Genomic DNA, 57671 nt, shown 5'->3' with positions numbered 1-57671 from the left:
CAGTTGCTCCAGCACCTCGTGCCAGCCGAGCTGATCCCTCGCCACGAGATCGACCATCACGCCCACCGCGCTCCGCGTCGTCACACGCCGCCGCGGCGCCTGCATGAACACCAGCGTGTGGAGCCGCTCGAGCACCTCCTCGTCCACCGGCCGCAGCCGCCCCGCCGCCGGCAAACGCCCTCCACGCTCGCGCGCGAGCACCCACTTCGCGATCTCGACATCGTCGAGCCCCGTGTCGTCCCGCAGAATGTACACGTCCCCCAGCATTGCGCGGTACGTCGCTGCCCAATCGACGCACACCACGCGGGTCGTCGGCAGCGCGGCCGTGAGCGCCTCGACCTCGTCCGACCGGCCGAACGGCGTGTCCGTCAGGTCGAGCTCTTCGAGGTGCTTCATCGACCGCAGCACGGCCGGGACGCTCGCGAGCGGGATGCCTTGCAGCCACAAGAACTTCAGGCGCGAGAGCCTGCCGAGCGCCTCGGGCAGCGCCGTGATCCCCGTCAGCGACAGATCGAGCTCTTCGAGCCCCTCCAGCGTGAAGAGCACGTCCGGCGGCTTGCCGTCCCGCAGGCCCACGGGCGACCCGGCGAGCAGCAACGTCCGGAGCCCGGTCAGCCGCGCGAGCACGTCGGGCAGGCTTTCGAGCCACGTGCTTCGCAGGTCGAGCCGCCGGAGCGCGGCGAACGCAGCGACCTCCTCGGGCAACACGACGAGCGGGTTGTCGCCGAGCTCCAGCACTTCCATCTCGTCCCACGCGTGCCCCGCGAGCGGCAGCGCGCCGATGCGATTGCCCGCCACGTCGAGCGCGCGCAGCCGGAGCCCGGGGAGCATGCTCGGCAGCTCCGTGAGCCGGTTTCCGCGCAGCACGAGCGCCCGGAGCGCGCCGAGCTTGCCGATCGACGCGGGCAGCCCCGAGAGCCGGTTTTCCCCGAGGTCGAGCTTCTGGAGCGCCACGAGCGCGCCGAGATCACCGGGCAGCGCCTCGAACCCGAGCCCCGCGAGCCCGAGCTCCGTGAGGCCCGAGAGCGCGAGCACCGGCTCCGGGAACGCGTCGAGCGGGTTCTTCCCGAGCACGAGCGCCCGCAACGCCGACCGGTCCGCGAGCCACCGCGGCACGGACTCGACGCGGTTCTGGCCGAGATCGAGTGATACGAGCGCCGGCAGATCGGCCACGAACGAGGGCACGGCCTGGAGCTTGTTGTGGCTCAGCTCGAGGACGCGCAGCTTGTCGAGCCGCCCGAGCTTGCGGGGCAGGTCTTCGAGGGCGTTGCGTTCGAGCCGCAGGACCTCCAGCGACGTCAGCTCCCCGAGCCACGCGGGCACCTCGGTGAGGGCATTGCTCCCGAGGTCGAGCTCGACGAGGTTCCGGAGCGCGCGGATCACGGGGGGGACCTGGCCGAGCACGAGGCCACGCAGATCGAGCTTGCCCGTTTTTTCGGCGGTCCCGAGGCGTTCGGCCAGCATTACGCGCATGCTAGGAAGCCCTTGCTCTGCGCGTCAACCCTTGACGCCGGGGACCGATCCTGAAATGCGTGTGTGAGGAGGCGGGCATGATCACGCTGATCGTCGAGGACGCGAGGGGGCGCGAGACGCGCGAGGTGTTCGACAAGCCGATCCTCTACGTCGGCCGAGCGAGCACCTGCGACGTCGTCATCGGCGCGAACGGCACCTCGCGGTGCCATGCCCAGATCGAATGGCGAGACGGCCGGGTCTGCATCGAGGATCTCGGCTCGGTGAATGGCACGAACGTCAATGGCAAGCAAATCCAGAGCAAGATGGATCTGGCCCCCGACGACGTGATCGAGATCTGCGGGAGGCGCATGCGCATCGAGGCCGACCCCGCCGTCTGGCGCGAGCCGCGCAAACAGCCGTGGGGCCTGCCGCAAAAACGCAGGCGGCCGAGACAACCCACCCCGAACCACAACGGCGTGCTCCTTTCAGACGCGAACGAAGGCGATTTCCTCGCGGTCCGAGGCGTCACCGCCGACATCCACGTCGACGGGCTCCTCTCGCGGGCCCGCCTCGTCGTCACGTTCCACAATGATCTCGGCTGCACGCTGGAGGGCGACCTCGTCTTTCCGCTCCCGCCCATGGCCGCGCTGCGTGAGCTCGTCGTGAAGCTCGGCAGCCGCACCATCGAGGGCAACATCCGCGGGCGGGCCCGCGCCCGCGCCGACTACCAGCGCGCCGTCGAGGCGGGGCAATCGGCCGCGCTCGCCGAATCCGAGGGCGAAGACCTCGCGCGGCTGCGCATTGCCCCGATCGAGCCCGGCGAGGACGTCGAGGTCACGCTCACGCTCGATCAAATGCTCCTGCCGATCGCCGACGGCCACCGGCTCATCGTCCCGCTCACGTACATGCCGCGGTACGTGGAGGACGCGGCGAACGTCACGGAGACCGAGGCCGCGGCGCTCGATCGCCCGAGGCCGACGACGCTCGCCGCGCGGGCCCGCGTGGACATCACGATCGACGATGGTCCGGACGAACCCGCGACCCTTCGTTGCACCTCCCATTCCACGACCATGATGCATGCCGGCGCGCGCAAGCGGCGCATCGAGGTGCGCGACGCCCCGATCGACCGCGATTTGCAGATCGAGATCGCCAATCGACCCCGTGGCGACCAACCCGCCTTGTGGATCCGCCACGACACGACCGCGGGCCCCGATCAGAATGGCCCGTCGACGGCGATCGGCATCGTCCCGCCGGCGTTCGCGGACGAGGGACCCGTCCTTCCGCGCACCGTCACCTTCCTCGTCGATCGCTCCGGCTCGATGGGCGGCGCGCCCATGCAATCGGCCATCCGCGCCGTGCGCGGCGCCTTGCGCTCGCTCGGGCCCGACGATCGCTTCAACGTGATCGCGTTCGACGACCGACTCGAAGCCCTCGCGGTCGCGCCCGTCCCCTTCGACGACGAGCACCTCCAGGCCGCGGACGATTTCATCGGCCGCATCACCGCGCGCGGCGGCACGGAAGCATCCAGAGCCCTCCGCGCGGCGCTCTCGTCGCGGCTCGGCACCGAGGTCCCCGTCGCCACGACGAACCTCCCGCCCCCCGATCAGATCTACCGGCTCCGCATCGTCGTCTTCATGACCGACGGCGACGTCGCGAACGCCGCGAACGTCCTCAGGGCCGCGAAGGACCAGCTCCTCGACACGCGCCTGCACGTGCTCGGCATCGGCGAGTCCGTCCAGCATTCGATGCTCGCCGAGCTCGCGCAGCTCGGCGGCGGCACGTACACGCCCGTCACGACGAACGAGGACCTCGAGCGCGCGCTCGTGCGGCTCAAAAATGCGATCACCGCGCCGCTGTGGACGGGCATTCGGGTGTTCGTCGAGCGCGAGGGCGAACGGAAAAGCCCGAAGATGCTCGAACCCCCCGGCCCGATCGACCTCTTCGCCGCCGAGCCCGTCCTCTTCGCATTTCGCGGCCCCGTCGAGCCGGGCGATCGCCTCGTGCTCCTCGGCCAGCGCGCGGACGGCGAGGAGCAGCGCGTCGCCCTTTCGCTCGCCGTGCCCGCGGACGCGCGCGCGGAGGGCGCGGCCACGTTGTGGGCGCTGCTCCGCAACAAACGCCTCACGTATCGATTCGATCCGGACGACGACCCCACCCTCGAAGGCCTCGGGACCACGTTTGGCCTGGTCAACCGCACGGTCGCGCTCATCGGCGTGAATCCGGCCGATCGCAACGTGACGATCGAAGGAAAGGTCCCGGTCACCCTGCCCTTGCCGGCGAACGTGGCCGAGGAAGCCTTTTTTGCGAATGCGCTCCCTGGGTCGCCGCCTGCCCCCGCTGCACCCCGTTCGGCCGCACCCGCGCCGCCCGGCGGATTCGGCCCGCCGCCGCCCCCCGCCATGGGCGCGCCGCCGCCTTCCCCCGCAAGGCCGGCCCCACCGCCGCCGCCAAGGCTAGCCGTCCCCGGCGCGCCGACCCCGCCGCCCCCGGGCCGTGCCGCTGCCCCGGCCCCTGCTGTCGAAATGGCGAGGTCCGCGCCGCCCGCGGCCCCGCGCCTCACGAACGACGACGCCGGCCTCCGTGCGCTCCTCCTCCATCAAAAGGCCGACGGCCTCTTCGACGCCGATCTCGGCGCCACGCTCGCCGCCGTCGCCGCCCTCGTCACGCGGGGCCACACCGCCCGCGAGGGCCTCTTCCGCGCCGAGCTCCGCCGCACCACGGTCACCTTGCGCGGCAAGCTCGGTGGATTGTCCGCCGAGGACAAACACCTCGCCCTGCTCGCCCTCGCGTTCCTCACGATGCCCCACGGCGACCCTGCGCCCGATGGCCTCCCGGCCCCGATCGCCGCGTCCCTCACGGGCCTCTCGCTCACCGATCGCCCCGGCGCCGCCGCCAAGATCGGCGCCGCCCTCGGCCACCTGCCTTCCGGCTGGGCGGACAAGCCCCTCGCCGCCGAGGTGAAGCGGGTCTTCCTGTAAAACCGTTTGCCATGTTTCCCGGGCGTCCGGACGACGTGAACCGCCCCGAAAACATGGTAGGCTCGGGCCCATGCAAGCGGAGACCATCGTGGTGGGCGCCGGCTCGTCCGGCGCGGTGATCGCGGCCCGCGCGACCGAACGCGCGGATCGCGAGGTGCTGCTCGTCGAGGCGGGGCCCGATTATCCCCCGCGCGTGACGCTCCCCTCGGACCTCGTGGACGGCACCCGCAACTCGATCAACGCGCACGACTGGGGTTTTTCCTATTTTCCCATGCCGGGGCACAAGCCCTTCGTGTACCCCCGCGGCAAGGTCGTCGGCGGCTCCTCCGCGGTCAATACCTGCATCGCGCTCCGCGGCCAGCCCTACGATTACGACGAGTGGGCGGCGCTCGGCCTGCCCGAGTGGAGCTTCGAGAAGTGCCTGCCCGCCTTGAAGCGCCTCGAAGACGATCAGGACGTCCAGAATCGCTGGCACGGCCGCGGCGGCCCCCTCCCCATCCGGCGCCACCCGCCCGAGGAGCTCGCGCCTTTCCAGGTCGCCTTCATGGAAGCCTGCCGCGCCCTCGGGTTTCCGGCCTGCCCCGATCAAAACGACCCGGACCCGTTCGGCGTCGGCCCGCAGCCCATGAACAAGCTCGGCGGCGTCCGCATGAGCGCCGCGCGTTGTTACCTCGGCGAAGACGTCCGCCGCCGGGACAACCTCACGATCCGGCCGCACACCTCCGTGCGCCGCGTCCTCTTCCACAATGGCAAGGTCACGGGCCTCGAAGTCGAGACCTCGGGCAAGATCGAGGTCCTCGCGACGAACCACGTCGTCCTCGCGGCCGGCGCGATCGCCACGCCGGGGATCCTGATTCGTTCGGGGATCGGGCCGCGCGACTTGCTCGAACGGCTCGGCGTGGACGTCGTCTCCGACATCCCGGCCATCGGCGCGCGCCTCCTCGATCACCCGGGCTCCCTCGCGCTCTTCGTCCCGCGAAGCTACGAATTCGCGAGCATCCGGCATCCGCTCATTCAAACGGTGCTGCGATACACCTCGGAGGGCAGCCCCTTCCCGAGCGACATGCAGCTCCAGCCGTTCTCGTTTTTCGCCTGGCCGGGCAATTACATGCCGCTCGTCGGCATCTCCTGCTGCGTCGGCAAACCCCGCGGCCACGGCCGCATCACCTGGACCAGCGCCGACCCTTCCGCCAAACCCCGCATCGAGCTCGACATCATCCTCCACCCCGACGACCGCGCTTGCGCCGTCGAGGCCATGGAGCTCGCCGGCCACGTCGCGCGCACGAAGCCCATGCGCGACCTCGTCGTCCCTTTCTGGCCGAACGACCGCGTCCTCCGCGATCGAGCCGAAATCTCGCGCTGGATCGAATGGAGCTCCGGCTCCGGGTATCACCCCTCCGGCACCGTCCCCATGGGGCCGGAGGGAGATCCCGAGGCGGCCGTCGACGGCCGCGGCCACGTGCGCGGCGTCTCGGGCCTGGTCGTGGCGGACGCGAGCATCATGCCGACGATCGTAAGCACGAACACGAACGTCACGGCCTTGATGATCGGCGAGCGATTCGGGGAATGGCTGCGGGACGGGGGGCTTTAGCGCGACGCATCCAGGAGCCCGCTCGACATCGGCGTCGCCGAGCCCGTGATCGGGGTGCTGCCCCTTCGACATCGGAGTCGCCGAGCCCGTGATCGGAGTGTTGCCCCTTCGACATCGGAGTCGCCGAGCCTGTGATCGGGGTGCTGCCCCTTCGACATCGGAGTCGCCGAGCCCGTGATCGGAGTGCTGCCCCTTCGACATCGGAGTCGCCGAGCCCGTGATCGGAGTGCTGCCCCTTCGACATCGGAGTCGCCGAGCCCGTGATCGGAGTCCTCGCCCTTCGACATCGAAGTCAGCGAGCGCGTGGCGTGGGACGCGCCAGGGTGAGGTGGGGGATGGTGGGATCGCGACTGCGGTCGCGTAGATCCACGGGCTATGAGGCGAGGATGGGATCAGGGCCCGGGGCCGGGATCGGGAGCGGGATCGGGCCCGGGATCGGGCGCGGGGGCCTGATCGTAGATGCTCGGGCTGCATGTACCCCAGTTGGCATTGCAGCCCGTGAACCCGAGCGACTTGCAGTCGACCTTGTCGATCCGGCCGGCGTTGCAGACGACGATCGAATCGCCCTCGCACTTCGAGTTGTCCCCGTTGAAGGGCTCACACTCGTTCCCAAATCCGCAGAAGTACGACGCTCCCGCGCTGTTGCAGGCAGACCCCTTCACGAGCTTGTCGCAGTCGACCGCCTGCTCGCCTCCGTTGACGCAGGCGCGCAGCTCCGGACCGTCGCACGTGAGACCTGAGCTGTAGTCGATCGTGAGACCACCGCCCGTGTCCGACTGGCACGTCGCGCCCGTTCCCACGCACCCGACGCCGCCGAATTGCAGGTCCTTGCACGCGAGCCCGTAATCAGCGCAGACAGGGCCGCTCGTCTCCACCTCGCCCGAGCACACCCGGGGCGCGCCGTCCTGGCAAACCTCCTTGAACGTATCGTAGCTGCACGCCGGCCCAGCTTGAACGCTCGTGTCGACGCATTCCCTCGCCTCCTCGGAGCACGCGCGGCCGATGACGCTGCAATCGACCGTAAAGGCGAGCTGGTCGTCGCACACCTTGAGCACGTTGCCCGTGCAGGTGGGCATGCAAGGACCGGAGAGATCGACCTTCAGCCCGAGGCACTCCTCAATGGCCTTGCAGCCGTTGTTCTTGCTCGCGAGGCACTTCGTGTAGCTCCGGACGTCGAGGTCGTTGTTGACCCCACGCTCCGCATAGAAATCGCGGAGCCAACTGTCCACACGGTCGTCGGGAACGCAGCTCGCCATGAGGATCGCCGCTTTCAGGACGTCGTCCGGATCCTTGGCCCCGGGCGGATCGACCGGGGTGCCGCCGCCCGTGCCGCCAGAGCCGCCCGCGCCGCCGGAGCCGCCGGAGCCGCTGCCATTGCCGACCTCGGGTCCACACGCCAGGACGAACCCGGCGAGGACCGAAGCCAAGAGAACCGTCTTTCGATGGAGCATGGTCCTTTTCATCCGCTCAGTTCGCGCCGCCCGGGTCGCAGGCGAAGAGCACGGCGACCTTGGCCGCAGCGTCGTTCTTGAGCACGCCGCAGGTATCCGGGCAGAGGATGATCTGGTTCGCGGCCTTGTCGATGTAGAACGCATCCACCGCGCACGCCGCCGCGTCCGCGACCTGCTTGAATTGCTTGTTCGGGGACATGTCGCCGGGCGTGTAATCGACGACCACGCTGGCCAGATCGACGGTCGTGCCCTCGGGCGGATCGGGGATCCCGAATTCGCAGGCGACCTGCGCGCCGGCGACGACGCCTTCCGCGATCGCCTTGAACACGGCGTCGTACGAGGTCGTGTCGCAGAGCGGGAACTTGAGCCCGCCCGTGAGGTTGCTCAGGCCCTGATAGCCGGTGCCGGGATCGGCGGCCGTCGGGCACTTGCCCGTGATGACCGGGTCGGTGGGCTCGTACGGCTTGTCCGCCGGGTCGTTGTAGGCCATCGCGACGATGCTGTAGAAGCGATAGTTGCGATTCTCGGCGGTGCCGAAATTCTCCGGCGAGAGCGCGAGCAGCGCCGTGTCCCAGTTCGTCGCGGCCGTGTTCCCGCCGTTGACCGAGTTGCTGTCGTTGTAGGTCTTGCCGCCGTAGCTGCAGTTGACGCCGTCGTCCGTGAGCTCGATGAACGTCTTGAACGCGTCGGGCCGCAGCCACTCCTTCCAGCCCGTCGGCGCGAAGCCGTACTCGTCCTGCACGCCATACGTCGAGAGGACCTTGCAGAGCGAGTCGTGGCTCGCGACCTCGACGCTGTAGTGGTAGAATTTGCCGGGGTTGTTCACGGGCGACACCGGCGGGGGCGCGCAGCCGCCCGCGGGAATGCCGGAGAGCGGCGCCTCGATGCACACGCTCTGCGCGCTCGACGCGTTGCCGTGCCTCGCAATGAGGATGACACGGTAATCGAGCCCGCTCGCCTCGAGGATCTGCGCGAAGTTCTGGTTGATGTTGTTCTGAACGCCGATGATCTCGGCCGACATGCTGCCGGAGTTGTCGATCAGGACAATGACGTCGACCGGCTTCTTGACGAGCGTCGCCTCCGAGCTCTGGCTCACGCACGCGCTGTCCTCGGTCAGCCCGCCGTCCCCCGGCCCTGCGTCGAAGAAGTTGATGTCGCCGCCCTCACCGCCATTGCCGCTGCCCCCCTGCCCATTGCCGCCGCCGCCCTGCGACGAGCCGGACGAGTTGCCGCCCGTGTTGGCCGAGCCCGAGGCCGTGTTGTCCCCGCCCGAGCAGCCCACGCCGAGCGCCGCGCCGCCGAGAGAGAAAGCAGCGAACGCGCAAAGGAAGATGGTTTGTTTCGTGCGCATGTTATTCCTCCGAGGTCCAAGCATCGGGCAGCACGCTTCTGGATGCAAGGACTCGAAGCCTGCCACCTCGGCCTTCCCCCCAGGCCGCGCGAAGCCCCCTTCGCGGCCGGGGGTTTCTGAACGGACCCGAATTTGGTATGGGTTTCGAGCACGCGGGAGCGCTCGGAGGAGACACATGGGCAAGCGATGGTTCGGCAGGTGGGGCGGGTCCTCGGGGTACGTCGCGGTGATCCTCGGCTCTCTCGTCGCGGCGTGCGGCAGCGCATCGCCCGCCCCTCCGCCCGATCCCACGAACGCGAAGACGGGCCCGGCCCCCGCTGCGAAGGCTGCAAACGCCGAGAAACCGAAGGCCCAGGCGCCGAGCACCGCGCGTGTCCCGAGCCGCGGCATGCTCAACCTCTTGCGCCGCGCCGAACTTCTGCCGAGCCCCGACGCCGCCAGCACGAAAAGCGCACTCGCGTCCTTGCCCGAGGGTGGAAAGGGCGACGTGCGCGAGAACTACCGCGCCGTCGCGCCGGCCACCGTCATCATCCGGACGCCCACGGGCCTCGGCACCGGCGTGATCGTCGGCCCCACCGGCTGGATCCTCACGAACAACCACGTCATCGACAGCGGCGAGCGCGAGGACTTCCGCATCAAGGTCTCGGTCGAGCTCGGCAAGCTCGACAAATCGGGCGCCATGGAGCGCACGAACAAACCGGTCACGGCCTGGGTGCACAAGGCCGACCCGATGCGCGACCTCGCGATCATCAAGCTCGAAGGCACCCACAAGGACCTGCCCTTCATCCGCCCGGCCGCGAAGGATCCGGCCCCCGGCGAGCCCGTCGCGAGCCTCGGCCACGCCGGCTCGGGCCTCGTCTGGGCGATCAAGGACGGCGAGGTCGCGGCCGTCGGCAAGCTCGCCACGCACCTCTCGCAGCTCGTCTCGCTCGAGTGCAGCGGCGGCGAAGCCGCGGGCGACGACGCCTGCCCCAAGCGCAAGCAGGAGATGTTCGAGGGCCTGAAGAAGGTGCTCGAGCACGACAAACCCCTCATGGTCGTGCAATCCACCTGCCCGAACTGGCCGGGCGACAGCGGCGGCCCGCTCGTCAATCGCGGGAACGAGCTCGTCGGCCTGAACAGCTTCGGCTACGGCAACAGCGAGAACCGCGCGACCTTCCACGTGCACGTCTCGGAGATCCGCGCGTTCCTCTCGGAGATCCCGGTCCAGCCTGCAGACGTCCTGCCCGACCCGTGGTTCGACGGCGGCGAGGAGGCGACGATCGAGGACGCGGATCTCGACGGCCGTTACGACGTCCTACGCACCGAGGGCCGCGCGGCCATGGCGCGGTTTTACGACCTCGACCAGAGCACGATCGGCGAAGGCGCGGGCAAACCCGACGTCGCCGCGCTCTACGGCAAGCGCAGCTTCGACGCGGAGGTCATCTACCTGGCCACGCCGGACGGCAGCTTCGCCTGGTACGACACCGACGACGACGGCCGTTACGACGTGGTTCTTCACGACGAGCGGGGCTCGGGCCGCGTGACCCACGGCTACCGCATCGGCAAGAACGGCAAGCTCGGCCGAGACGACGCCCTCGGCTCGGGCGGGCCCCTGATCCAGCCGGATCTCGTGGCGCAGAGCGCGGAGCGGAGCGCGCTCGCGCGGCTCGGGTCGATCACGCTCGGCGCGTCGATGGTCGAGGCGCGCGGCGGCGAGCTCGCGGAGAACCTCCCGAGCCCGCTGCTCGGCGGCGGCCGCGAGGTCGCGATCGAGGACATGGACGGCGACGGCCGCACGGACACGCTCGTCACGCGCTCGGTCTACAGCCATGGGTTCGTCTTCGACGTCGATCAAGGCACGCTCGGCGAGGTGCACAAGAACGACGCGGCGCAGGCGCTCCTCGAAAAGCAGGCGGTGGACGCCGAGGCCACGATGATCGCGCAGGGCTCGCGGCTCTGGGTCTATTACGATCGAAACGACGACGGCAAATTCGATTTCCTCACGTACACGAGCCGCGTCGGCACGGGCGTCGCGCTCGAAGCGTACCGGCTCGGCGAGGACGGCCGGAAGGAGCCCGCGCCCGAGCACGTGGGCCGCAAGATGCTGCGCCCGCACCTGCTCGACAAGGACACGCTCGCGGCGCGGCTCGGCCGCGTGGTGACGCGCGCCATTCCCTCGGCTACCTCGGCGATCGCCGACGACGGGCTCGACTCCTTCCCGGATCCGCTGCGGCACGGCGGCATTTATTTCAGCTTCAGCGACACCTCGCGGTGGAGCGCGGCGTTCGGCCCGAAGACGGGCTGGGACAAAGCGGTGATCGTCGCGGCGGGCATGACGTCGACCTCGCTCCTCGTCGACGTGAACAAGGACAGCCCCGCCCCGGGCAAACTCTCGGCGCAGGAAGTGATCTCGGGCGGCAAGTTCAAGCCCGAGTTCGCGTTCCTGCACCGCGACGGCGCCGAGTGGACCTTTTACGACACGGACCAGGACGGCTATTACGACCTCGTTCTTTTCACGGGGGCGCCCTCCCTGGGCACGGCCGACCGCGCCTATCGCATCGACGCGAAGGGCGTGGTGACGATGGATCCCTCGCTCGCGGGCGGCAAGATGGTGCGGCCTTCGGTCTTCACGAAAAAGCCCACCCAGGCGCAGTTCAAGAAGGTCGCCGGCGAGCTGTTCCAGGCCCGATCGCTCGAATAGGAATCACCGAGGAGCTTGGCCATGAGCGTCGCATCGAGCCCCCTCGCAGGACTCTCGCTCGTATGGGCCGCGGACGGCGTTCGCCCCGAGGGCGCGACGCTCTGGCTCGATCGAAAGGCCGCGGCGGGGCACGATTCGCTCTCGCTGCTCGTCTTTCGCGACGAGGCCCCCTTCGCCGCCTCGGGGGCCGCGCTCGAAGGCGCCACGATCGCGATTCGCGCGTTCCCGCACCTCGATGAGGTCTGGGCGCTGTACCTGCTCGCGTGCAAGCGGCGCGGCGAGGCGCTCCCGCCCGCGTGGGAGGCGATGTGCCGGTATACGGGCGACGTGCGGCAGGGCCTTTGGCCGGACCGTGTCCCGCCCGAGCACGCGGTGCAGGCGGTCTATCTCGCGCTCGCGCAGCACCATTTGCTCGAAGACCCGCCGCGGCGGGAGACGTTCCTCGACGACGCGCTCGCGTTTTGCGCGATCGTCGGGAAAAAACTCGCCGCGGGCGCGCGCCTCTACGATGACGACCTCGTCGCGGGCGAGGCGCGCCTCGAACGGTTCGTCGCATTGCTCACGCAGGACCACAAGCTCTACGAAGAGGATCTCGGGCGGAGCCTCGGCTTCATGGCGGCCTTGCCGGGCTCGATGAGCGCCGGCGGCGCCGCGCGCACGCTCCCGCTCCTCTGCATTCAGCGGCCCGTCTCGACGCAATTCAAGCTGTGGGCGAGGACCGACGTCCGCGCGCCGGGCGGCCGCGGCTATCCGCTCCTGCTCGTCGAGCAGGACAAGCGGATGATCGTCTTGAGCGCCGATCCCGCGAGCCGCGCGAAGGTCGGGCTCCTGGCGAAGGCGCTCGGGGCGCGGGAAGCCCGGGCGCGCGCGGCGCAAGGCAAAGAGGCGGCGCCGTGGTACGACGGCAAGGACCACGGCGGTACGCTCGCGGCGGCGCCGCGGGAAGGGACGGCGCTCTCGTTCGAAGAGGTCGTCGCCTGCCTCGAAAAGGAATGGCGGCTCCGGCCCATTCGAAAGGGCCAAGGACGCGGCCGGCTCGTCGTGGTGGGCGCGCTCGCGGCAGCGGCGCTCGCCGGGGCGATCGGGCTCGGTTTTTTCCTGCGCAACCCCGACAAGCCCGCGCCGATCGCCGACGCGCGGCCTGCTGCGGTATCGGACGACGATCGCACCGGAGCGAACGCCCCCGCGAAGGAGGGCCGTCCGCGGGGCAGCAAGGGGGATCCGCTGCCCGCGGCGGAGGTGATCAGCCTCATCGCGAAAAACGACGGTCCTCGCTCGATCGAGCCTTATGCGCTCCTTGCGGGCGTGTGCGGCTACGAGGGCGAACACGCCTTGCATTCGCCCTGCCGCGACGCGCGGGCGATGCGGGATCTCCTCCTCCAAAAATACGGCTACAAGCGCGAGAACATCATCTACCTCGTCGACCAGCCCGCGCCGGGCGACAAGGCGGACGGCGCGCCCACGGCCGAGGGCCTCAAGCTCGCCGTGGAGAAATTCCGCGCGCGGTTCGGTGACAAGGAGGACAGCTCGTTCCTCTTTTATTATTCGGGCCACGGCGGCTACATCAAAGGCGCGCGCCAGGATTACGGCGTGCTCCAGCCCGCGGAGTTCTTCGGCAAACGCGCGAACCTGCCGAGTTCGCACAAGGGCTGGGACATGCAGGACCTCGTGAGCGACATCCGCAAAGGCGTGCCCTCGAAGCACGTGATGCTCCTGCTCGATTGTTGCTACAGCGGGTGGGCCGTGGGCGCGAAGGGGGACGACGAGCTCGAGACGCACCTCGGTTCTTTGTGGAAAGAGCGCGCCGAGGTCGTCTTGACCGCGGGCAGCAAAGGCCAGCGGGCGTGGGAGGACGACCCGGACGAGCGGTCGTGGGCCTGGGGCGGGCATTCGGCGATGACGGCGTTCGTCCTCGAAGGGCTCTCCGTCGCGGCCGCGGGGACGGCGGCGGCCGATACGAACCAGGATCACGTGGTGACGGACGAGGAGCTCGCGAAATTCGTCAAGGAGCGCGTGCCCCGCTCGGTGCAGGACAAGAAAGACGCCAAGCAGACGCCGACCCTCTTCCGCTTCGACGCGAGCTTGCCGAAGAGCGGCCAATTCCTGTTCGTCCCCAGGCCCTGACGTGCACGCGCCCGAACCCGTGATTAGGCTCCGCCGCATGGCCAACGCCGAACCGAAGGGTCGCATCGTCACGGACAGCCGGCGCATCGCGGAGATCGCCCGCGGCGCCAAGCGGGTCGCCGTCCTCGGCATCAAGACCGAACAGCAGTCCGAGCAGCCCGCCTTCTACGTGCCCGCGTATCTCCAGGGCGCGGGCGTCGAGATCGTCCCGGTCCCCGTGTATTACCCCGACGTCACGCGTATCCTCGGCCAGCCCGTGGTTCGGCGCCTCGCGGACGTGCCGGGCGAGATCGACATCCTCGACGTTTTCCGGCGCCCGAGCGACCTCCCGCCGCACGTGGACGACATCCTCGCCAAACGCCCGAAGGTCGTCTGGTTCCAGTCGGGCATCCGCAACGACGAGGTGGCCACGCGCCTCGCCGCTGCGGGGATCGAGGTCGTGCAGGACCGTTGCTTGATGGTCGAGCACCGGCACGCGCGCTGAAGCGATTCGACTATTTGGCGAGCTCGGCCTGGATGGCCTGGACGATGGGGTTCGTGTCGTAGCTGTCGTTCGGGTTCTGCGGATCGTCACCGGGGTAGGTCGACGAGGTCCACTGCGCCACGAGCGTTCCGTCCTTCGAGATCAGATACTTGTGGAAGTTCCACAAGGGCTCGATCGTCGGCGCGGGGCCGGGGTTTTGCTGCGCGAGGATCCATTGCCACACGGGCTGCGGCGCCTCGGGCCCTGCGCCGTCCGGATCCTTCACGTGGTCGATCGCGAATTGCTTGAAGCTCAAATGATAGCTGTCGATGCACCCGCCGATCTGCTCGTCCGAACCTCCTTGGTTGCCGAAATCGTTGCTCAAGAAGCCGAGCACGTGGAACGCCTGACCGCTGAACTTCTCCTCCAAGACCTGGAGGCCCGCATATTGCGGTGTGTAGCCTCAAGCGGCCGCGGTGTTGACGATGAGCAGGACCTCCCCGCGGTACTTGCAGAGCGGCACCGGTTCGAGGTCGTTCACGTCGTAGGACTCGACCGAATGCTCGTAGAGGCTGCCCGGCGCGGCGGGCGGGTCGCAGACGAAGCCCATCGCTCCGCCGGCGCCGCCGGATCCCACGCTCGCCGACGAGCTCGCCACCGCGCCCACGCTCGACGAGGACGAGGCGACCGTCGTCGTCCCCGCATTCCCGCCTGATCCCGGGCCTGCCACGCCTCCCGTGCCGCCCTCGCCGCCCGCGCTCTCTCCGCCGCCCGAAGAGCACGCGAATGCGCCGAGCGTGAGGGCCAGGGCGACGCACCACCGCTTCCCATCCTCCAAGATAACCATCTTGAACGCCTCTCCGCGGCCCGAGGCCGCTGGCAAAAGATTCGGCGAGTCTACCAAAAAGATACCTCGGACCGGAGACCTTGTGCAGAATGCGGGGTCGTCGAGTCGCGATGCTCCCCGAGAACACGGTCTTCGCCGGGCGTTACCGGATCGTACGTCGAATCGCAGCGGGCGGCATGGGCGAGGTCTACGAGGCGCGGCACCTCGAAACCGAGCGGCCCTCGGCGCTCAAGGTGATGCTGCCGCACGTCGCCGAGAGCGCGGCGCTGCGCGAGAGGTTCCGGCTCGAAGCGCGCGCCGCCGCGCTCGTCGAGAGCGCGCACGTCGTCGAGGTGCTCGACGCGGGCGTCGACGAGGCGACCGAGAGCCCGTTCCTCGTGATGGAGCTGCTGCGCGGCGAGGACCTCGGCCGCAGGAAAGCGCGGCTCGGGCCGCTGCCGCCCGAGGAGGTCGCGACGTGGATCACGCAGACCGCGCGTGGGCTCGACGCGCTGCACGCCGCGGCGATCGTGCATCGGGATCTGAAGCCTTCGAACCTCTTCGTCGCGGAGCGCGCGGGCGAGGCGCCGCGCATCAAGCTGCTCGATCTCGGCGTCGTGAAGCGCGTGGCCGAGACGGCGGGCTCGACCGCGGCCGTCGGAACGCCGTTCTACATGGCGCCCGAGCAGCTCCGAAACGGCAAGGTCGGTCCCCCGACGGACGTGTATGCGCTCGGCATGGTCGCGTATTCGTTGCTCGTCGGGCGCGAGTACTGGGCCGACGAGGCGAAGGCCTCGGAGAGCACGCTCTCGTTCGCGTTGACGACGCTCGACGGGCCGAAGGAGCCCGCGTCCGCCCGCGCGGCGCAGGCCGAGATCTCGCTCCCCGCCGCGTTCGACGCGTGGTTCGCGCAGGCGACGGCGAAGGAGGCCGAGGATCGTTTCCCGAGCGCGGGCGCGGCCGCCGAGGCGCTCGCGCGCGCGCTCGACGTGAAGGTCGAGGGCCCGACACGCGCGGCCCCGGAGGCGCCTCGGCGCGAGGTGTCATCGGAGGCGGAGACGATGCCCGCGCTCGCACCGGCGGAGCCTGCGACGCGGACGCTTTCCCTCGGGGGCGAGGAGAAGCTTGGCCCGCCAACCTCCAAGGTCGTCCCGGCGAAGGAGGCCGCGGCGATCTCGCAGGCGCCCGCGGACGAACCTTCCACGAAGGAGCGAGCGCTCGGGCGGAAGATCGCGGCGGCGCTCGGAATCGCGGCGCTCGCCGTGGGCGGCTTGGTGCTCCTGCGCCAGAGGACCGAGGCCCCCACGCCGCCGCCGAAGCCCGCGCCGCCCGTGATCGTCGAGGCCGTCGAATGCGCGGCCGCCACCATCACCGGGCCAGGCGCGACGGCCGCGCTCGGCGACGCGCTCGGCAAAGGGGCCTGCGCGCGCCTCGCGGTCGAGCTCGGCGTGATTTGGAAAAACGAGCCCGCCACGCGGCTCGACGTGAACGCCGAGATCGGCGAGGGCACCACGAAGGTCACGCTCGGGATCGCCGGCAAGAAGGCCGAAGGCAAGGGCGAGACGCCGATCGCCGCGACGAACGCCGCGATCCAGGCGCTCCTGCCTGCGCTGACGAGGCCGGCTCCGTCGAAGGAGCTCCTCGTGGTGTGGGGTGTCTCGGACGCGGCGAGCGCGTTCCGGATCGAGCGCCTGGTGCGGCGGCGCGCCTTTGGCTTCGCGGCGCGGGACGGCGTCGAGACGGAGGCGCTCGTGCAAACGAACCCGACGTCGGTCGTGGCGCACACGCTGCTCGCGTGTGATCTGCGGAGCCACGCCGATCCGGCCCGCGCCACGGCGGCGAAGGAGAAAGCGCTCAGCCGCCTCGCGGACGTGCCCAAGGGCCGCGCGAGCGTGCTCGAAGGCCTGCTCCGTACGTACGTGCAGCCCGCGAACGACGACGAGGTCGGGCGGGGCGTGTCGCTCTTGATCCAATCGTACGGCGAGCTCGCGGAGGACCCGGATTTCGCGGCGCTCTACACGTCGTGTGGGTGCATCTTGACGGATCAGACATTGCCGATGACGGATTGGCTGGCCAAACGATGGCCCACGCTGGCGCTGCCGATCCTGCGCTGCGCGTTCCCTTGGGCGGACGAGGACGCCGCGCGGCTCTCGCGTTTCCTCGGCTGGACGAGCGCGACGCTGCCGGAGCTGCGGGGCCTGTGGGTCGAGACGTTGCTCCGCGCCGGCCGGATCGAGGAGGCGCGCGAAGCAGAGGAAATCCGGCGGACCCTCGGCGTGGAGTCGGCGACGCGCGCGGCGCTCGCGCGGGATCGGGCGCTCATCGCGTTCGCCTCGCTCGATGGGGCGGCGGCGATCGCGGCCGCGGAGGAGATGCTCGGCGAGCCCGATCCCGAGGCGAACCACGAAGGCGCCGCGCTGCGCATCGACGCGATGCTCCTGTCCGGCCGCGTGGACGATGCCCTCGCGGCGTCGAAACTCGAAGCGGGTCGTCAGAAGGCGCTGGGACGCGAAAAACAAGCCAAGGTGCTCGCCGAGGACGACCTCCGAATCCGTCGCTTGCTCGGGCGCGAGAAAGGCGAACCACGCGCAGAAGGCGAGCGTGGCTCCTTGGAAGCGGCCCTCGCCCTGGAGGCGCGCGGCTCGAAACAAAAAGCGGAGGGCGCTTACCGGGATTGCCTCGTGGAGCCGTGGAGCGCGCCCTTCGACGCGATCGCGGCGCGCGTCCGGCTCGCGGAGATGCTCCGCGCGGCGGGCAAGGCGGACGAGGCCCGCTCGCTCGATGCCGTCGTGGACAAGGCCTGGGCCGGGGCGGATCCGGGCCTACGCGACTTCGTTCGCCGCATGAAGTAAAACGGCTCTGCGATGACGAGCAGCGACACGAAGACGCTCTCGCCGACGAGGGACGCCGGCAGTGATCGCGCGGCGATCCGCGCGCCGATCCTTCTCCTCTGCCTCGAGAGTCACCGCCCGTTCGCCCCCGCCGCGCGCCTCTCGCTCGCGGGCCTCGACGAGATCACCTTCGGCCGCGGCGCCGCGCGATCGTTCGAACGCGTACCACCGCGGCGGCTCGCCGTGCGCGTGGACGACGCCTGGATGTCCACGAACCACGCGCGCCTCGGGAAGGTCCTCGGCCGCTTCACGATCGAGGACAGCGGCTCGAAGAACGGCACGCGCGTGAACGGCGAGCCCGTCACCCGCGCGGCGCTCGCGGATGGAGATCTGATCGAGCTCGGCCGCACGTTCTTCGTGTTCCGCGAGGGGCTCGAGGTCGCGCCCGACGATCCGCCCGTCGTCGAGGTCTCCTCGGACGGGGCCAAGGCGCCCGGCCTCGCGACGCTCTTGCCCTCGCTCGCCCGTGCGTACGAGACGCTCGGGGTGATCGCGCGGGCGACGCTGCCGATCCTCGTGACGGGCGAGACGGGCACGGGCAAGGAGGTGACGGCGCGCGCGATCCACGCGCTCTCGGGGCGGCCGGGGGCCTACGTCGCGGTGAACTGCGGCGCGCTGCCGGAGTCACTCGTCGAGGCGGAGCTCTTTGGCCATCGGCGCGGCGCGTTCTCGGATGCGAAGGAGGATCGGCCGGGCCTCGTGCGCGCGGCGGATCGCGGCACGTTGTTCCTCGACGAGATCGGCGAGCTAAGGCCGCCCGCGCAGGCGGCGTTGCTCCGCGTGCTCGAAGAGCGCGAGGTGCGGCCGATCGGGGCGACGTCGCCGGTGAAGGTCGACGTGCGCTTCGTCTCGGCCACGAACCGCGGCCTCGAACGCATGGTGGAGGCGGGCACGTTCCGCGCGGACCTCTTCCACCGGCTCGCAGGCCATCGCATCGAGCTCTTGCCGCTGCGGGAGCGTCGCGAGGATCTGTGGCTCGTCGCGGCCTCGCTGATCGAGCGCCACGCGGGGGCCGACGCGGCGCGCGTGCGGCTGCATCCGTCGGCGGCGCGCGCGATGTTCGAGCATGTGTTCCCGGGCAACGCGCGCGAGCTGGAGAAGGTGCTCGGCGCGGCGCTCGCGCTCGCGGCCGGGGGCGAGGTCACGCTCGACCACCTGCCGCCCTGGGCGCGCGGCGAGGCCCCCACGGAGGAGCCTGCAACGGCGGCGAACGACGGCGCGGGCGAACCCTTGCGCGAGGAGCTGGTGCGGCTCTTCCGCGAGCACAAGGGCAACGTGTCGGCCGTGGCGCGCGTGATGGGCAAGGCGCGGATGCAGGTGCAGCGCTGGATGAAGCGGTACGGGATCGAGCCGGAGGCGTTCAAGAAGTAGGGGTGCAACGGGTGCAACGGGTGCAACAGGGGGGTGCAACGGGTGCAACCGCCACGCAGCACCCGGATGCAGCCGTGTTTCAGGGCGCCAGCCCACGAATCTCTGCGCTGCGGCGCCCTTTTGAGCTTGGCACGCTCGCTGCAATGCCTCCTCGACGAAGCCAACGATAACCCCGGCTGAAATGATGGAGGTTCCCATGACGACGCTCAAGCACTCGATCCTCTCGCTCACGATTGGCCTCTTCTCGGCGCTGTGCATCGGCGGCTGCGCGGCCGATGCGGCGGGCATCGACGAGAAAACGACGGCGGAGGCAGCCTCCGAGTCCGGCAATGCGAAGAGCGATTATGGTTATGAAATGAAAGACCTCCGCCTCGTCGCAGGCGAGGCCGTGCCCGCGGCGGACGCGGTGACGCCGGATGGGCGCGTCGCGCCGGAAGAGGTCCTGCGCCAGGCGAACACGAAGATCCCGGCGCTCCGGGCTTGTTATGCGGAGGCGCTGAAGAAGGAGCCCGGCCTCAGCGGCAAGGTCATCGTCCGGATGCACGTGGAGGCGAGCGGCGCAGTGAGCTCCTCGCGCGTGAGCGGCGGCTCGATCGGCGACGCGGCGCTCGGCACCTGCCTCGCGAAGGAGCTCGGCTCGATGACGCTGCCGGCCGCGACGAAGGGCGTGCTCGAGGTGATCTTTCCGATCGAGCTCGACCCCGCGGATCTCACGAAGGGCGCGCCCGCCGGCGCCTGATACCCGAGCGCTCGACATCGGGGCGCATGCTGGCCTACCCTGCGCCGCATGCGCCCTCGATTCTCAGCTTGTCTCGCTCTTCTTACCCTCACCGTCCTCCCGAGCGCCGCGGCCGCTGCGCCGTATTTCGTCGAAAAGACGGGAAACCTCGGCTCTCCGCAGCCCTGCGCCGACACGAAGGAAGGTTGCTACTCCCATTATGTGCTGCTCGTCGACCTCGACGGCGACGACGACCTCGACGCGGTGTTCGCGAACGGCGGCGGGTATTACACGCCGTCCACGACCGCTCCACTCGCGGCCTACCTCAATGACGGCACGGGCAAGTTCACGGAGGTCGGCGCCACCTCGTTCGGGGGTTTTTCCGGGCGCGTGCGGCAAATCGCGGCGGCCGACGTGGACGGCGACGGCGACGTCGATCTGTATGTGCCGGACTCGTACGGCATGCAGCCCGACGCGCTCTTCTTGAACAACGGCCAGACCCCGCCCGTGTTCACGGACGAAGGGGCGGCGCGGATCGGCACGTCGTCGCGCTCGGCCGGCGCGCGGTTCGGCGACCTCGACGGCGACGGGGATCTCGATCTCGTCTCCACGGACTGGGGCGCCGACCCGCCCGGCTCGGCCGGCACCGCGCGGATCTACCTCAACGACGGCGCCGGGTTTTTCCAGGAAAAGGCCGCGGCCGTCCCGCAGGACACGCAGGCCATCGGCACGGGGCCGATCGACGTGGACCTCGTCGACGTGGACGGCGATTTTGATCTCGATTTGCTCCTCGCGAGCCGCCAGGGCGAGTCGCTCTTGTTCCGCAACGACGGCACGGGCACGTTCGTCGACGCGAACGGGGACCTGCCGGATCAACCCGGCCCGTACGTGTACGGCCCGGACGCGTGTGACATCGACGGCGACGGCGACCTGGATTTGTGGCTCGACAATGGCGCGGCGAACTTGCACGAGCAGCTCCTCGTGAACGACGGGAAAGGCGTCTTCACGGACGAGACGGCGGCGCGCGTCGTGGGAAACGTCGGCGCCGACGACAACGAGGTGCAATGCGTGGACATCGACGGGGACGGTGATTTCGACGCGGTGATCGCGTCACTCTCCGGCAACGAGCGGGTCCTCGTGAACGACGGCACGGGCCATTTCTCGCTCCTCGCCAACACCTTCCCCACGGTGCATGACCCCACGCTCGCGCTCGATCTCGGCGACGTGAACGGCGACGGGATCCTCGACGCGATCACGGCCCAGGGCGAGGGCTCGGATTATCTCGATCGGCTGTATTTCGGCGTAGCGCCGCAGCCGGTCGACACGCTGCCGCCGGTGATCCGGGCCGTCGAGGCGCTCCCGAGCGGAATGCCGGGCGGCGAGCGGGTCGTGCATTTCGCGGTGAGCGATGCGTCGACGACGGACACGGGTCCGCGGCTCAAGAAGGCCTTCGTCGAGCTGGAAGACGCGGGCGGCGCGGCGCTCGCGCACTTCATCGGCGGGGACCTGTTCCGGGCGACGTTCGTGGCCCCCGCAGACGCGACGGTCGTGTATCGCGCGTGCGCCGAGGATCGACAAGGAAACAAGGCGTGCAGCGCGCCGCAGAGCTTCACGACCGGAAGCGGAAGCAGCAGCAGCAGCGGCAGCGGCGGCGCGGGTGGAAACGGCGGCGCGGGCGGCAGCGGCGGTGCAGGCGGCGCGGGCGGCAGCGGCGGCGGAGCGGGTGGAATGGGCGGCGCGGGCGGCGGCGACAACCCCGGCCCCGTCATCGACGACGACGGCGGCTGCGGCTGTGGGATCCCCGGGACGCAAGGTTCCGATGGACGCGCGCTCGGCCTCGTCGCGCTCGTCTTCGGCTGGCTCCTCCGGCGTGGAATCTCGAGTGACCACCGAAAAGGTTCACACCCCAAACGTTGAAATCGAGCAGCGGGTCGCGCGCGCGGCGCTCTTCTGGTACGCTCGGACCATGAAGAACTTGCTCCTTTCCGCGATCCGCCCGCTCTTTCTGCTCACCTTCCTTGCCGCGGCGTTGCCCGCGTGCCGCACCGACGCCGAGGCCGTCTGCGAATACAAGTGCGAATGCGAGGGCTGTAGCGCCATACAGCTCGACGATTGTTATCGCCACACCGACAACGAAGCCTTCGAGTCCGACCGCCGCGGCTGCCTCGATTACTGGGACGAGCTCCAGGCGTGCGAGTACGATACCGGGCGCTGCGGCGGCGCGAATTGGTCGACGAGCTGCAAGAACGAAAAGGAGCGCTGGGACAACTGCAGGAAGTGACGCGCGCTCGTCCGCTCCCCCGGAGGGCCCTGGCCGCTCCCTGTCCAAGGAAAGCAGGGGCGCAAGCGGGTTGCCGGGACACCACGCCGTCTCCATGCCCCCCTCGGAATGCCTGAGGTCAACCCGAAACAACGCACGTGGAGCTGGCTTTTCTATGCGTTCCTGATCGTCGCGGCGCTCGCGTTTTCGGGCGTCTTCGGGCCCACGGGCGCGCGCACCGTGCCCTACGACGAGGCCGTGCGCCTCGTCCAGCAAGGGCGCGTCGAATCCGCCTCGATCACGGCCGAGGACGTCGTCCTCCGGCTGAAGCCAGAAGGCGCGCCGCCCGCGGAGCCCACGAAAAAACCGCCGAACCTCCTGCCGACGCCCTCCGCCAAAGGCGAGGAGGTGCGCACCGGCCGCATCCCCGGCGTCGAGCAAGAGCCGCTCGTCGACGCCCTGCTCACGCGCAACATCGCCGTCGACGCGCGGCCCTCGCGCACGCCGTTCTGGGTCATGGCGCTCTGGTGGATCGTCCCGCTCATCGCCATCAACCTCCTGTTTTTCGCGGCGTTTCGACGATCGGCCGGGGGCGGCGTGGGCGGGCCGCTCGGGCTCACCCGCGCGAAGACGCGGCTCTACGACCGCACGGGGCGCGAGCCGGTCCGCTTCTCCGACGTCGCTGGCGTGGACGAGGCCAAGGACGAGCTCGTCGAGGTCGTCGACTTCCTCAAGCACCCGGCGCGCTACCGGGCGCTCGGCGGGCGCATCCCGCGCGGGATCCTGCTCGTCGGGCCGCCGGGGACCGGAAAAACCCTGCTCGCGCGGGCCGTGGCCGGCGAGGCCGAGGTGCCGTTTTTCTCGCTCAACGCGAGCGAGTTCGTGGAGATGTTCGTCGGCCTCGGCGCCGCCCGCGTCCGCGACCTCTTCAACGAGGCCCGGAAAAGCGCGCCGTGTATCGTGTTCATCGACGAGGTCGACGCCGTCGGCCGCAGCCGCGGCGGCCTCGGCGCGCTCGCCACCCACGACGAGCGCGAGCAGACCCTCCAGCAGCTCCTCGCCGAGCTCGACGGCTTCGATCCACGCGCCACCGTCATCCTGATGGCCGCGACGAACCGGCCCGAGGTCCTCGACCCCGCGCTGCTCCGGCCCGGTCGTTTCGATCGGCAGGTCATCGTCGATCGGCCCGATCTCGCCGGGCGAGAGGCGATCCTCGCCGTGCACGCGCGGCGGCTGCCGCTCGGGGGCGACGTGGACCTCGGCGCGGTCGCGCGGCGCACGCCCGGCATGGCCGGCGCGGATCTCGCGAACATCGTGAACGAGGCCGCGCTCGCCGCGGCGCGCAGGAGCGGCACGGAGATCACGCAGGCCGACTTCGAGGACGCGCTCGACCGCGTGCAGCTCGGCCTGCGCCGCCGCGGCCTCATGATGACGCCCGGCGAGCGGCGCCGCGTCGCCGTGCACGAGGCGGGACACGCGCTCGTCGCGCTCGCCTTGCCCGAGGCCGATCCCGTGGAGCGGGTGTCGATCGTCGCGCGCGCCGTCTCGCTCGGCGTGACCATCCAGGTCCCGCGCGACGAGCGGCACGTGCTCACCGAGTCCGAGCTCGAAACGCGCGTGATGGTGCTGCTCGGCGGCCGGGCGGCCGAGGAGCTCTGCCATGGATCGCCGTCGACGGGCGCGCACGACGACCTCGGGCGGGCGACTGCGCTCATGCGGGAGATGATCACGCGCTTCGGCATGAGCCGTCGGCTCGGGCTCCCCGCGCTCACGCGGAACGTGGGCGCGCCGCTGCTCGGCGTGATGCAGGAGGAGCGGATGTGCAGCGACGAGACGGCGCGCGAGATCGACGAGGAGGTGCGCGACCGGCTCGCCGAGCTCTTCGGTCGCGCGAGGAGCTTGCTCGAAGGCCGGCGCGCGGGCCTTCAGGCGGCGGCGGACGCGCTCGTCGCCCGCGAGACCTTGACGGGGTCCGAGCTCGCGCGCATCGCGGACGAGGCGAACGCGCGCGAGCGACCGGGCGCGGCCTGAGCGCGGAGGGCCTGGAGCAGCCCGACGACGCCGAGGGCGAGGAGCGGGTATCCGGCCAGGAAAAAGGCCGAATCGCCGACGAGGAACCCGACGAGCAGCATCATCAGCACGATGCACACGCCCGCTTGCGCTTGGTCGCGGTAGGACAGGCGCGGATCGACGGCCGCGAGGCCGACGGCGACGACGCTCGCCGCGACGGAGCCGATGGAGCCGGCGATCATGACGCCGAGCCCGCCGCGGCCGATGATCACGGCGCCGAGGCCGACCGCCGTGAAGACGCCCGCGAGGACGAGATCCTTTCGGGGCGAACCCTGCGTGGCCTGCCCTTCCCGCGCCGATTCCATGCGCTCCATGAACGTCCCCACGGTGCACCTCGCGTGCCCGCCCGGACCCAGCGGGAAAACATGGGGCCACGACCTCGCGCGCCGCGCGAGAATCGCGAAAAACTCACGCTAGGGAAGGCGCGCGGATTGCGTGTCACGCGCACCGTTTGCGTTTCGAATACGGCGAGAGGACATGATATCGTTACGCAACGAAAGCACGTTCGAGGAGCTTGCAATGTCGATGTCCGATCATGTCGCGAAGAACAAGGCGTACTGGAACCGTATCGCCGCTGAATACCAGCAGCAGCACGCCGATCAGCTCGGCATCGTGGAGCCGACGTGGGGCGTGTGGGGCATCCCGGAGCGCGAGCTCGGGCTCCTGGGCGACGTCGCGGGCAAGGACGTGCTCGAATTCGGCTGCGGCGCCGCGCAGTGGTCGGTCGCGCTCGCGCGGCGCGGGGCGCGCATGACGGGGCTCGACCTGTCCGACGAGCAGCTCCGCCACGCGCGCGCGCTCGTCGAGCGGGAGGGCGTCTCCGTGACGCTCGTGCAGGGCAGCGCCGAGGCGGTGCCCCTGCCGGACGCGAGCTTCGACCTCGTGTTCTGCGATCACGGGGCGATGACGTTCGCCGACCCGCACAAAACCGTCCCGGAAGCGGCGCGGCTCCTGCGTCCGGGCGGGATGTTCATCTTCAACATGGCGACGCCGCTGCTCTACCTCGCCATCGACAAGGCCACGGATCTGGTGGGGCCCGCGCTCGTGAACGATTACTTCGGCATGAAGGCGTGGGAGGAGGACGACGGCTCGACGTCGTTCCAGCTCCCGTACGGCGAGTGGATCCGGCTCTTTCGGCGCGCGGGGTTCGTGGTCGAGGACCTCGTCGAGATCCGTCCGCCGGCGGACGCCAAGACGACCTACGAAGGGTATGTCCCGCTCGAATGGGCGCGGAAGTATCCAGCAGAGCACGTCTGGAAGGTGCGACGCGAGCCTGGGCGTTGAAACGCCATCGCGCCGACACTTCACCAGCCATTCGCCGTTTCACCAGATAGGGCTCGTCGACGCGTTGACGCCGGGGAAACGCCCGATATCCGCTTTACAAGCGATGTCGGCGCGTGCGATGGAGGAAGATGACCATGGAGAATCCCACGGGTCGACGCAGCTTTTTGCTCGTCCGGGCGCGCTCCTGGATTTGCGCGTTGCCCGCGTCGTCGGTCATCGAGACGATGCGCCCGCTGGCGATCGACCCCCTCGCGCACGCGCCGCGCTTCGTCGCGGGCCTCTCCGTGGTCCGCGGCGAGATCGTGCCCGTCGTATCGCTCTCGGCCGTCCTCGGGGAAGGCGGCGAGCGGGCGGAGGCACGGCGGCTCGTGCTGGTGCGCGCGGGAGAGCGGCGAATGGCGCTGCTCGTGGAAGACGTGGTGGGCATCGAGGAGCTCGACGAGGCGCGCCTCGATACGCTGCCGCCGCTGCTCGGCGAGGCGCTGCCCGCGGAGGTCGAGCGCCTGGGCGTGCTGGATGGGCGGGCGCTCGCGGTGCTCGACGCCGCCCGCCTGCTCCCGGCGGCCGTGTTCGCCTCGCTCCCGAGCGCCGATTCCCTTGTCACCGCCTTGCCACCGCCGCCGCGATGAACGCCCCGCGTGACGCCAAGGGGATCGAGGACCTCATCGAGGCCCGCTTCGGCCTCGCGCCCTCGGGCTTTCAGCGCGACCGCATCGAGATGATCCTCGGCGAAAAACCGGCGCGCAGCGGCGGGCCGATCCCGCTCGAACGCCTGGTCGAGGCGGTGACGGTCGGCGAGACCTATTTCTTTCGCGAGCCGATGCAAATCGACGCGCTCGTGCGGCGGGTGCTGCCCGAGCGCGCGCTCGCGGGGGCGCGCGGGCGCAAGCTCCGGATTCTCTCGGCGGGCTGCTCCTCCGGCGAGGAGCCTTATACGATGGCCATCGCGACCGACCTGGCCACGCCGGAGCTCTCGTCGCTCCTGTCGATCACGGGGCTCGACGTGAACGGGGCCGCCATCGAAAAGGCCCGGCGGGCGCGGTATTCGTCCTGGGCCTTGCGCGGGGCCTCGCAGCCGATCCGCGATCGGTTTTTCAAGAAAGACGGCGAGGCGTTCGTGCTCGATCCGCGCATCCAGAGCCGCGTCGTCTTCGAGGAGGGCAACCTGCTCGAAGTGCTCGCGCGCTTGCCGGAGGCCACGTACGACGTCGTATTTTGCCGCAACGTGCTCATCTATTTCTCGGAGCGCGCGCTCCGCCGGGCGCTCGCAGGGTTTGCCCGGGCGCTCCTCCCGGGCGGCTATCTCTTCCTCGGTCACAGCGAGTCGCTGCGCGGGATCTCCGACGAATTCGAACTCGTCCACGAGAACGACGCATTTTATTACCGCGCGAAGAGCCCGAACGTATCCCCGGCTGCGACGACGATCGCGCCGCCCGCGCCCCGGTTGCTGCCCGAGCCTCCGATCCGCGCGCCCTTGCCCACGCCCGCGGAAGGGGCGTTCTCGTGGGCGGAGGAAATCCAGCGCGCGTCAACGCGGATCGCCCGGATCGCAGAGACGCGGGAGGTCGGGGGCGCGGCGGCGGGCGCGCCAAAGGCGCCGGCGGCGGAGGGGCCTTCGGCGCTCGCGCGCGTGCTCGATCTGCTCGAAGCGGAGCGGCATGACGACGCGCTCGTCGTGGTGACGGCCGCGGGCCCGGACGCGCCACCGGAGCTCGAGCTCTGCCGGGCGGCCATTTACGGGGAAAAAGGGCGATTGCGGGACGCGGAGCGCACGCTCGGCGCCCTGCTCGCGCGGGGGCAATGCGAGACGGGCGCGCATTACCTGCTCGGGCTCCTGCGCGAGAACGAGCGCGACATCGAGCGGGCGGCGTGGCATTACCGCGAGGCGAAGCGGCGGGATCCTCATTTCTCGCTGCCACGCCTGCGGCTCGGCATGGTGCTCCGGCGCGAGGGGCACGGCGCGAGCGCGCGCGTCGAGCTCGAACAAGCGCTCGTGTTGCTCGAACGCGAGGATCGCGCGAGGATCGTGATGTTCGGTGGGGGGTTTCGAAGGGAAGTGTTGCTGGAGCTGTGCAAGGCCCAGCTCGACGCGCTGGGCGTCCCGAAACGGGATTCGACGCGCGCGTGATCAGCATCGAGGAAGGAGGCGGGGCTCGTGGGTAAGTCATGGACGGTCGGACAGCAAATCGCAGCGGGGTTTTTGCTCCCGCTCCTCATCCTGGTCACGCTCGGCACGTTTTCGTACCGGAGCACGCAGCGGCTCCTCGCGACGACCGAGGCCGTCACGCACGCGCACGAAGAATTGACCGGTTTGTCGGGTTTCCTCTCGGCGCTCGACGAGACCGAGACGGGCAAACGAGGCTTCGTGATCACGGGCCGCGAGGATTTCTTGCAGCCCTATTACACGGGGAAAAAAGGCGTCGGCACCGAGCTCCGGCAGCTCGAAGAGCTTTTCCGTGACGACGCGGACCAAAATGAGCGCGTCAAACACCTCCGGCCCCTCGTGGAGGAGCGCCTGCGCGAGATCGACGAGACGATCGACGCGCGGAAGAGCCTCGGGTTCGACGCGGCGCTGAAGCTCGTGCTCGAAGGCAATGGCCCGAAGGTGATGGAGCAGATCCGGCGGATCGTGGCCGAGATGAAGACCCACGAGCAAAAGCTCCTCCACGAGCGGAGCACCGAGGCGAAGCAGGCCGCCGCGTGGCTGAGCCAGATCCTGATCTTCGGCACGCTCGCGGCCGTGCTGATCGTGGCGGGCGTGGCGATGTTCGTGACCCGCGGCCTCGGGGCGCGGATCGGCGCGGCCGTGCAGCACATCCGGAGCGCGGCGGCGGAGCTCGAAGCGGCCGCGACCCAGCAGGTCCGGGGCGCCAAAGGCCAGGTCTCCGCGGCGACCGAGGTGAGCACGACCGTGCGCGAGCTCGTCACGACCTCGCGTCAAATCTCGGAGAGCGCGCAGCGGGTCACGCAGGTCGCGAGCGAGACGGCGCTGGCCGCGAAGGGCGGCAACCAGACCGTCGAGGGCGCGCAGGACGCGATCGACACGGTGCGGCAGCAGGTCGATCAGATCGTCGCGCACATGCTCGATCTGGGGCGCAAATCCCAGGAGATCGGCGGGATCCTCGACATCGTCTCGGAGCTCAGCGAACAGACGAACATCCTCGCGATCAACGCGACGATCGAGGCCGTCGGCGCGGGCGAGTCGGGGCGGCGGTTCGGGGTCGTGGCGGGCGAGATCCGCAAGCTCGCGGATCGCGTGGGCGGTTCGGCGAAGGAGATCCGCCGGCTCATCGAGGAGATCCGGGCCGCGGCGAACACGACCGTGATGGCCACCGAGGACGGCGCGAAGGCCGTGGAGGCCGGGACGCGCCGGTTCGGCGAGGTGGCGCAGAACTTCCGGCGGATCGTCGAGTACGTGGGGTCGACCGCCGAGGCGTCGCGCGAAATCGAGCTCAGCACGAAACAACAAACGAGCGCGATGGAGCAGGTGGCCTCCGCCATTGCGGACGTCGCGCAGACCGCGCGCGAAAGCGAGGCCGGTTCGTCGCAGACATTGAACACCGCATCGCAGCTCTCGGGGTTGTCCGGGGACCTCGTGCGTCTCATCCGACAACGACAAGAGGAGCAGGCGGCGTGATCCGGGGGCGAACGTCCCTACGACATGGGATTGGCGCCCACCGGTCGCTCCCATTGGAGCCGTCGAAACGAACGAGCGAGCCCGCGGCGAAGGAGAAAAGCAAAAAACGAGCGGGGATGTGCGGTGGCGAGGGATTGTACGGGCCCGAGGGCCCGTGGTACCTTCGTGAATCCATTTTACGGGTCGAGGGGGCGCGATGAGCGTTCGGTCGCAAGAACGGGACAAGCCGGGCGATGGGGCGCCGCTTCCCGAAGGCGCCATTGCAGCGGTGCGACACGTGGCGGAGCTGCGCCACGCATTCGACGCCTCGTTCGCCGCGCCGCCCCGCCACGCCGAGCAGTCTGGCGAGCTCGTCCTCGCCATTCGAGCGGGCGGCCAGGGCTACGCGATCCGGCTGTCCGACATCGACGGCGTCCACGAGTGCCGCAGGGTGGTGCCCCTGCCCGGGAGCCCGCCGGGCCTGCTCGGGATCACGGGGATCCGCGGGCGGCTCTTCGCCGTGCACGCGCTCGGGTCGCTGCTCGGCCTGCCGATGTGGACCGAAACGCCGCGCTGGCTCTTGATCGCGGGCGGCGACGAGCCCGTGGCCCTCGGCGTCGCGTCGATCGAAGCCTGCCTCGAAGTGAACCCGGCCGATCTCCTGCCCGCCCTTTCGACGAAGGACGGCGCGGGGCACATCCGCGAGATCGTCACGCTCGCCGGGCAAACACGCGGCGTCCTCGTCCTCGAATCGCTCGTCGCGCTCGCAAAGCAGCGGGCCGGAGAGCGCCGCGAGGAGGCGCCATGAGCGCGCCCCGGGAGAATCGGCGATGAATGAGCTCGAGGACTATTTCCGGGACGAGGCGAACGAAATCGTCGAAGGGCTCACGCGGGACCTGCTCGCGCTGGAGAAAAACCCGACCGATACGTCGATCCTCGCCCGCAGCCTGCGGCTCGCGCACACGCTGAAAGGCGCGGCGCGGGTGGTCCGGCAGACGCGCATCGGCGAGATGGCGCATACCATCGAGGACGCGCTCGCCCCGTTCCGCGACGGCGAGGAGACGATCACGAGCGATTACGTGAGCGACCTCCTGCGCATCCTCGAACGGATCCGCGAGGAGACCTCGAAGCTCGGGGCCAAGCCCGCGCCCGCCTCCCCGGCCGAGGGCAAGGGCGGGAGCAAACCCCCGTCCGCGCCGATCGACGATCGCCTGGAGACCGTACGCGTCGACATCGCCGACATGGACGCGCTGCTCGAAGGCCTGTCCGAGGCGTCCATCCAGATTGGCCCGCTGAACGGCGGCCTCGTCGCGCTGCAACACGCGCTGCGGCTCGCGAGCCTCTTGCGGGAGGAGCTCGAGCTCGGACAAGCCGTCGGGGAGCGCGGGCGCGGCACGCGGCTCGGGGCGACGATCGCCGAGATCACGCAGAGCCTCGTCCACGCCGAGCGGGACATCGGCGCGGGGCTCGGCCGGATCGAGCGCGAGCTCGGCGAGGTGCAGTCGCGCGCGGCGACGCTGCGGCTCCTGCCGGTGGGCGCGATCCTGGGCACGCTGGAGCTGACAGCGCGCGACACGGCCGATGCGCTCGGCAAGAGCGTGAACTTTTCGGCGCGCGGCGGCGACGTGCGGCTCGAAGGGCACGTGCTCTCGGCGGTGCGTGACGCGCTCCTGCACGTGATCCGCAACGCGGTGGATCACGGCATCGAGGCGATCGAGGATCGGATCGCCTCGGGCAAGCCGGAGGCGGGCCGCATCCACCTCGACATCGAGCGGCGCGGCCGGCGGGTGGCGTTCCGCTGCAGCGACGACGGGCGCGGGATCGACGTCGCGGCCGTGCGGCAAGCGGCCGTGCGTCGTGGCTTCGCCTCGGGCAACGAGGAGCTCGACGAGGAGGCCACGCTCGCCCTGGTGTTCCGCGCAGGGCTCACGACGGCCGCGGAGGTGACGGAGATCTCGGGGCGCGGCGTGGGGCTCGACGTCGTGCGCGAGGTGGCGAGCCGCCTGCGTGGATCGGTGCAGCTTGCGAGCAAGCTCGGCGAAGGCACGACGATCGAGATCGAGGTGCCGGTGTCGCTCTCTTCGATCCCGGTGCTGTCGGTGATGTTCGGCGGCTCGACGGCGCTCGTGCCGCTCGACGCCGTGCGCGGCACGCGGCGCGTGACCACGGCGGAGCGGCTGCAAGGGCCCGACGGAGAGCGGATCCTGTTCGGCGATCGTGCCGTCCCGTTCACGCCGCTCGGCGAGGTGCTCGCGCCCGAGGGCGAGGGGCATGCTCTGCCGCAGGCGTGCTCGGCGGTGATCGTGCAGTCGGGCGAGGCGTGGATCGCGCTCGGCGTGGATCGGCTGCTCGGCACGATGGAGGTTGTGTTGCGGCCGCTGCCGCCGGGCGCGGGATCACCGGCCGCCGTGGCGGGCGCGGCGTTCGACGCGCAGGGCGATCCGATGCTCGTGCTCGACCCGCCTGCGCTCGCGCGGACGGGCGCGCGCCAGGGGGGAACGGCGTCGACGAGCTCACGCGCCGCGCCGAAGCGGCTGCCGATCCTGGTCATCGACGACTCGCTCACGACGCGCATGCTGGAGCAGAGCATCCTCGAATCGGCTGGCTACGACGTGGACCTCTGCGCGTCGGCCGAGGAGGGCCTGCACAAGGCGAAGGCGCGCAGGTACGGCCTGTTCATCGTGGATGTCGAGATGCCAGGCATGAACGGCTTCGAGTTCACGGCGACGACACGCGCGGATCCGGCGCTCCGCGACGTGCCCGTCATCATCGTCACCTCGCTCGCCACCACGAAGGATCGCGAGAAGGGGACCGCAGCGGGCGCCTCGGCGTACATCGTGAAGGGGGAGTTCGACCAGAAGCACTTCGTCCGGAAGGTCGCCGAGCTTCTGGGGGCGGCCTCATGACCAAGACACGCGTGCTCGTCATCGAAGACTCGCTCACGGTGCGACGCCGGCTCGTCCAGGCGCTCCGGGCCGATCCCGCCTGCGAGGTGGTCGGCGAGGCCGAGGACGGCGCGCGGGGCATCGCGCTCTGCGAGTCGCTCCGTCCCGACGTCGTCACGCTGGATCTGATCCTGAAGAACGGCACCGGCGTCGAGGTCACGGAGCACATCATGGCGTTTTGCCCGACGCCGATCGTGATCGTGTCGGCCTCGTTCAACCGCCGCGACGTGATCAAGACCTACGACGCGCTGCGGGCCGGCGCGCTCGAGGTGATCGAGAAGCCGACGGGCGACGAGCCCGATGAGGACTGGTCGCGGCGCTTCGTCGAGACGGTGAAGCTCGCCGCGAAGATCCGGGTGATCACGCACCCGCGGGCCAAGCTGAAGTCGAACCCGGCCTTGCCGCCGGCCCCGCCGCCGAGCCCTTTGCGCGCGCGCACGCCCGAGCGTTCGCCCGAGCGGATCCCCGAGCGTTCGCCCGCGCGCATCCCCGCCGCGCCCTCGCCGACGTCGCTCGCCGAGACGGGCATGTCCCCCTCGATCATCGCGATCGGCGCCTCCACCGGCGGGCCGGGCGCGCTCGTGCAGATCCTGCGTGAGCTGCCCGAGACCTTCCCGCTCTCGGTGCTGCTCGTGATCCACATCGGTCAGCCCTTTGGTCGAGCGTTCGCCGATTGGCTCGACGGCATGGTGCCGCTCCCCGTCCTGGAGGCGAAGCACGGCGAGCCTCTGCCTCCGCCGGGCGCGGGGCGCATCTTGATGGCGCCGCCCGAGCGTCACCTCGTCGTGCGCGCGGGGCGGCTCTGGCTCGACGACGGCCCCGAGCGGCACTCGTGCAAGCCCTCGGTCGACGCCTTGTTCGAGTCGGTCGCCGCGGAGATCGGTCGGACGGCGATTGGCTGCCTGCTCACAGGGATGGGCAAGGACGGCGCGCTCGGCCTCCTGGCGATGAAGCGCGCCGGCTCGACGACGCTCGTCCAGGACGAGTCCACGTCGGTCGTCTTCGGCATGCCGCGGGAGGCGATCCGGCTCGGCGCCGCCAGCCGGATCCTCCCGGTCGGCGACTTCGGGCGCACCCTGCTCGCACTCGGTCGCCCGGTTCGAGGTGGAAACGTGTAAAAGGTAGTTTGGGGGAAATGGGGGATTCGATGAAACCACATGTCCTCGTGGTCGACGACAGCCTTACCGTTCGGATGGATCTACGCGGCGCCCTCGCGGCCGCGGGCTTCGCGGTCACCGCCTGCGAGTCCAAGCGCGAAGCGGAGAAGGCCCTCCGCGAGCGCGCCTTCTCCCTCGTCGTGCTCGACGTGATCCTGCCCGACGGGAGCGGCATCGAGCTGCTCGGCGCGATCCGCGCGAGCGCAGAGCTCGCTCGGCTTCCGGTCATCCTTCTCTCGACCGAGGCCGAGGTGCGCGACCGCGTGAAAGGGTTGACCACGGGCGCCGACGAGTACGTGGGCAAACCCTACGACATCACCTACCTGGTCCGCCGCGCGCGCGCGCTCTGCGAGCGGACGAGCGGCGAGGAGACCGGACCCGTCGCCGCTGCGCGCCGCATCCTCGCCGTCGACGACAGCCCCACGTTCCTCACGCAGCTCGCGTGCAAGCTGCGCGAAGACGGCCACGACGTCGTGCTCGCGCGCTCCGGCGTCGAGGCGCTCGAGCTGCTCGCGGTGCAGTCGGTCGACTGCGTGGTGCTCGACCTCGTGATGCCCGACGTCGACGGCATCGAGACGTTGCGCAGGCTCCGGCGTTTGCCCGGCCGCGAGTCCACGCCGACGGTCATGCTCACGGCGAGCGAGGATCCGACCGTCGCGCGGCGCGCCACGGACGCGGGCGCCTCCGAGTTCGTCCACAAGAGCGTGGACCTCGATGCGGTGCGCGCGAAGATCCGGAGCCTCCTGCGCAACCGTCGCGCCGCGCAGACCACGACACCCCCTGCGCGCGCGTCGAGCGTCGAACGATCGCCTCCATCGCGCCCGAACGGCCCGGTCTCGGAGAGCCCCCTGCTCCTGCGCGTCGTCGCGGCGATGGGGCTCGCGCCCATGCTCGCGCGCAGCGTGCTCACGAAGGCTTGTGCGCGCGCCGGCGTCGACACGGGCGTGCTCGGCGTCGAGGGCTTGAAGCGTGCTCTGCCGGCCCTCCGCGACGCGCTTCAGATGTTCTACCCGGCCGAGGAGGCGCAGCGCCGCGCGCAGATGATCGCGGCGTTGATCACGCCCGCGGATCATCCGGAGGCGTGAGCTACGCCGGGTAGGTTCGTTCAAACCCGAACCCGCAGCTCGACGCCTGTGATGTCCTCGCGGAGCATCTCGCGCATCGGATCCTCATCTCGGTGGCTCATCACCAGCGCGACGATGCCCTCTTGCTCCAGCCGAACGAGCGCCGGAGCGATCTCGCGCGCGTACGAAAGTCGGCAGAGACGATCGCGCAAACGCTCCGTCGAGATCCTTCCCTGTCCGTCCGGCACCATTCGCGAGAGTACGAACTGCACCAGGAAATCCGCGTGGGCCTCCGCTCCCTCCCGCCTCATCTGAAGCGCGCGATACGCCACGTCGATCGCGGCGCGCTGATACACCGGAGGCGCCAGCAACAGGGACAGCAACATGTGCTCCCCCTGCTCTTGCTCCGGCACCACGCCCACGGAGAGGCGTGTCGCGGAGTTCGAACGGATCGGCGGCAAGGGCGGGAGTTGCGGGGAGAGGCGGACGGTTCCGAAGAACGCAGACTCCATCGCGTCCACAAATCGGCCCGCACCCGCCTTGAAGCGTTCCCATAGCGAACGGCGAGGACGCACCATCCCCATCTGCGCACGAGCCGCAGGGAGAGATGGCCGCGTGGGGTCGGCAGCGGCGACCGGTGTGCTCGCCCAAGCAGGTGCCATGCCGGCGCGGCCGACCACGCGCGACGATCGCTTCCATCCCTGCGATGCACAGTCGTCTTGGTTGCCCGTCTCGTTAGGCTCTGGTCGTTCTCGCACGTCGAGCATCACCTTCTCCTCGTAGGCCGATGCGTAAAAAACCTCTCCCCTCCCGGACCGAGCACGATGCCCTGACGCACTGCTTGGCCTGACGAAAAGCCACTCGATCCGGGAGGGGGAGGCGGGGGCGTTGCCCAGACGCGACGCCCCCAGCGAACCCACGTGCACGAAGTGCGCGTGGGGGTTCCTTCGCGTACGTGGGTTCGCTGCGAGCGTCGCGCAGGCAGTTCGCAATCCCGACGGCGCCGCGTTGCGCAGCCCGATCGGTACTGCACCCGAGGCGCGCGAATCCGTCGCGCATCGTGACGATGAGCAAAATTTTTCGGCTCCGGGAATCGGCGCGCCCTGCGCTCTACGGATGGAGGCTCTGGAGCTCTCGACAGAAGACGCTGTTGGGGCCGGCCAGGCGGCACGCCTCGGCGGCGCTCTTCTTGTCGCCTTGCTCGTGGGCGGTCACGGCGGCGCGTCCGAGCGACCGAGGCCCCGCGTTCTTGGGCACGTCCGGTGGACAGGGGGGCGTGCGTGGCGCCGGCGAGGACGGCGGGCACAGGGGCGGCGGCTCGGTCGTCGGGCTCGGCTGCATGGGGTCGGTCACGAGCGGGACCACACCACCGGGCCGGAGGTCGGGCATCACGAGCGCGAGGTGATTCGCCCACGACGCCTCTCTCTGCGACAGGAGATAGAGGAGAAGGGGAACGACGCCGGCCGCGGCAGCGAGGCGAAGAGCGAGCGGCCCCCACGCCACGCGCGAGGGCTCCGACGCCCTGCCCCCGGCGGGGGGGGACGTCCATACCGCGGGCTGCTCGCTCGGCGCGGCGTCTTCCATCTCGGTCCCGCCGGACCTCTCCATGAAGAACGGCAGCACCGCCGCCCGCCGAGCGTCTTCGACGCCTGCGCGCTGGAGCGCCTCGCGCGTCTTCTTGTTGACCCGTCGCAGAGCCGCATCGACGGCGTCCGCCGTGCGGTTGAACGAGGCGGCGATTTCTCGGATCGAGAGTTCGTCGAAGAATCGCGCCGCGACCATCTCGCGCTCCTGGGTGGGCAGGGAAGCGAGGATGTGGTGGAGGAGCAAATCCTTTTCGTGATTCGAGGCTTCACGCTCGGGGGTCGACGGGGCGACGTCCTCTTCACGGAGGAGCGGCGCGGCCTCCTCGCGCACGCGGGCGCGCTTGTGGTGCACATGTGCGACCGTGCGCATCTGGTAATGCACCCAGCCGCCGATTTCCTTGGTCGGATCGTAGTCCTGCCGGTTCTTCCAGCAGCGGAGGAGCGACTCCTGCACGAGGTCCGGGACGTCGGCCGCGAGGAACCGGCGGGAGAGCCAATGTTGCAGCTTGGTCCGCTGGGACTCCAGCGCCCTTGCGAATTCGCGGTCGTTCATGGGGCCTCCGTCAAACCATACAGCAGAGCGTGCGGGGACCTTCGAGCGCGACGTCTCCCTCGGGCGCGCCGCAGGCGCCGGGCGTGCAAGTGCGTTCGTCCTCGAATCTTTCGTGGACGACGAACCGCTCCGTGTAGCCCTCGGACGGGCAATCGTGTTCGCCCCCTGCGTACACGCATTGTCGAAAGCCCCCGGGCGGCGCCGGCGCGCAGTGCTCGTCGGGCTCGCATCGTCCGAAGGCGCTGCCCTCGCACACGCGCGCCATGCGACGAAAGGATGGCTTCGGCGGAGCGGGCGGCGCGGTGGCGAACGAGGGACCGCGCGAACAAGCACCACACGACTTCGGCGGAACGACGAGGTCCGTGTACCAGACGAATTGCTCGACGGGGGCGTTGTCCGGGCAATCCGGCGCGCTGCCGTCATTCGGCCCGATCCAGACGAGGACGGGGTAGGAGGTGTCACCCGGGTGGAGGGGCACGCAATCCCCGTCGCAGGTGAAGTCGCAGGCGCTGGCGTTGCTGCTGCTCTTGCCGCCGTCTCCGCCCCCGCCGTCGGTGCCGGCGTCGGGGGAGCTGCCGCCTTCACCACCGCCCCCATCCAGCGGGACAACGGTGATCATGCCTTCGCTGCACCCTGCGAAACCGCCAAGAATCAAGGCTATCAACGATATTCCTACCCATCGCATGCCGATCACTGCCTTGCCCATGTTCACTTCCTCTCGCTCAAAAAATCAACGTTCAGAGCTACTCCAAAGGTGAGCCGCAATAGCGGCGACCGCCAATAAGGCACGGTCTCCGGAGCTACCGTTCGCGGGTCTAACGCTATGGCGACGCTGCGAAGCTGCATGGTTGCATCGCCGTAACCGACCAACGTAAACCGATCCGACAAGCGCAGCCGACCATTCACACGCGCGCCAAACCCTACGGAGAATGCATCCGATCCGGTTACGGCGAACGAGGGGTTGGTTTCGACTTGTAGTTGGCTCACGCTCAGGACACCGCATCCATCCACATGCGGCAAAGCGAGGCACGGAAGCAGTGAGCCCGTCCATGCCGTGGTCCGCCCTATGAGCTTGCTGTCTCCCACGGACGATCCCGGTGTGATGACACCGCGGACCTCTCCCGCGAACGCGAAACGAGCCCAGCGAACTCCGAGCATACCGCTCCCGCCGACGGCCACGCCGGGCAACCCATACGGTGCGATTGCCGGCCCCAGCGCCGCCTCCACTTGGAAGGGCATCTTCTCCTCGGCCACCGGCGCCGGCTGCGCCCACCTCGGCGCCGTCCCTTCCCACGGCGTCAGCGGCGCCTCCGAGGGCTCCCCCGCCATCGCGTCCAGGAACGCCGCCGGCATGCCCATCCGCACCTCGGGCCGCTCCACCTCGAACGTCGGCGGCGCCAGGAGCCACGGCGGCGGCTCTTCCCCCTGCCACCCGCCCGGGCCAAACCGGATCCGGATCAGGGTCGCCGCATCATAAAGGAGCTCCCGGCAGTCCTGGCTCGTGATCACCCGCCGCCAGTCCCCGTCTCCCGTCGGGTTTGGCGCGGAAAGCTCGGCGTCGATCCTCCTGCCGTTCGTCCGTGTCTCGATGCGCAGCGTGGCCGCCGCGTCGTCACGGACGAGCAGATATCCGAACTCTCCCGCGAGGATCAGGCCAAACTCGCCCGCGTTCGGACACCCGCGCCCGGGGAGGTTGGCCTGGTAATCCAGGCGGAACGCAATCTGCGGCGGGGGTTCGGCGGCGGCGCGGCCCGCGAGCGACAGCGCCGTGCATGCGGCGGCGACGGCAACAACCCGGTTGAACATGACGAACCCCATGTTGCCGGAGTTTTACCGGGACCGCAAGGGGAGTTCGTCCAGGGAGCCGACGCGGAACCACCGCCGCCCGTCTGGGCTCGAACGACGGCGGCTCCGCGTCAGCTTCCGGGGCGAGGTCTGTCTTGGGGAGCCACGGATGTCAAGCTCCTGGGCAAACTTTCGGTTCCGGGACGAACACGAGGTGGAGGAGCACTTGCCGCACGGGGAGCGTCATTCCGTCTGCGGCTTCGCCCGCGCCTTGCGACGCGCCTCTCGACGCTCGTGGCGCTCGCGAATGGGACGGACGAGTTCCTCGATCTCCGCTTGGATCATTTGTTCCATGCGCCGTCGAAACGCGAGGCCATAACCTCGGTCCGTGTCCATGGGAAAACCCGTGTCATTCTCCTCGAGCCCCTGCAACGCCCATCGAAGCGGGATCCCGCTCTGATCGAGCGTGCAGCGAATGCCCCGCAGTGCGTTCTGGAGCGCCGCCATCGAATCGTCACCATCACCCAAATGAATCGAATCGTCGTCCCCCAGCCCCAGGATCGTGAAGGGGCATTTCCACACTCTTTTGCGAGAGAGCAGTTCGGGATCACTCATACAAACCAGGACGATGCTCCCGACGGCATCACGTCGCACGAGATGGCGCTCGGCGATCCAGCGTATGTATTTGGATCGGGAGGTGGGTTCGAACGGAGCAGGCATGTCCACGTCCCGAACCTGTGGTTCTTTTCGCGCCTTCGCCCGCGCCTTGCGGCGAGCCTCGCGGCGCTCCTGCTCCACGCGCGAGCGCGTGGAGTCGGGGAGCTTCGCCTCTTCATCGAGGATCATTCGTTCGATACGGTGTCGAAACGCGAGGCCATAACCCGTGTTTGTGTCCATGGAAAAACCCGTGTCGTCTCCAGCATCATCATCCAGTCCCTCCCATCGGAGCGGAACGCCGAGCCGCTCGAGCGTCCCATAAATGCCCCTCAAAGCATTCTGGATGGCGCCTATCGAGTCGACGCTGTGACCAAAATGGATCGATTCGTCACCCAATCCCCAAATCCTGAAGGGACATCTCCACTCCTCGGCGGCAGGGGGCCATTCCGGATAACCGACGCGCACCACGACGAGGCCGCCGACGGCGTCACGTCGCGCGAGGCGGCGCTCGGCCATCCAGAGGGTTTGTTCTGCTTCCGAGGTGGTGTTGCAAGGCATGGACACCATCATCTCCCGAACTTGTTAAAGCACCAGTTCCGCTTCTCTTCTTCGCTCATCTCCGCTTTGCTCCAACAACCCTCTCGGTCCCTGCGATTAGGGAAGTCATTGCACAGATTCTTCCACATCATCCCGCCGGCCGCGGCGGCGTCGAGGCAGCGATTCAAGTTCGGCTTGGGCCGCCGCCTCCGAGCCGCCTCCATGAGGTCCTCATGCTTGCCAATCTCCACCGACGCGGCGATCACGACGACGATGGGGGCCGCCTCGATGATGAGGTCGGCGAGGGCGACCGCCACGGCCACGAGCGCGGGGTGGCCGACGAGCCCACGCTCGGCCGGCGCCTGCCCGTTCGCAGGCGCGGACGTTTCGGACACGCGCAACCTGCGCAACCCGAGCAGCTCCTCCGACACCGTCATCCCTCGCAGCGCAATCCGCATGCAGGTCGCGAGCCCGGGATGGGGCACACCTTTTCCCTTGACATCCACGACGCCGCCCTCCTCGTCGACCTTCACCGTCGCGTCGAACGTGTAGTACCCCCCTCCGAGCTCGCCACCGAGCTCGTCGACACACGCCCGCAGCCGCTCCGCGGTGGCGGCAGGGACACGCGGGCGGTCGTCCGCGGGATAGCGGAGCGTGGCCGAGGCGCAGCCGGGCGGCACGAGCGCCGCCGTCGCGCAACCGAGGAGCCCAAACGAGACGAGGGTTCGTACGCGCGGAGAGCCCATCGCCTAGAGGCGATCAGAGCCCTTGCACTCTGTCAACGAGGTGCGTGTCCCCCCTCACGGAGCGTCGCGCCCCGGTGCGTTCCCTCCGACGTCGAGCTTGCAGCCATCGACCCGTGTTTTCCCGGCGTTTCCCGCGCCGACATGCCGCAAATCGTCCCGCGACGCGTCGCCCTGCCATTTCGGACGTTCGAACGGCCCGACACACCGCTTGCCCTCCCGCTTCGCCCGATCACTCCGCATACGCGCTGCTTTGCCGAGTGTCGTTGCGCGTCTGAACCGGCACGTCGACATTTCACCGCCTCCTCATGCGCGCCGGGGCCGCTTCGTTCCCTGCTTGGAATGTCGCCTCGAACGCCGTGCGCGGCCCCGCGCGCGCTCGCGCCACGACTTCCGTCGTCCCGAGCGCCCACGCAAGCGCTCGCGCCGCCATTCCACGCGCCCGCGGCACGCCCGTCGACGTTGCGACCTCACGTCCGGCGCCCGAACCGCCCCTGCGACGCGTTGCAACGCCGCTTCAGCCGGCTCGAACGCCCCCGCAAACCGTCGCCGAGGCGTTCGAGCCCTCCCGCGCAGAGGACGGCGGCGTCGCCGGGCGGTCTCTGCCCTTGACGCCCAGGATGTGCGCTCTCTAGCATCCGCCACCATGGTTGGAATCAAGACCCTCCCCGAAACAGCGACCACGACGACCGGCGAGACCCATTTCCGCTTCATGGCGTCCCGCGTCCGGCGCAACCCCCACACGCTGGCGTTCGTCGCCGAGGTGGATGCATTCGAGCCGCGCATCGAGGCCGCCATCGCCGAGGAGAGGAACCTGCTCGCAGCCGAGGCCTCCGCCGCCGCGGCCGTCCAGTTCGCGGATCACGACCTCGATGATTCGGTCGATTTCGTCTGGGCCAACGTGGAAAAGGGCTCGCTCCTCGCGCAGCGGCTCTTCGGGGATCTGCGGCCCAGCGAATTGAAGCGCCCCACGCTCGGCGGGCAGCTCGATATCATGAAGACCTGGCCCGAAGCCCTGGTGGAAGCCGACAAAGCCGTGCTGAAGGACCACGCCCCCGTGGTCGCCGCGCGCGCGCAGGCCGGCGCAATGGCCGCGGAGGAGAAGAAGAGCGCAACGCAAAAGCTCGTCGATTTCCGCGCGATCGGCACCCGCGTGAAGCTGAATCAGGATCACAACGGATTGCGGAAGTCCCTCCACGGGAAGCTCGGCGAGGTCCAGCACGCGCACAAGCTCGGCGCCGGATGGGCAGAGTCGTTCTTCCTGCAAGAGTCCGCCGAAGAGCTGACGTTGCCCCAGCTCGACAAGAAGATTGGCGCGGCCACGGCGGAGCTCGACGCTCTGACGAAGCAGCGGGAAGCGCTCGTCGCGCAGGAGGCGAGGCTCGCCGCCCAGCGGGCGCAGGCCGAGAAACGAGAAAAGAAGGCGAAGCTCGACGCGCTCCAGAAGCTCAAGGCCGACCTAGCGGCGCAAGAGGCGTCCCTGCTCTCCGAGCTCGCCGAAGGCGACGCGACGACGAAGTCGTAGCCACCATACGGCTTGACAATCGGCTCCGTTTCCGCCTCCGCTTCTTCGCTCGCCGTCGTCACGCGCGAGCGCGCGCCACGTCGCCCGCGTCGACGCCTCGACACCCCGGGCCTTTTGCTACGCTCCCGGTCATGACGGGTGCTCCCGACACAAGGCAGCTCTTCGAACGCATCCTCTCCCTCATCGAGGCGATGGAGGAGAACCAGCGGCAGAAGGTCCTCTCCCTGGCGCGGCGCCTCTTGCCGGGGCTCACGCCGGAGGACATCCGCAATCCTCATGATTTCCCGGACCTCGACGACCCCGACTGGCACTTCGAGGACGGGCAACTGACGGGAATTCAGTCGGTGCGGTTTGCGCTGCGGGCGCTCTCGGGTGAAGTTCTGTCTCATGGCGACCAAGGCGCGAGCCGGGCGGACGAGCACCAAGAAGACGCAGAAGAAGCCGAGCAAACAGGCGGCTGATAGCCCCTTCTTCCGCCCGTTCGCGAAGCTCGCGTCGAAGGGACGCAAGGGGAAAACAGAGAAGGGCGCGAAGGCCGAGAAGCCCGAAAAATCTGCGTCCTCGACCAAGTCCGAAGGCGGGACGAAGAAGCAGCCGTCGCAACGTGTACCTGTACAGTCGACGGACGAGCCGGCGGAGCCGCAGAAGCAGCCGAGCGACGCCGAGACGTTCGCGATGTACATGGCGGGCGTGCGGACGCTCGAGGATCGCAAGGCGCGCGTCCCTCGCTCATCGACGCCGATCGAGCCGAAATCCAGGGCTCCGCGCGAGGTGAAGGACCACGATGCCGACGCGCGTCACATGCTGCACTCCCTCGTCGCCGAGGGCGTCCGCTTCGAAGTCACCGACGACGGCGAGCGCATCGAGGGGCGGCGCATCGACGTGGATCCGCGCGAGGTGCGCCGCCTTCGACGCGGTGCGTATACGGTCGATGGTCGGCTCGATTTGCATGGCATGAACGCGGGCGAAGCGCGTCGTGAGGTGGAGAAGTTCGTGCGCAAGCGCCGGACGGACGGAGATCGTGTCGTGGCTCTGATCCACGGTCGGGGGAACCACTCGCCGCGGGGCATCGGCGTGCTGCGGGGCGAGATCGCAGCCTGGTTGAGCCAGGGTCCGGCCGCCCACCATGTGGCCGCGTTCGCGTCCGCGCCCGAGGAGGAGGGCGGCACCGGAGTCGTACTCGCGCTCTTGGCACGATGACGGGATCGGGCTACTTCCTCTCTCGCACTCCCCCTCGCTGCGGACGTCAGACGCGGGGGTTAGGGCAACGAAGGAAGCTCAGAACGACGATTCTCCGAAGGAGCGCGTGATGGTCGACAAGCTGAAGAAGATCTGGATGGAAGGCGAGTTCGTCGACTGGGACGACGCCAAGGTGCACATCCTGACGCACTCCTTGCACTACGGGCTCGGCGCCTTCGAAGGGATCCGCGCCTATCGCAGGGCCGACGGCGGCACCTACGTGTTCCGCCTGAAGGAGCACATCGATCGCCTCTTCGACACGTGCAGGCTGCTCGCGATCCAGCCGCGGTTCACGCGGCAGCAGGTGGCCGACGCGACGGTGGAGACCCTGCGCCAGAACGACATGCAGGAGGGCTACATCCGCCCCCTCGTGTACCTCGGCGAGGGGCCGATGGGCGTGTACGCGCACGACAACCCCGTGCGCACCACGATCGTCGCGTGGCACTGGGGCGCGTACCTCGGCAAGGGAGCGACCGAGGCCGGCATCCGCGCGAAGATCAGCGCGTTCGCCCGGCACCACATCAACGTGGGTCTGCCCAAGGCGAAGATGATGGGGCAGTACACGAACAGCTCGCTCGCCAAGCGCGAGGCGCGCATCGCCGGCTACAACGAGGCGATCCTGCTCGATCCGAACGGCTACGTCAGCGAGGGCTCGGGCGAGAACATCTTCATCGTGCGTCGCGGCCGGCTCATCACGCCGCCGCTCTCGGCCTCGATCCTCGAGGGCATCACGCGCGACACGATCCTCACGCTCGCCCGCGAGGAGGGCATCCCCGCGGCGGAGGAGATGATCACGCGTGATCAGCTCTACCTCGCCGACGAGGCGTTCTTCACGGGCACCGCCGCCGAGGTCACGCCGATCCGCGAGGTCGACGATCGCGCGATCGGCGAGGGCCAGGTCGGCGCGATCACGCGCAGGCTCCAGCAGCGCTTCTTCGGCATCGTGCGGGGCGAGGACAACTCGCACCCCGAGTGGCTCACGCGCGTCTGACCGTGCGCGCGCCCCTCGCGCTCGCCCTCGCGCTCGCCTGCGGATGCGGCAGCGCGCCTTCGCCCCCCGCGACAAACCCGCCGCGCCCGCTCCCCTCCGCGGGGAGCGCGGCGCCCCGGGCCACGCCGGATCCCCTCGCCGCGGCCTCGTCCTTCACGACGTTCACCTCCGCGCGCTTCGACCTCTCGTTGCCGCTGCCCGACGGCGCGGCCTTCCGCGTCGACGATCGGACCGAGCGGTGGCTCGTGGCGCGGCACGACACGACGAGCTCGCTCCTGCTCGTGCGCACGTGGCGCGAGGACGAGGTCGGCAACCGCGCGCGATGCGAGGCGCGCGCGCGCACCTGGCGGGACCTACCTTCCCGCGACGGAGCCCGCCTCGTCTCGGCCTCGCGCCTCGCCGTGCCCCCGGATCACGACACCCTCGCCGAGGTCTTCCTCGGCCCACGCGCCACGAACGGCGGGCCCACGGACGGCTTCGTGCTCGCGTTCGGCGGCTGGGCCAAGCGGTGCTTCGCGTACGTCTTCGCCACGCGCGGGGCGAGCGAGCGCGTCGTGATGGAGCGGCTCGCGGTCATGATGGACGGCTCGCTCCGGCGCATGCACTTCCAGAGCGAGCTCGCGCCCACGCGTCCCGCCCGGGAGCGGGGGTCGACACGCGGCGACCCTTAGAGCGTCCCCCTCGGGACTAAAGCCCCGCGAACGTCTGGCAAAACTTGCTCGTCTTGGCCTCGTCCTCCACGAGGATCCACGTCCCCTGCGAGGCCTCTCCGTTCGGCGTCGCGCCGAGCATCTCGGGGAGGACCAGACAGACCACCTCGTAACGACCCTCGATCGTCCCCACCGGGAACGCGTCGTCCGCCGTCTCGAACTGCCCGTTGAGCTTGCCGTACGACGTGCGCAGAGAGAGCGTGCCCGGACCGATGATGCTCGCGCCGCTCTGCGACAGGTACGCGAGCGTCCCTCCGCTGTACCCCTCGGAGAGCGCCACCGAGAAGCTCCGTTCGAGCAGCGTCTCCGTGCTGATGTCGAACGCGATGCTGAGCCCGTAGCCGCGGCGATCGGCCGTCGAGAGCGTCACCGACGCCATCGCGGGAGGGCCGTTCGGCAGCGGCGCCCGGATCTCGATGCTCCCTGGATCCCCGCGGAAGACACGCCCGTCGGATGTCCGGATCGTGAGGTCGTCGTCCACGGACGTCGTCCGGAATGCGAACAGATCACTCACGTCACCCACCGAGCAAGCCGTGGTGCTCATGGCGGCGGCGGACGCGGCGCATACGCGCAGTAAGAAAAGGTTTTTCTCGTCCTTCATCGACGTATCCTCTGGCTTCAGCACCCGCAGTCGAGCACCTGGACGGTGAGCGGGTTGTGAATGACGTTGTCGCTCTCCGAGCTCTCCACGACCGCGTTGCCCGCGTCGACCTGGTGGTAGAGCCAGTACAAACCCTTCGGCGTGCCGCACGGCACCGTGGTCGTCACGCTCGGATGGACCTGCTTCTCCGCGTTGACCGTCGCGCCGAACCACGTCCCGAGCGTGATCCCTGCCCACGCGTGCGCGGTCGGGCTCGTCGCGAGGAAGAAGCGCTGGTCCGATGCCACGCTCTTCGTCCCCGTGTTGGCCGTGGTGAAGTGAAACGAGAACGTCTCGCCGCGGCAGCGCTGGATCGTCTTCCACGGCGCCGTGCTGCGGATGTTGCCGCTCGTCAGGCGCTGCGCGGAGGCCATCAGGTTCGTCTCGCCGGTCGTCGACGGGTACAAGAAGCGCCCGCCGGCCGCGTCGTCGGGCATGGGCTGCGCGAACATCGCGCTCGGCCCGCCGCCGAGCGGCACGGGCGGCGAAGGCCGCATGACCGTGAAGTCGAGCATGTGGTTGTCGGCTCCGCCCGGGGTCGAGATCGAGAGCCCGTGCGCATGACCAAGCTCGTGAAGGAACGTGGATCGGCCTGTCCGCGTCGGGCTGTACGGGCACGCGCCCGAGGCGAACGCCTCGTCGGGGTTGTCGAAGCTCTGCGTCGCCAGGTTCGCGAGCAGCACGTTCACCTCGTCGATCCGATCGCAGCTCCGCACGACCACCGTCGTCCCGAGCGAGCCGTCGATGCTCGACGCCTCGACGAGCGCCACGTCGTTCCAGCCGTCGTCGAGGTCGACCCAGCAGTGGTTCGTGGACCAGGATCCGTAGTGGTAGACGGCGTCCTGCATGCCGCCGACGCCGCGCCACTGCCCAACCGCCGCGGCGTAGGCCTTCGCCTGGCTCGATCCCGAGGGGATGCTGCACAGGTTCTGCACGAGCCCGAACGGCGACTTCCAGCGGACGTTCTTGCCCTCGCACGTGAGGTAACGAAACGCCTCGGCGCGGTGCGTGAGCGTCATGCACGCGACGAGCACGCACATCACGACGATCGAGAGAGGCACGCGCATCACGGCGCACCTCCGGCCTCGCACACGGCGAGCTCCTTCGTCGACGTGTCCGCGAGGCCCACGGGCGGGTCGAAGCACGCGAGCAGGCCCTCGGTGCTCGCGGGGCTCTCCGTGGGCGTGGGCGCGCGCCACGTCGTCACGCGCCGCCACGGCCCGGCCGACATCGGCGCGGGCGAGAACGACCCGTGGGGCCACGCGCCCGTCGCGCGGGCGAAGACGCGCAGCGCCTCGGCGAGCTCCGCGGCGTCGAGCGCGCGCTCCATGTCGGCCTCCGTGATCCACGTGGAGAGCCGCGGCGGCGACGCGCCATCCACGGCGCCGCTCGGCTGCACCCAGAGCTGTGGCCCGGTGAGGATCTCGGTCGCGCCCACGCCCGTGACGAGCCGCCCGTAGGCGTCCACGAGCGCGCGCGTCTTCCCCAAGGTGTCGAGGCGGAAGACGTGGCCGAACGCGATCGGCGACAGCGTCCACTCGGTGTTGCGCAGGAGCAGGACGTACCGCTTGCCCGCGACGAGCTCGGGCACGTGGGTCGCGACGATCTCGCGACCGTCGGGCAGGTACCCGCCGAAGGATCGGATCTCGACGGAGTTCGGCGCCGAGGCACCGAGCGAGCCCAGGTGAACGGACAGGTTCGTCAGGGTCGCGACGGTCCGCGGGCCTTCGACCTCGTCGAAATGGAAGCTCACGTCCTCGACGTCGCCTTCGATCACGGCGGCGGTTTGTCGCAGCACGGCGGCGAGCGTGTCCGCGGGCGAGGGCAGCGGAGCGGCGTGGGCGCTCTCGGCCCCGAGCGAGGCACAAACGATCACGGAAGCGATGAAACTCGGACGGACGGATCGCATCGGATCTCCTCCGGCGGATGGGTCTTTCTCGACGCGGCGACGCGGCCATCCTCGCGCGCGGCGTCGTCGCCGCGCCCTTGTTTGCCTGCGTGGCGGCGCGGCCGGGCCGGGACGAACGTGGTCCCGACGAACACGAACGATCTGGCGCATCGGGAAGAAACGGCCATCGGGCTGTCGGGGCCGTGGGTTCGAGGAACTTCCCGTCTTCGTCAGGGAAACGATGTACACGCCCTCGATCGGCGTGATCCCGCGGGGGATCTCGGGTCCGCCCGGTTTGTCGTTCTGGAGCTTGGTTTGTCTGTCGCGACGACGCCGGTTTGTCCTTCGCGCGTGCGGTATGCGATCAGGATCACGGCTCGGGAGCCGACCGGAACCGTCGCGCAGGGGGCTCTCCGGTCCTCCGAAGAAAGAATCCCTACATGGAACGCCCAGGGTCCGGCATCTGCCTGGGACTCCGGGCGGAATGGACTTTCGCGGGAGGGACGACCTCGCTACGGTGCACAAAAGCTCGTCCCAGGGACGTATTTTCTCCTGGGATGCACCGGGGAGATCGTCATGAACGTGCGCATCCTTGCTGCCTCCACGCTCGCCGCGGCGCTCGCTGTGAGCGGCTGCGGATATTCCGAGGAAGAGTGGCAGGCGCAGCTCGACAAGTACAACAAGCTCCTGGCCGACAAGAACGCGAACGACCAGGCCGCGGCGGCCGCGCAGAAGAGGCTCGCCGAGGAGCTCGCGGGAGAGCAGGCGAAGGTCGCTGAGCTGACGAAGAAGCTCTCGGACGCCGGCGTCGACATCAGCAAGCTGAACGAGAGCTTGCAGGCGTCGGCGACGAAGGTGTCGGCGCTGAGCTCGACCTTGGAGGAGCGCGAGAAGGCGCTCGCCGAGTACAAGGCGCGCGCCAAGCAGCTCGAGCAGATCAAGGCGCGGTTCGAGATGCTGCGCAAGAAGCTCGACGAGCTCACGAAGCTCGGCCTCGCGGTGAACATCCGCAAGAACCGCATGGTCATCTCGCTCCCGGGCGACGTGCTCTTCGACTCGGGCCGCGAGACGCTGAAGAAAGAGGGTCAGGAGATCCTGACGAAGGTGGCGGGCATCATCAAGAACGACGCCTCGCTGCTCGGCCGCGACTACCAGGTCGCTGGGCACACGGACAACAAGCCCCTCGCGGGCGGCGTCTTCCGCGACAACTGGGGCCTCTCGCTCATGCGCGCGCGCGAGGTGCTGATGTACCTCGTGAGCGACAAGGGCGGCAACATGCCGACCGCGAAGTGGAGCGCCGCCGGCTTCGGCGACACGGACCCGATCGCCACGAACGACACGGACGAGGGCCGGCAGAAGAACCGCCGCTGCGACGTCATCGTGGTGCCGAGCGTCGAGGAGATGCTCGACCTCAAGGCGATCACGACGCAGTAGCCCGCGCCGCGCTCCGCCCCCCCATTCTCCCGCCTCAGCAGCCGCCGTCGTCGTACCAGGGATTCTGGCTCTGGATCAGGCTGCACTGATCGAAGCACGTCCCGCCGGCGCACCCCTTCGCCTTCGCCCCGTTCACCGAACACGAAATGGGCATGCCCCAGCAAACGCCCGTGGCCATGGGCGAACAGGCGTTCGCCGTCTCCACCTTGCGATTGCATTGACGCCCGGCCGGGCAGGGCATCTGCGGATCACAGGCCATGGCTTCCGCGGCGGGGCACGTGCCCGCCGATTTCACGCTCGACCCGAACACCTCCGCGATCTCCGCATTCCAGTACGTCACGCCGTCGCAGCCGCACACGAGGGCCGGCGTCTGCGATTGTAGCCCCGGCGGCGGCTTCGGCGCGCACACCCCCGCCCCGCACCCCGGCGCATTGCAATAAAGACCCGGATCACACCCGCCGACGCCCCCGTTGCACAGCGCGCCGACCCCATTGCCGCCCCCTGCGCCGCCGCCGCCGCCGCTGCCGCTCGCGCTCCCGCCGCTGCCGCTGCCGCTGCTGCTCACGCTGCCGCCGCCGCTGCCGCCCCCGATTCCGCCTCCGCCGCCGCCGCCGCCCCCGATTCCGCCTCCGCCTCCGCCTCCGCTGCCGCCCCCGATTCCGCCCGCGCCCCCGGACGCACCCGTCCCCGCGCCGGACGCCCCGCTCCCCGTGGCCCCCTCGCCCTCGTCGCTGCACCCCGAAACGGTCGGCGACAGGCCGGCTGCAAACATCACCGAAATCAGGATCGATTGCGCTCGCATACCGGCATCTTACACCGGATCTCCCCGCGACGTGGCCTCGCTGCTATGTTCCTCCCGTGACCCACGCCTCCGCCCCGCGCTCGCACGCCGCCCCCCTCGCGCCGGGACCTCGCGGCGCGCCGCTCCTCGGCAACCTCCCCGATCTTCGCCGCGACCGCATCCGCATCTTCCTCGACGCCGCCGATACCTACGGCGACGTCGTCCGTTTTCAATTCGGCCCCGGCCCAAAGCGCACCGGCCACCTCTTTCGCCACCCCGACCACATCAAGCACGTCTTCATCGACGCCGCGGATCGTTTTACCAAACAAACCCCCGGCGTCCGCGAGGTCCGCGCGCTGCTCGGCGACGGCTTGCTCACGAGCGAAGGCGCCCTCTGGCGCCGGCAACGCCGGATTGCCCAGCCGGCCTTTCACAAGCAACGCATCGCCGCCTTCGCCGACGTCATGGTCCGCGCCGCCGACGAGCTCGTCGACGGATGGATGCGAAGGCCCCGCCCCGACGCGCCCGTCGACGTCGTCAGCGAGATGATGCGCCTCGCCCTGCGGATCGTCACGGAGACCTTGCTCGGGACCGACGTCCCCATCGACGCCGCCGCGACCGCGCACGCGCTCGACCTCATCCTCGCGGACACGCGCAAAGGCGTCACGCGGATCCTCAAGATCCCCCGCCACGTGCCCACGCCGGACAACCGGCGGTTTCAGGAGGCGGTCGCCGTCCTCGACCGCGAGGTCCTGCGCATCATCGAGCACCGCCGCAAGGCGCCCGAGGGCGGGACGGACCTCGTCTCCGTGCTCATGGCCGCGCGAGACCCCGAGACGGGCGAAGGAATGACCGATCGCCAGCTCCGGGACGAGGTCATGACCATGTTCGCCGCCGGCCACGAGACCACGGCGAACGCGCTCACCTGGACGTTTTACCTGCTCTCCACGCATCCCGACGTCCGGCGCCGCGCCCGCGCCGAGGTCCTCACGGGGACGGGCGGCCGCCTCCCGACGTTCGCGGACCTCGGCGCGCTCGACCTCGTCGGCCGTGTGTTTCAGGAATCGATGCGCCTTTATCCGCCGGCCTGGATGATCACCCGCCGCGCGGCCGAGGACGACGTCATCGGGGGATATTTGATCCCCAAGGATTCGCTCGTCTTCCTCGCCCCCTACGTCACGCACCGCCACCCGGCGTACTGGGAGAACCCCGAGGGCTTCGATCCCGATCGTTTCGCCGGCGGCGCGCTCGCGCGGATGCCTCGTTTTGCTTATTTTCCGTTCGGCGGCGGCGCGCGCCAGTGCATCGGCTCGAGCTTCGCCATGGTCGAGGGGACGCTCGTGCTCGCCACGATCCTGCGCCGCGTCCGCCTCGACCTCGTCCCCGGACAGACCATCACGCCCGAGCCGGGAATCACGCTCCGGCCCCGGGGCAGCATTCTCATGCGCGTCGTCCCCGAGCCGCCCCCGACCTGAATGACGGCGACTACGCCTTCTCCGCGCCCGCCGCCTTCTTCGAGGCGAGGTGCGTCCGGAGCGCGCCGATGAAGGGCGGGAGCACCGAAATCAGGATGATCAGGTAAACGACCCGCTCGATGTCCTTCGCGCCGAGCACCTTGCCGAGGAAGTAGCCGAGGAAGGTCATCGACACGACCCAGCCGATGCCGCCGAACACGTTGAACATGAGGAAGCGGCGATAACTCATCTTGCCGATGCCGGCGACGACGGGGGCGAACGTGCGGGCGAACGGCATGAAGCGGGCGAGCACGATCGTCTTGCCGCCGTGCTTCTCGTAGAACTTCTGCGTGGCCACGAGGTAGTCACGCCGGAAAAACAGGCTTTGCTCCCGGTTGAAGAGCTTCGGACCCGCTTTGTACCCGATCGAGTAGCCCACCGTATCCCCCACGATCGCCATGACGCAGAGCACGGCGTTCATGAGCAGGAGGTTCGAGAACGTGGAGAGCTGGAACGGGTTGATCAGATTCGCGTTGACGAGCACGCCCGCCGTCACGAGCAGGGAGTCGCCGGGGAGGAAGAATCCCACGAGCAGCCCGGTCTCGGCGAAGATGATGGCCATGAGCACCGGGTAGCCGCCCCAGGTGAGGAGGTCCTCGAGGTGGCGCAGCTTGGAGAAGAACTCGCGTAGAAGGTCCACGGCCGACCGACTAGCGCACCTTCGAGTTTTTGTCGACGTTCTGCGCCACTCCCAGCGCACCTCGCGCCGCACGCGCACCACGTCCATCCCGTGCGCGCGCCCCTCCGGCACCTGGGAAAGCCAGCGATGCCGCAGCCGCCGATCACGAACGCCAAGAGGGTCGGAATGGACGCCGGCTTTTCGCCGCGCCACGCCGAGTGCAAGTTCTCCGGCCTGTCCGCGGAGCCTCGACGTCCAGCGCACGCCGAATGGCCTCCGCTGCTTTTCGCGACTGACGAGTTGGCCGTGGTGTGCAGGGTCGGGTGCTGCCTCCCTACACGGACGGACATCAGTCCCCTCCGTATCGGTCGGGCGTGAGGGTCCGTGCCGGTCATGTGCGGGATCACGCTCGCTCCCTGTATCCGTCCGGATCGGACGCCGCAGAGCCTCCAAAGCGTCGACCCCGCGATTCACGCGGAAATGTGCTTGGAACGGGGGACGGCAGGGGCCTTGCATTGGGGTGTGGCAGCGTGAACGAAGCCGGCCGAGGCGCGCTCGCCCGGTCTCGGAACGCGGAACGAAGTGGAGGAGGAACCCATGCTCAAGCACATCGCAGCCGCCGCTCTCGTCTCGACCTTCGCTCTCGGGGCCACGGCTTTCGCGGAGACGGGGGCTGGTCAGAGCGCGGGGCTCAAGCAGCTCTCGTGGCAGCAACTCCAGTCGGCCTGTCAAAACCCGGCGGCATTCCAAAGCCAGCGCCAGCCGAACGCCATCCGGCTGACCTGCGAGGATAACCGGCTCGTCTGGGAGGCCGAGCAGAGCGACTCCGTGGAAATGGATAACTCGCGCCGGATCACGGCGTCTCTGAGCTCGGACAAGTATTACGTCATCCGGCAGGATCAAGCGGCGTCGATCGGCGTGTCGCAGACGATGTGCCCGCGTTTCAAGGAGGTTCAGGTCACCCACACGCAGAGCTTCTCGCTCTCGTGCCAGGAGATTCAGAGCTTCCAGGGCAACATGAACGAGTTCTGCCAGGGTCGGCTCGACGCCGCGATCAAGGGCAACCAGCAGCTCGCCACGCGCGCCCCGACGGGTCGCGTGTACGACATGTGCGCGGCGCCCGCGCTCGTGAACGAGCCTCCGAAGGCCCCGTCGCCGCCCGCCGTTCCGGCGCAGAATGGCGGCAAGGCGGCGCCGGGCGGCGCGCAGCCGGGCCAGAATCCGGCCATCGGCGTGCGTCCGACCATCGGCGGGCAGCTCCCGGCGCTCCCGGGCCTCATCGGCCGCAAGTCGCGCTGATCATGTCGCGCTGAGGTGAAAGGAGCGCGCTCGTCAGGCGGCCGGGCCGCGTGGCTCGGCCGCCTGGCCTTTTCCAAAAATCCCCTGAGCATTCCGGGACAAACATCCAAGGAGACGGCTCATGGCGATTCGTATCGTGACGACCTCCACCCTCCTCATGATCGGCCTCGTAGGCGCCGGTTGCAGCATCGGCGGCACCACGGCCACCGGCGGCGGACCCGATTGCGAGCAGGGGGAGGATTGCCCGGACAACACCGGCGGACATGGAGGTGACGGCGGAAGCGGCGGCAGAGGGGGAGCTGGCGGCACCGGCGGCACCGGCGGCGGAAGCTCGGCGACGGGGCAGCCGCTCTACTGGGTCGAGGAGGGAGAACGCAAGGCGGAAGCAACCCAAAAACCCTGGTCGTCCTGGTGGTACCCGCTCTGGGAGGACACGCTGTTCCAGGGGAAAAACGGCGAGGCTTCGACGCTCGAGAAGTACGACATCTGGGTGGAGAAAGAGGGCAATACGCGCACGTCGGCCGCGGCCTACGAGCGCAAGGAGCTCTACCAGCCGCGCGCGGCCTCGTGGTCGGGCCTCTGCGACGCGTGGGCCCTGGCGTCGATCCTGGAGCCCGAGCCGACGCGCTCGTTGACGCAAGGCGAGGTGACGTTCACGGTCGGGGACCTGAAGGCGCTCCTTCTGAAGACGTACGAAAAGGTCCCGCCGCTCACGCTCGTCGGCAGCCGATTCAATGGCGAATGGGACGACGTCTACGAGGACGTCCTGCCCCACGAGCTGCACCGGGTCCTCGAGACCGAGCTCATCGGCCGGAAGCGCGCCTTCATCATCGACGAGGACGCGGGCCCCGAGGTGTGGAACGAGCCGGCGTGGAAGACCATCACGCGGGTCGAGAGAGATGCAAACGACAAGGGCGTGGCGCACGTCCGCACGTGGCTCTTCCTCGTGAGCCCACACGTCGACGATCGCAATTTCGTGGGCATGCTCGAGGACTCTCGCGAGTACACCTACGACCTCAAGGGCAAGTGGCAGGGCAATCGATTCGGCGTGTCGTCGAGCGCCTGGACCGATCGGTCGCAATGGGATCACCCCGATTACGCGATCATCGTGCCCGACCGCGTCCCGCGCGGCAGCCACAACCCGCAGATCCGGAGCGAGTTCGTCGACCGCATCCGCGGCCGGTGAATCGCGGGCGCCGGGGGGCGAGGCCCGAACCTCGCTCCCCCGAAGGCCTCCTCCGTCCACGACGCGCCCTCGCGCCCGGGGGTCCGAATGCCCTTGCCAGGGCCTCAGGCTTCGGCCGATGATCGGCGCCATGTACGACGTCAAGATCGTGGGCGGCACCCTCGTCGACGGCACGGGCGCGCCGCGTCAGTCCGGCGATATCGGCATCAAGGACGGCAAGATCGTCGACGTCGGCGACTGCCCCGAGAGCGCCGCGCGCACGATCTCGGCCCAGGGCGCCCTGGTGATCCCGGGGTTTGTCGACATCCACACGCACTACGACGGGCAGATCTCGTGGGACGAGGAGCTCGCGCCCTCGTCGATCCACGGCGTCACGACCTGCGTCATGGGCAATTGCGGCGTCGGATTCGCGCCCGTGCGGCCGAGCGACCACGAAAAGCTCATCGAGCTGATGGAGGGCGTCGAGGACATCCCGGGCAGCGCGCTCGCCGAGGGCCTCACGTGGGGCTGGGAGAGCTTTCCGGAGTACATGGACGTCCTCGAAAAGAGGCGCCGCACGATCGATTTCATCTGCCAGGTCCCGCACGACGCCTTGCGCGTGTACGTGATGGGCGAGCGCGCCGTCGCCGAGGAGAGCGCGACCGAATCCGACGTCGAATCCATGCGCGCGCTCCTCCGGGAGGCGCTGCTCGCGGGCGCGGCCGGCTTCTCCACGGGCCGCACGGACAACCACAGGAGCGCGCAGGGCAAACCCACGCCCGCCTCCGAAGCCCGGGGCGACGAGCTCGCGGGCATCGCGCGCGCCTTCACCGGCCTCCCGCACGGCGTCGTCCAGGCCGTCAGCGATTTCGACATGTTCCGCGGCGAGGAGTCTTTCCCGGGCGAATTCGACCTGCTCGAACGGATGGCCGAGGTCTCCGGCCGGCCGCTCAGCGTCTCCACCATGCAACGCGACCACGCCCCGCGGCAATGGGAGCGCATCTTCGAGCGCGCCGAGCGCGCCGCCCGCGCCGGCATGGACATTCGTTGCCAGGTCGCGGCGCGGCCCATTGGCGTCCTGCTCGGCCTCACGGCCACGTTCCACCCGTTCATGGGATTCCCGAGCTACCGGGAAATCGCCTCCTTGCCGCTCGACGCGCGCGTCGCGCAGATGCGGGATCCGAGCTTCCGCGCCCGGCTCCTCTCCGAGAAAAGCGGGAAGGTCGCCGGCGACGGCAGCCCCTTGCCGCCGCTCGCGGACTTTTTCCTGGCAAACCCGCTCCTCGTGGCGATGCGCCTCTTCCGGCTCGGCGAAGCGCCGAACTACGAGCCGTCCGGGCTCACGAGCCTCGCGGGCGACGCGTCGCGCGGCGGATTGCCGCTCCTCTCGGTCATCTACGACGCGATGCTCGAACAGGACGGCCGCGCGCTCCTGTATTTCCCGCTCTACAACTACACCGAAATGAACCTCGACGTCGTGCGACGCATGCTCCTGCACCCGCTCTCGCTGCCGGGCCTCGGCGACGGCGGCGCGCACGTGGGCACCATTTGCGACGCGAGCTTCCCGACGTTCCTGCTCACGCACTGGGGCCGGGATCGGGCCGAGGGCAAGATCCCCGTGGAGCACCTCGTCAAAATGCAGACGCACGACACCGCGCGGTTCCTCGGCCTCGACGACCGCGGCACCTTGAAGCCGGGGCAACGAGCCGACATCAACATCGTCGATTTCGACAACCTGCGCCTCCGGTCCCCCTTCATGCAGCGCGACCTGCCGGCCGGGGGGCAGCGCCTCATGCAGCAGGCCGAAGGCTACGTGGCGACGCTCGTGGCCGGCGAGGTCATCGTGGAGAAGGGGCGATTCACGGGGGCGCGGCCGGGGCGGCTCGTGCGGATGGGAAAAGGCCGCGGCTGAGACGCCTCAAAACCGCTGTTTGCGCAGCGCGATGAGCCACTCCGAGAGCACGCGCGACGCCTCGTCCGACGGCGCCGCCGGCAGGACCGAGTGTTCGCGCGCCTCTTCGAGCAGGCGCATCGCCCGATCGAGGCACGCGCGAAACCGCTTCACGTCCCGCGACGAGAGCTTCGTCTTCTCGCCGGCCCGCTTCATGGTCACGAGCTCGCTCGCCTCCTCGAAGCCGTATTCGGGGAACAGCCGGGCCACGTCCGTCACCACCTCGCCCGCGCGAAGCAGGTGCGTCCCCGTGAGGGCCGTGCGCAGCACGTAGAGCACGCGCTTCGCTGTCGTCCCGCCCTCCTCCTCGGCCGCCTTGCGCTGGTTCTTGGCAAACCCCGCGTAATGCCGATACACGCGCCGCGAGAGCGCCCCGCGCACGAGCGGGCGCAGCCCTTCGAGCAGCGGGCTCGCCACGAGCGCGGGCGCGCCGAGGATCCGCTCCAGGTAATTGCCATTCCCCCCGAGGATCCCGGCGAGCACGGGGCCGACCTCGTTCGAGGTGTAATCGATCTCCACCCCCTCGATCACCTCCATGCGGTCCCGCGCGCCCGGCGCCGTGTCGAGGCCCACGAGCAGCGACGTCGGCACCACGTGCACCGCCTTCAGATCGAGATCACTGTCGGGCGAGGCGAACCCATACGCGTGCGCGCCGCTCAAAAGGACGACGATATGCTCGCGGGCCGCGCCCTCTTCCTCCAGGACGCCGCGGGCCACCTTCGCTTGCGCGTCGGGCAGCACGTCGAATTGCATCACGAGCTCGATCGCCTCTCGGCCCTTCTCGTTCGTCATTGCTCCCTCATTCATCCCAGCGCGCCTCCGGTGCGGGCGCCGCGTCCTTGCCAAAAGGCCCTTCCCTGCCCTCGAAAAACCTCCGCGCGGCCTCTTCGCGGACCCTCCGCAGCGCGGCCTCGGCCCGCCGCACGTCCGCGCGCCGCGGCAACTTGCTCTCCCGCCGCGCCGCTTCGAGCTCCGGCGTGAGCGACTCCGCCAGCGTGATCACCTCCGCGAGTGGCACGCGCCCTTTCTTGATGTCGAGCAGCACGGGCCGAAGCTCGTCGCGCACGCAAAGCTCGGGCTCACCCGTCCGGAGCCATCGAATCGACAGATCGATGAGGCGCACCAGGTTGTAGGCATTCTTCGGCCGGAGCTCGCGCGGCGAAGGCAGGAGCGTGCTCTCGCCCGCGCGCGCATATGCGGCGAGCGCCGTCCACTCGCGCCCTTCGAGCAAGCCCTGATCGGCCATCGATCGGTAAAGCTGCTTCAGGTATTCGCGCGCGCGCAAAAGCGCGTCCTCGGGCGTCGGCGCCACGATCTGCGTCTCCTTTGCGAGCCGCGCCGCCGTTTCGTCGAGCCCGAGCGTCGGCTCTTCGCGCAGCCAGCCGAGCACGATCGCGCGATGCTCGGCGAGGCGCGTGTCGTGCGACAAACGCGAGAGCTGCGAGAGCGCGTATCGCCCGAAGCTCGCGTGGATCTCCACCGAGACGAACGCGTCGCGCGCCTCGACGAGCCAGCGGCCCATCGGATCCTTCTCGCTCGCCGGCTGCGACGCGGCCGCGAACAGCATCTCCAGCGTGTTCGGATCGGCCCGCAGCGCCTGCCGGATCGCCTTTCCCATCTCCCAGTACGTGCGGCTCCCGTCCTCGGACACGAGGTCCTGGGGCGGCTCGACGAGCCCGGTCGTGAACGGGAACGGCAAGACGAACACGCCGCGCCGATCCTCGTCCGAGGTCTCGTCCGACAACCCCCACGTCCGCGA

The 57671-nt window shown here is 69.5% G+C and carries 48 protein-coding genes (2 of these 48 cut by a window edge); 29 read left to right on the top strand and 19 right to left on the bottom strand.

Annotation, left to right across the window (positions count from 1 at the left end; genetic code table 11):
- On the bottom strand, positions 1–1464 hold the 5' portion of the coding sequence (locus QHF89_RS02565) for a leucine-rich repeat domain-containing protein (RefSeq protein WP_284719952.1). The gene continues 60 nt to the left of window position 1, outside the view; the window shows 1464 of its 1524 coding nt (coding positions 1–1464); the start codon lies at positions 1462–1464; its stop codon lies off the left edge, out of view.
- A gap of 86 nt (positions 1465–1550) precedes the next feature.
- On the opposite strand from QHF89_RS02565, the gene QHF89_RS02560 reads away from it, so the two are divergent.
- Positions 1551–4430 (top strand): VIT domain-containing protein, encoded by a 2880-nt coding sequence (locus tag QHF89_RS02560; RefSeq protein WP_136966210.1) that lies wholly within the window; start codon positions 1551–1553, stop codon positions 4428–4430.
- A 70-nt stretch (positions 4431–4500) separates the two neighbouring features.
- A complete protein-coding gene (locus QHF89_RS02555) occupies positions 4501–6021 on the top strand; it encodes a GMC family oxidoreductase (protein WP_284719951.1) in 1521 nt (506 codons plus the stop codon).
- Positions 6022–6413: 392 nt separating this feature from the next.
- On the opposite strand, the gene QHF89_RS02550 is transcribed toward QHF89_RS02555, so the two are convergent.
- On the bottom strand, positions 6414–7472 hold the full coding sequence (locus QHF89_RS02550) for a hypothetical protein (protein ID WP_136966211.1): 1059 nt from the start codon (positions 7470–7472) through the stop codon (positions 6414–6416).
- A 16-nt stretch (positions 7473–7488) separates the two neighbouring features.
- The gene (locus QHF89_RS02545; protein WP_284719950.1) at positions 7489–8823 is read right to left on the bottom strand and encodes a hypothetical protein; all 1335 of its coding nucleotides are present in this window, start codon (positions 8821–8823) and stop codon (positions 7489–7491) included.
- 175 nt (positions 8824–8998) lie between these two features.
- Between QHF89_RS02545 and QHF89_RS02540 the strand changes: the two genes are divergently transcribed.
- Genes QHF89_RS02540 through QHF89_RS02530 form a run of 3 tightly spaced genes read left to right on the top strand, consistent with a single transcriptional unit; the run spans position 8999 to position 14114 of the window.
- Positions 8999–11506, top strand: coding sequence for a S1 family peptidase (locus tag QHF89_RS02540; RefSeq protein ID WP_284719949.1), 2508 nt, complete (start codon positions 8999–9001; stop codon positions 11504–11506).
- A 21-nt stretch (positions 11507–11527) separates the two neighbouring features.
- Positions 11528–13630 carry a caspase family protein gene (locus QHF89_RS02535; RefSeq protein WP_136966214.1) on the top strand — a complete coding sequence of 701 codons (2103 nt, stop codon included), beginning with the start codon at positions 11528–11530 and terminating at the stop codon, positions 13628–13630.
- A 37-nt stretch (positions 13631–13667) separates the two neighbouring features.
- The gene (locus tag QHF89_RS02530) at positions 13668–14114 is read left to right on the top strand and encodes a CoA-binding protein (RefSeq protein ID WP_136966215.1); all 447 of its coding nucleotides are present in this window, start codon (positions 13668–13670) and stop codon (positions 14112–14114) included.
- Positions 14115–14124: 10 nt separating this feature from the next.
- Here QHF89_RS02530 and QHF89_RS02525 read toward each other — a convergent pair whose 3' ends face one another.
- Positions 14125–14523: a hypothetical protein gene (locus QHF89_RS02525; protein ID WP_136966216.1), complete on the bottom strand. Its 399-nt coding sequence runs from the start codon at positions 14521–14523 to the stop codon at positions 14125–14127.
- Between the two features lie 33 nt (positions 14524–14556).
- The gene (locus tag QHF89_RS02520; RefSeq protein WP_136966217.1) at positions 14557–14940 is read right to left on the bottom strand and encodes a hypothetical protein; all 384 of its coding nucleotides are present in this window, start codon (positions 14938–14940) and stop codon (positions 14557–14559) included.
- Positions 14941–15050: 110 nt separating this feature from the next.
- Here QHF89_RS02520 and QHF89_RS02515 point away from each other — a divergent pair, with 110 nt between their 5' ends.
- The 6 genes from QHF89_RS02515 to ftsH all read left to right on the top strand — a co-directional run bounded on the left by QHF89_RS02515 (position 15051) and on the right by ftsH (position 24190).
- Positions 15051–17771, top strand: coding sequence for a protein kinase domain-containing protein (locus QHF89_RS02515; protein ID WP_284719948.1), 2721 nt, complete (start codon positions 15051–15053; stop codon positions 17769–17771).
- A gap of 12 nt (positions 17772–17783) precedes the next feature.
- Positions 17784–19181, top strand: a complete 1398-nt coding sequence (locus QHF89_RS02510; protein WP_136966219.1) for a sigma 54-interacting transcriptional regulator — start codon at positions 17784–17786, stop codon at positions 19179–19181.
- A 196-nt stretch (positions 19182–19377) separates the two neighbouring features.
- Positions 19378–19920 (top strand): AgmX/PglI C-terminal domain-containing protein, encoded by a 543-nt coding sequence (locus tag QHF89_RS02505; RefSeq protein WP_284719947.1) that lies wholly within the window; start codon positions 19378–19380, stop codon positions 19918–19920.
- 48 nt (positions 19921–19968) lie between these two features.
- Positions 19969–21816, top strand: a complete 1848-nt coding sequence (locus QHF89_RS02500) for an FG-GAP repeat domain-containing protein (protein WP_136966221.1) — start codon at positions 19969–19971, stop codon at positions 21814–21816.
- Between the two features lie 49 nt (positions 21817–21865).
- The gene (locus QHF89_RS02495; RefSeq protein WP_136966222.1) at positions 21866–22180 is read left to right on the top strand and encodes a hypothetical protein; all 315 of its coding nucleotides are present in this window, start codon (positions 21866–21868) and stop codon (positions 22178–22180) included.
- A gap of 108 nt (positions 22181–22288) precedes the next feature.
- Positions 22289–24190 (top strand): ATP-dependent zinc metalloprotease FtsH, encoded by a 1902-nt coding sequence (gene ftsH / locus QHF89_RS02490; RefSeq protein WP_136966223.1) that lies wholly within the window; start codon positions 22289–22291, stop codon positions 24188–24190.
- Here the strand turns inward: ftsH and QHF89_RS02485 are convergent.
- Positions 24085–24555, bottom strand: coding sequence for a hypothetical protein (locus QHF89_RS02485; RefSeq protein ID WP_136934555.1), 471 nt, complete (start codon positions 24553–24555; stop codon positions 24085–24087). The two genes, ftsH and QHF89_RS02485, sit on opposite strands and share 106 nt — an antisense overlap.
- Positions 24556–24754: 199 nt before the next feature.
- On the opposite strand from QHF89_RS02485, the gene QHF89_RS02480 reads away from it, so the two are divergent.
- From QHF89_RS02480 to QHF89_RS02445, 8 genes are all read left to right on the top strand, one after another.
- On the top strand, positions 24755–25513 hold the full coding sequence (locus QHF89_RS02480; protein WP_136934556.1) for a class I SAM-dependent methyltransferase: 759 nt from the start codon (positions 24755–24757) through the stop codon (positions 25511–25513).
- Positions 25514–25647: 134 nt separating this feature from the next.
- Positions 25648–26142, top strand: coding sequence for a chemotaxis protein CheW (locus QHF89_RS02475; protein ID WP_284719946.1), 495 nt, complete (start codon positions 25648–25650; stop codon positions 26140–26142).
- Positions 26139–27641 (top strand): CheR family methyltransferase, encoded by a 1503-nt coding sequence (locus tag QHF89_RS02470; protein WP_136966224.1) that lies wholly within the window; start codon positions 26139–26141, stop codon positions 27639–27641. The genes QHF89_RS02475 and QHF89_RS02470 overlap by 4 nt, the downstream gene beginning before the upstream one ends.
- Positions 27642–27668: 27 nt before the next feature.
- Positions 27669–29150, top strand: coding sequence for a CHASE3 domain-containing protein (locus QHF89_RS02465; protein WP_136966225.1), 1482 nt, complete (start codon positions 27669–27671; stop codon positions 29148–29150).
- A gap of 196 nt (positions 29151–29346) precedes the next feature.
- Positions 29347–29937 (top strand): chemotaxis protein CheW, encoded by a 591-nt coding sequence (locus QHF89_RS02460; RefSeq protein WP_136966226.1) that lies wholly within the window; start codon positions 29347–29349, stop codon positions 29935–29937.
- 22 nt (positions 29938–29959) lie between these two features.
- Positions 29960–32035: a hybrid sensor histidine kinase/response regulator gene (locus tag QHF89_RS02455; RefSeq protein ID WP_136966227.1), complete on the top strand. Its 2076-nt coding sequence runs from the start codon at positions 29960–29962 to the stop codon at positions 32033–32035.
- Complete coding sequence (gene cheB / locus QHF89_RS02450; RefSeq protein ID WP_136966228.1) at positions 32032–33192, top strand: chemotaxis-specific protein-glutamate methyltransferase CheB; 1161 nt, start codon at positions 32032–32034, stop codon at positions 33190–33192. The genes QHF89_RS02455 and cheB overlap by 4 nt, the downstream gene beginning before the upstream one ends.
- 29 nt (positions 33193–33221) lie before the next feature.
- Positions 33222–34316, top strand: coding sequence for a response regulator (locus QHF89_RS02445; protein WP_284719945.1), 1095 nt, complete (start codon positions 33222–33224; stop codon positions 34314–34316).
- Between the two features lie 20 nt (positions 34317–34336).
- Here the strand turns inward: QHF89_RS02445 and QHF89_RS02440 are convergent, their stop codons facing one another.
- The 6 genes from QHF89_RS02440 to QHF89_RS02415 all read right to left on the bottom strand — a co-directional run bounded on the left by QHF89_RS02440 (position 34337) and on the right by QHF89_RS02415 (position 40159).
- Complete coding sequence (locus tag QHF89_RS02440) at positions 34337–35062, bottom strand: hypothetical protein (RefSeq protein ID WP_136966230.1); 726 nt, start codon at positions 35060–35062, stop codon at positions 34337–34339.
- Positions 35063–35405: 343 nt separating this feature from the next.
- On the bottom strand, positions 35406–36434 hold the full coding sequence (locus QHF89_RS02435) for a sigma-70 family RNA polymerase sigma factor (RefSeq protein ID WP_284719944.1): 1029 nt from the start codon (positions 36432–36434) through the stop codon (positions 35406–35408).
- 10 nt (positions 36435–36444) lie between these two features.
- On the bottom strand, positions 36445–37053 hold the full coding sequence (locus QHF89_RS02430; protein WP_284719943.1) for a hypothetical protein: 609 nt from the start codon (positions 37051–37053) through the stop codon (positions 36445–36447).
- A gap of 89 nt (positions 37054–37142) precedes the next feature.
- A complete protein-coding gene (locus QHF89_RS02425; protein ID WP_136966232.1) occupies positions 37143–38252 on the bottom strand; it encodes a hypothetical protein in 1110 nt (369 codons plus the stop codon).
- Positions 38253–38462: 210 nt separating this feature from the next.
- Positions 38463–39392: a DUF6968 family protein gene (locus QHF89_RS02420; protein ID WP_425440835.1), complete on the bottom strand. Its 930-nt coding sequence runs from the start codon at positions 39390–39392 to the stop codon at positions 38463–38465.
- 50 nt (positions 39393–39442) lie between these two features.
- A complete protein-coding gene (locus tag QHF89_RS02415) occupies positions 39443–40159 on the bottom strand; it encodes a hypothetical protein (protein WP_136966234.1) in 717 nt (238 codons plus the stop codon).
- A gap of 643 nt (positions 40160–40802) precedes the next feature.
- Between QHF89_RS02415 and QHF89_RS02410 the strand changes: the two genes are divergently transcribed.
- The 5 genes from QHF89_RS02410 (at position 40803) to QHF89_RS02390 (ending at position 44582) form a co-directional block, all read left to right on the top strand.
- Positions 40803–41681, top strand: coding sequence for a hypothetical protein (locus QHF89_RS02410; protein ID WP_136966235.1), 879 nt, complete (start codon positions 40803–40805; stop codon positions 41679–41681).
- A 131-nt stretch (positions 41682–41812) separates the two neighbouring features.
- The gene (locus QHF89_RS02405; RefSeq protein ID WP_136966236.1) at positions 41813–42142 is read left to right on the top strand and encodes a hypothetical protein; all 330 of its coding nucleotides are present in this window, start codon (positions 41813–41815) and stop codon (positions 42140–42142) included.
- The gene (locus QHF89_RS02400) at positions 42069–42881 is read left to right on the top strand and encodes a Smr/MutS family protein (RefSeq protein ID WP_136966237.1); all 813 of its coding nucleotides are present in this window, start codon (positions 42069–42071) and stop codon (positions 42879–42881) included. Before QHF89_RS02405 ends, QHF89_RS02400 begins: the two co-directional genes overlap by 74 nt.
- A gap of 109 nt (positions 42882–42990) precedes the next feature.
- Positions 42991–43911: a branched-chain amino acid transaminase gene (locus tag QHF89_RS02395; protein WP_136966238.1), complete on the top strand. Its 921-nt coding sequence runs from the start codon at positions 42991–42993 to the stop codon at positions 43909–43911.
- Positions 43893–44582 (top strand): hypothetical protein, encoded by a 690-nt coding sequence (locus QHF89_RS02390; RefSeq protein ID WP_136966239.1) that lies wholly within the window; start codon positions 43893–43895, stop codon positions 44580–44582. The genes QHF89_RS02395 and QHF89_RS02390 overlap by 19 nt, the downstream gene beginning before the upstream one ends.
- A gap of 16 nt (positions 44583–44598) precedes the next feature.
- Here the strand turns inward: QHF89_RS02390 and QHF89_RS02385 are convergent, their stop codons facing one another.
- Genes QHF89_RS02385 through QHF89_RS02375 form a run of 3 tightly spaced genes read right to left on the bottom strand, consistent with a single transcriptional unit; the run spans position 44599 to position 47170 of the window.
- Positions 44599–45222, bottom strand: a complete 624-nt coding sequence (locus tag QHF89_RS02385) for a hypothetical protein (RefSeq protein WP_136966240.1) — start codon at positions 45220–45222, stop codon at positions 44599–44601.
- Positions 45223–45239: 17 nt separating this feature from the next.
- Positions 45240–46331 carry a zinc metalloprotease gene (locus tag QHF89_RS02380; RefSeq protein ID WP_136966241.1) on the bottom strand — a complete coding sequence of 364 codons (1092 nt, stop codon included), beginning with the start codon at positions 46329–46331 and terminating at the stop codon, positions 45240–45242.
- On the bottom strand, positions 46328–47170 hold the full coding sequence (locus QHF89_RS02375) for a hypothetical protein (RefSeq protein WP_136966242.1): 843 nt from the start codon (positions 47168–47170) through the stop codon (positions 46328–46330). Before QHF89_RS02375 ends, QHF89_RS02380 begins: the two co-directional genes overlap by 4 nt.
- Positions 47171–47725: 555 nt before the next feature.
- Between QHF89_RS02375 and QHF89_RS02370 the strand changes: the two genes are divergently transcribed.
- The gene (locus QHF89_RS02370; RefSeq protein WP_136934582.1) at positions 47726–48583 is read left to right on the top strand and encodes an OmpA family protein; all 858 of its coding nucleotides are present in this window, start codon (positions 47726–47728) and stop codon (positions 48581–48583) included.
- 34 nt (positions 48584–48617) lie between these two features.
- Here the strand turns inward: QHF89_RS02370 and QHF89_RS02365 are convergent, their stop codons facing one another.
- Positions 48618–49385, bottom strand: a complete 768-nt coding sequence (locus QHF89_RS02365) for a hypothetical protein (protein WP_284719941.1) — start codon at positions 49383–49385, stop codon at positions 48618–48620.
- Positions 49386–49441: 56 nt separating this feature from the next.
- Here QHF89_RS02365 and QHF89_RS02360 point away from each other — a divergent pair, with 56 nt between their 5' ends.
- Positions 49442–50839 (top strand): cytochrome P450, encoded by a 1398-nt coding sequence (locus tag QHF89_RS02360; RefSeq protein WP_136966243.1) that lies wholly within the window; start codon positions 49442–49444, stop codon positions 50837–50839.
- A 10-nt stretch (positions 50840–50849) separates the two neighbouring features.
- On the opposite strand, the gene QHF89_RS02355 is transcribed toward QHF89_RS02360, so the two are convergent.
- Positions 50850–51518, bottom strand: a complete 669-nt coding sequence (locus QHF89_RS02355) for a VTT domain-containing protein (RefSeq protein ID WP_232379970.1) — start codon at positions 51516–51518, stop codon at positions 50850–50852.
- 576 nt (positions 51519–52094) lie between these two features.
- Here QHF89_RS02355 and QHF89_RS02350 point away from each other — a divergent pair.
- The 3 genes from QHF89_RS02350 to QHF89_RS02340 all read left to right on the top strand — a co-directional run bounded on the left by QHF89_RS02350 (position 52095) and on the right by QHF89_RS02340 (position 55873).
- Positions 52095–52796, top strand: a complete 702-nt coding sequence (locus QHF89_RS02350) for a hypothetical protein (protein ID WP_136966244.1) — start codon at positions 52095–52097, stop codon at positions 52794–52796.
- A 121-nt stretch (positions 52797–52917) separates the two neighbouring features.
- Positions 52918–53982: a hypothetical protein gene (locus tag QHF89_RS02345; RefSeq protein WP_136966245.1), complete on the top strand. Its 1065-nt coding sequence runs from the start codon at positions 52918–52920 to the stop codon at positions 53980–53982.
- Between the two features lie 130 nt (positions 53983–54112).
- The gene (locus QHF89_RS02340) at positions 54113–55873 is read left to right on the top strand and encodes an N-acyl-D-amino-acid deacylase family protein (RefSeq protein WP_136966246.1); all 1761 of its coding nucleotides are present in this window, start codon (positions 54113–54115) and stop codon (positions 55871–55873) included.
- 6 nt (positions 55874–55879) lie between these two features.
- Here QHF89_RS02340 and QHF89_RS02335 read toward each other — a convergent pair whose 3' ends face one another.
- Positions 55880–56704 carry a nucleotidyltransferase domain-containing protein gene (locus tag QHF89_RS02335; RefSeq protein WP_284719940.1) on the bottom strand — a complete coding sequence of 275 codons (825 nt, stop codon included), beginning with the start codon at positions 56702–56704 and terminating at the stop codon, positions 55880–55882.
- Positions 56705–56711: 7 nt separating this feature from the next.
- Positions 56712–57671, bottom strand: partial view of a DNA polymerase beta superfamily protein gene (locus QHF89_RS02330; protein WP_136966247.1) — the 3' portion only. 306 nt of this gene lie beyond the right edge of the window; 960 of the gene's 1266 nt are visible here — the last part of the coding sequence; the start codon falls outside the window, past its right edge; it ends in the stop codon at positions 56712–56714.

The sequence above is a fragment of the Polyangium sorediatum genome (assembly GCF_029946465.1).
Classification (GTDB): domain Bacteria; phylum Myxococcota_A; class Polyangia; order Polyangiales; family Polyangiaceae; genus Polyangium; species Polyangium fumosum.
This window is presented reverse-complemented; position numbering and strand designations above follow the sequence as displayed.

Coding starts and splice junctions, on each gene's coding strand:
- QHF89_RS02460 (WP_136966226.1), top strand. CDS start 29,347: ATGAGCGTTCGGTCGCAAGAACGGGACAAGCCGGGCGATGGGGCGCCG.
- QHF89_RS02405 (WP_136966236.1), top strand. CDS start 41,813: ATGACGGGTGCTCCCGACACAAGGCAGCTCTTCGAACGCATCCTCTCC.
- QHF89_RS02440 (WP_136966230.1), bottom strand. CDS start 35,062: ATGCTCGACGTGCGAGAACGACCAGAGCCTAACGAGACGGGCAACCAA.
- QHF89_RS02345 (WP_136966245.1), top strand. CDS start 52,918: ATGGCGATTCGTATCGTGACGACCTCCACCCTCCTCATGATCGGCCTC.
- QHF89_RS02425 (WP_136966232.1), bottom strand. CDS start 38,252: ATGGGGTTCGTCATGTTCAACCGGGTTGTTGCCGTCGCCGCCGCATGC.
- QHF89_RS02530 (WP_136966215.1), top strand. CDS start 13,668: ATGGCCAACGCCGAACCGAAGGGTCGCATCGTCACGGACAGCCGGCGC.
- QHF89_RS02470 (WP_136966224.1), top strand. CDS start 26,139: ATGAACGCCCCGCGTGACGCCAAGGGGATCGAGGACCTCATCGAGGCC.
- QHF89_RS02395 (WP_136966238.1), top strand. CDS start 42,991: ATGGTCGACAAGCTGAAGAAGATCTGGATGGAAGGCGAGTTCGTCGAC.
- QHF89_RS02430 (WP_284719943.1), bottom strand. CDS start 37,053: ATGATCACCGTTGTCCCGCTGGATGGGGGCGGTGGTGAAGGCGGCAGC.
- QHF89_RS02455 (WP_136966227.1), top strand. CDS start 29,960: ATGAATGAGCTCGAGGACTATTTCCGGGACGAGGCGAACGAAATCGTC.
- QHF89_RS02475 (WP_284719946.1), top strand. CDS start 25,648: ATGGAGAATCCCACGGGTCGACGCAGCTTTTTGCTCGTCCGGGCGCGC.
- QHF89_RS02545 (WP_284719950.1), bottom strand. CDS start 8,823: ATGCGCACGAAACAAACCATCTTCCTTTGCGCGTTCGCTGCTTTCTCT.
- QHF89_RS02540 (WP_284719949.1), top strand. CDS start 8,999: ATGGGCAAGCGATGGTTCGGCAGGTGGGGCGGGTCCTCGGGGTACGTC.
- QHF89_RS02400 (WP_136966237.1), top strand. CDS start 42,069: ATGGCGACCAAGGCGCGAGCCGGGCGGACGAGCACCAAGAAGACGCAG.
- QHF89_RS02335 (WP_284719940.1), bottom strand. CDS start 56,704: ATGACGAACGAGAAGGGCCGAGAGGCGATCGAGCTCGTGATGCAATTC.
- QHF89_RS02415 (WP_136966234.1), bottom strand. CDS start 40,159: ATGGGCTCTCCGCGCGTACGAACCCTCGTCTCGTTTGGGCTCCTCGGT.
- QHF89_RS02500 (WP_136966221.1), top strand. CDS start 19,969: ATGCGCCCTCGATTCTCAGCTTGTCTCGCTCTTCTTACCCTCACCGTC.
- QHF89_RS02410 (WP_136966235.1), top strand. CDS start 40,803: ATGGTTGGAATCAAGACCCTCCCCGAAACAGCGACCACGACGACCGGC.
- QHF89_RS02385 (WP_136966240.1), bottom strand. CDS start 45,222: ATGAAGGACGAGAAAAACCTTTTCTTACTGCGCGTATGCGCCGCGTCC.
- QHF89_RS02560 (WP_136966210.1), top strand. CDS start 1,551: ATGATCACGCTGATCGTCGAGGACGCGAGGGGGCGCGAGACGCGCGAG.
- QHF89_RS02535 (WP_136966214.1), top strand. CDS start 11,528: ATGAGCGTCGCATCGAGCCCCCTCGCAGGACTCTCGCTCGTATGGGCC.
- QHF89_RS02370 (WP_136934582.1), top strand. CDS start 47,726: ATGAACGTGCGCATCCTTGCTGCCTCCACGCTCGCCGCGGCGCTCGCT.
- QHF89_RS02350 (WP_136966244.1), top strand. CDS start 52,095: ATGCTCAAGCACATCGCAGCCGCCGCTCTCGTCTCGACCTTCGCTCTC.
- cheB (WP_136966228.1), top strand. CDS start 32,032: ATGACCAAGACACGCGTGCTCGTCATCGAAGACTCGCTCACGGTGCGA.
- QHF89_RS02480 (WP_136934556.1), top strand. CDS start 24,755: ATGTCCGATCATGTCGCGAAGAACAAGGCGTACTGGAACCGTATCGCC.
- QHF89_RS02520 (WP_136966217.1), bottom strand. CDS start 14,940: ATGGTTATCTTGGAGGATGGGAAGCGGTGGTGCGTCGCCCTGGCCCTC.
- QHF89_RS02340 (WP_136966246.1), top strand. CDS start 54,113: ATGTACGACGTCAAGATCGTGGGCGGCACCCTCGTCGACGGCACGGGC.
- QHF89_RS02510 (WP_136966219.1), top strand. CDS start 17,784: ATGACGAGCAGCGACACGAAGACGCTCTCGCCGACGAGGGACGCCGGC.
- QHF89_RS02555 (WP_284719951.1), top strand. CDS start 4,501: ATGCAAGCGGAGACCATCGTGGTGGGCGCCGGCTCGTCCGGCGCGGTG.
- QHF89_RS02365 (WP_284719941.1), bottom strand. CDS start 49,385: ATGCGAGCGCAATCGATCCTGATTTCGGTGATGTTTGCAGCCGGCCTG.
- QHF89_RS02375 (WP_136966242.1), bottom strand. CDS start 47,170: ATGCGATCCGTCCGTCCGAGTTTCATCGCTTCCGTGATCGTTTGTGCC.
- QHF89_RS02445 (WP_284719945.1), top strand. CDS start 33,222: ATGAAACCACATGTCCTCGTGGTCGACGACAGCCTTACCGTTCGGATG.
- QHF89_RS02495 (WP_136966222.1), top strand. CDS start 21,866: ATGAAGAACTTGCTCCTTTCCGCGATCCGCCCGCTCTTTCTGCTCACC.
- QHF89_RS02505 (WP_284719947.1), top strand. CDS start 19,378: ATGACGACGCTCAAGCACTCGATCCTCTCGCTCACGATTGGCCTCTTC.
- QHF89_RS02420 (WP_425440835.1), bottom strand. CDS start 39,392: ATGGCCGAGCGCCGCCTCGCGCGACGTGACGCCGTCGGCGGCCTCGTC.
- QHF89_RS02515 (WP_284719948.1), top strand. CDS start 15,051: ATGCTCCCCGAGAACACGGTCTTCGCCGGGCGTTACCGGATCGTACGT.
- ftsH (WP_136966223.1), top strand. CDS start 22,289: ATGCCTGAGGTCAACCCGAAACAACGCACGTGGAGCTGGCTTTTCTAT.
- QHF89_RS02435 (WP_284719944.1), bottom strand. CDS start 36,434: ATGAACGACCGCGAATTCGCAAGGGCGCTGGAGTCCCAGCGGACCAAG.
- QHF89_RS02550 (WP_136966211.1), bottom strand. CDS start 7,472: ATGCTCCATCGAAAGACGGTTCTCTTGGCTTCGGTCCTCGCCGGGTTC.